This window comes from Amycolatopsis sp. cmx-11-51 (genome assembly GCF_047608665.1).
Taxonomy (GTDB): Bacteria; Actinomycetota; Actinomycetes; order Mycobacteriales; family Pseudonocardiaceae; genus Amycolatopsis.
In genome coordinates, this window is record NZ_JADNQO010000001.1 from 1,299,614 (window position 1) to 1,354,157 (window position 54,544).

62 protein-coding genes (2 of these 62 cut by a window edge) are annotated in these 54,544 nt (G+C 68.5%); 25 read left to right on the forward strand and 37 right to left on the reverse strand.

Features of this window, described 5'->3' with window-relative positions; genetic code table 11:
• The 7 genes from ACM6LU_RS06495 to ACM6LU_RS06525 all read right to left on the reverse strand — a co-directional run.
• Positions 1–182: the start of a minor capsid protein gene (locus ACM6LU_RS06495; RefSeq protein WP_414936620.1), read on the reverse strand. Its footprint begins 247 nt before the window's first position; 182 of the gene's 429 nt are visible here — the first part of the coding sequence; the start codon lies at positions 180–182; its stop codon lies beyond the left edge, outside the window.
• Positions 179–523 (reverse strand): hypothetical protein, encoded by a 345-nt coding sequence (locus ACM6LU_RS06500; protein ID WP_414936621.1) that lies wholly within the window; start codon positions 521–523, stop codon positions 179–181. Before ACM6LU_RS06500 ends, ACM6LU_RS06495 begins: the two co-directional genes overlap by 4 nt.
• A 14-nt stretch (positions 524–537) precedes the next feature.
• Positions 538–867: a hypothetical protein gene (locus ACM6LU_RS06505; protein ID WP_414936622.1), complete on the reverse strand. Its 330-nt coding sequence runs from the start codon at positions 865–867 to the stop codon at positions 538–540.
• Positions 858–1,283, reverse strand: a complete 426-nt coding sequence (locus ACM6LU_RS06510; protein WP_414936623.1) for a hypothetical protein — start codon at positions 1,281–1,283, stop codon at positions 858–860. Before ACM6LU_RS06510 ends, ACM6LU_RS06505 begins: the two co-directional genes overlap by 10 nt.
• 70 nt (positions 1,284–1,353) lie before the next feature.
• Complete coding sequence (locus ACM6LU_RS06515; protein WP_414936624.1) at positions 1,354–1,638, reverse strand: hypothetical protein; 285 nt, start codon at positions 1,636–1,638, stop codon at positions 1,354–1,356.
• Positions 1,638–2,630 (reverse strand): major capsid protein, encoded by a 993-nt coding sequence (locus ACM6LU_RS06520; protein WP_414936625.1) that lies wholly within the window; start codon positions 2,628–2,630, stop codon positions 1,638–1,640. The genes ACM6LU_RS06515 and ACM6LU_RS06520 overlap by 1 nt, the downstream gene beginning before the upstream one ends.
• A 29-nt stretch (positions 2,631–2,659) precedes the next feature.
• Positions 2,660–3,343, reverse strand: coding sequence for a hypothetical protein (locus ACM6LU_RS06525; protein WP_414936626.1), 684 nt, complete (start codon positions 3,341–3,343; stop codon positions 2,660–2,662).
• Between the two features lie 132 nt (positions 3,344–3,475).
• Between ACM6LU_RS06525 and ACM6LU_RS06530 the strand changes: the two genes are divergently transcribed.
• Positions 3,476–3,691, forward strand: coding sequence for a hypothetical protein (locus ACM6LU_RS06530; RefSeq protein WP_414936627.1), 216 nt, complete (start codon positions 3,476–3,478; stop codon positions 3,689–3,691).
• 411 nt (positions 3,692–4,102) lie between these two features.
• Complete coding sequence (locus ACM6LU_RS06535; protein WP_414936628.1) at positions 4,103–4,609, forward strand: hypothetical protein; 507 nt, start codon at positions 4,103–4,105, stop codon at positions 4,607–4,609.
• Here ACM6LU_RS06535 and ACM6LU_RS06540 read toward each other — a convergent pair.
• Complete coding sequence (locus ACM6LU_RS06540) at positions 4,567–4,833, reverse strand: hypothetical protein (RefSeq protein WP_414936629.1); 267 nt, start codon at positions 4,831–4,833, stop codon at positions 4,567–4,569. The genes ACM6LU_RS06535 and ACM6LU_RS06540 overlap by 43 nt on opposite strands.
• Entirely contained in the window at positions 4,821–6,887 is a 2,067-nt protein-coding gene (locus ACM6LU_RS06545; RefSeq protein ID WP_414936630.1) for a phage minor capsid protein, read from the reverse strand. Before ACM6LU_RS06545 ends, ACM6LU_RS06540 begins: the two co-directional genes overlap by 13 nt.
• Before the next feature lie 84 nt (positions 6,888–6,971).
• On the opposite strand from ACM6LU_RS06545, the gene ACM6LU_RS06550 reads away from it, so the two are divergent.
• Positions 6,972–7,280: a hypothetical protein gene (locus ACM6LU_RS06550; protein ID WP_414936631.1), complete on the forward strand. Its 309-nt coding sequence runs from the start codon at positions 6,972–6,974 to the stop codon at positions 7,278–7,280.
• On the opposite strand, the gene ACM6LU_RS06555 is transcribed toward ACM6LU_RS06550, so the two are convergent.
• The gene (locus tag ACM6LU_RS06555; RefSeq protein ID WP_414936632.1) at positions 7,257–8,792 is read right to left on the reverse strand and encodes a phage portal protein; all 1,536 of its coding nucleotides are present in this window, start codon (positions 8,790–8,792) and stop codon (positions 7,257–7,259) included. The two genes, ACM6LU_RS06550 and ACM6LU_RS06555, sit on opposite strands and share 24 nt — an antisense overlap.
• A 33-nt stretch (positions 8,793–8,825) precedes the next feature.
• Here ACM6LU_RS06555 and ACM6LU_RS06560 point away from each other — a divergent pair, with 33 nt between their 5' ends.
• A complete protein-coding gene (locus tag ACM6LU_RS06560) occupies positions 8,826–9,104 on the forward strand; it encodes a hypothetical protein (protein WP_414936633.1) in 279 nt (92 codons plus the stop codon).
• Between the two features lie 538 nt (positions 9,105–9,642).
• Here ACM6LU_RS06560 and ACM6LU_RS06565 read toward each other — a convergent pair.
• Positions 9,643–10,896 carry a PBSX family phage terminase large subunit gene (locus ACM6LU_RS06565; RefSeq protein WP_414936634.1) on the reverse strand — a complete coding sequence of 418 codons (1,254 nt, stop codon included), beginning with the start codon at positions 10,894–10,896 and terminating at the stop codon, positions 9,643–9,645.
• 29 nt (positions 10,897–10,925) lie between these two features.
• On the opposite strand from ACM6LU_RS06565, the gene ACM6LU_RS06570 reads away from it, so the two are divergent.
• Positions 10,926–11,402, forward strand: a complete 477-nt coding sequence (locus tag ACM6LU_RS06570) for a hypothetical protein (RefSeq protein ID WP_414936635.1) — start codon at positions 10,926–10,928, stop codon at positions 11,400–11,402.
• Here ACM6LU_RS06570 and ACM6LU_RS06575 read toward each other — a convergent pair.
• The 13 genes from ACM6LU_RS06575 to ACM6LU_RS06635 form a co-directional block, all read right to left on the reverse strand.
• On the reverse strand, positions 11,399–11,887 hold the full coding sequence (locus ACM6LU_RS06575; protein WP_414936636.1) for a helix-turn-helix domain-containing protein: 489 nt from the start codon (positions 11,885–11,887) through the stop codon (positions 11,399–11,401). The genes ACM6LU_RS06570 and ACM6LU_RS06575 overlap by 4 nt on opposite strands.
• A gap of 175 nt (positions 11,888–12,062) precedes the next feature.
• Complete coding sequence (locus ACM6LU_RS06580; protein WP_414936637.1) at positions 12,063–12,785, reverse strand: hypothetical protein; 723 nt, start codon at positions 12,783–12,785, stop codon at positions 12,063–12,065.
• Positions 12,786–12,812: 27 nt separating this feature from the next.
• A complete protein-coding gene (locus ACM6LU_RS06585; protein WP_414936638.1) occupies positions 12,813–13,652 on the reverse strand; it encodes a hypothetical protein in 840 nt (279 codons plus the stop codon).
• 678 nt (positions 13,653–14,330) lie between these two features.
• The gene (locus tag ACM6LU_RS06590; protein WP_414936639.1) at positions 14,331–14,840 is read right to left on the reverse strand and encodes a WhiB family transcriptional regulator; all 510 of its coding nucleotides are present in this window, start codon (positions 14,838–14,840) and stop codon (positions 14,331–14,333) included.
• Positions 14,837–15,172 (reverse strand): hypothetical protein, encoded by a 336-nt coding sequence (locus tag ACM6LU_RS06595; protein WP_414936640.1) that lies wholly within the window; start codon positions 15,170–15,172, stop codon positions 14,837–14,839. The genes ACM6LU_RS06590 and ACM6LU_RS06595 overlap by 4 nt, the downstream gene beginning before the upstream one ends.
• Positions 15,173–15,188: 16 nt before the next feature.
• Entirely contained in the window at positions 15,189–15,704 is a 516-nt protein-coding gene (locus ACM6LU_RS06600) for a hypothetical protein (RefSeq protein ID WP_414936641.1), read from the reverse strand.
• Complete coding sequence (locus tag ACM6LU_RS06605) at positions 15,701–16,585, reverse strand: helix-turn-helix domain-containing protein (RefSeq protein ID WP_414936642.1); 885 nt, start codon at positions 16,583–16,585, stop codon at positions 15,701–15,703. The genes ACM6LU_RS06600 and ACM6LU_RS06605 overlap by 4 nt, the downstream gene beginning before the upstream one ends.
• Positions 16,582–16,821 (reverse strand): hypothetical protein, encoded by a 240-nt coding sequence (locus ACM6LU_RS06610; protein ID WP_414936643.1) that lies wholly within the window; start codon positions 16,819–16,821, stop codon positions 16,582–16,584. The genes ACM6LU_RS06605 and ACM6LU_RS06610 overlap by 4 nt, the downstream gene beginning before the upstream one ends.
• Before the next feature lie 166 nt (positions 16,822–16,987).
• Positions 16,988–17,332 (reverse strand): hypothetical protein, encoded by a 345-nt coding sequence (locus ACM6LU_RS06615; RefSeq protein WP_414936644.1) that lies wholly within the window; start codon positions 17,330–17,332, stop codon positions 16,988–16,990.
• The gene (locus ACM6LU_RS06620) at positions 17,311–17,484 is read right to left on the reverse strand and encodes a hypothetical protein (RefSeq protein ID WP_414936645.1); all 174 of its coding nucleotides are present in this window, start codon (positions 17,482–17,484) and stop codon (positions 17,311–17,313) included. The genes ACM6LU_RS06615 and ACM6LU_RS06620 overlap by 22 nt, the downstream gene beginning before the upstream one ends.
• Positions 17,481–18,287, reverse strand: coding sequence for a recombinase RecT (locus tag ACM6LU_RS06625; RefSeq protein ID WP_414936646.1), 807 nt, complete (start codon positions 18,285–18,287; stop codon positions 17,481–17,483). The genes ACM6LU_RS06620 and ACM6LU_RS06625 overlap by 4 nt, the downstream gene beginning before the upstream one ends.
• Positions 18,284–19,189 carry a YqaJ viral recombinase family protein gene (locus ACM6LU_RS06630; RefSeq protein WP_414936647.1) on the reverse strand — a complete coding sequence of 302 codons (906 nt, stop codon included), beginning with the start codon at positions 19,187–19,189 and terminating at the stop codon, positions 18,284–18,286. Before ACM6LU_RS06630 ends, ACM6LU_RS06625 begins: the two co-directional genes overlap by 4 nt.
• The gene (locus ACM6LU_RS06635) at positions 19,186–19,425 is read right to left on the reverse strand and encodes a helix-turn-helix domain-containing protein (protein ID WP_414936648.1); all 240 of its coding nucleotides are present in this window, start codon (positions 19,423–19,425) and stop codon (positions 19,186–19,188) included. The genes ACM6LU_RS06630 and ACM6LU_RS06635 overlap by 4 nt, the downstream gene beginning before the upstream one ends.
• 177 nt (positions 19,426–19,602) lie before the next feature.
• On the opposite strand from ACM6LU_RS06635, the gene ACM6LU_RS06640 reads away from it, so the two are divergent.
• Together ACM6LU_RS06640 and ACM6LU_RS06645 are read left to right on the forward strand one after the other, a co-directional pair.
• Positions 19,603–20,067 (forward strand): helix-turn-helix domain-containing protein, encoded by a 465-nt coding sequence (locus ACM6LU_RS06640; protein WP_414936649.1) that lies wholly within the window; start codon positions 19,603–19,605, stop codon positions 20,065–20,067.
• A 33-nt stretch (positions 20,068–20,100) separates the two neighbouring features.
• Positions 20,101–20,595 (forward strand): hypothetical protein, encoded by a 495-nt coding sequence (locus tag ACM6LU_RS06645; RefSeq protein WP_414936650.1) that lies wholly within the window; start codon positions 20,101–20,103, stop codon positions 20,593–20,595.
• Here ACM6LU_RS06645 and ACM6LU_RS06650 read toward each other — a convergent pair.
• Entirely contained in the window at positions 20,592–21,290 is a 699-nt protein-coding gene (locus ACM6LU_RS06650) for an HAD family hydrolase (RefSeq protein WP_414936651.1), read from the reverse strand. The two genes, ACM6LU_RS06645 and ACM6LU_RS06650, sit on opposite strands and share 4 nt — an antisense overlap.
• 77 nt (positions 21,291–21,367) lie before the next feature.
• Here ACM6LU_RS06650 and ACM6LU_RS06655 point away from each other — a divergent pair, with 77 nt between their 5' ends.
• The 8 genes from ACM6LU_RS06655 (at position 21,368) to ACM6LU_RS06690 (ending at position 32,076) form a co-directional block, all read left to right on the forward strand.
• The gene (locus tag ACM6LU_RS06655; protein ID WP_414936652.1) at positions 21,368–21,652 is read left to right on the forward strand and encodes a hypothetical protein; all 285 of its coding nucleotides are present in this window, start codon (positions 21,368–21,370) and stop codon (positions 21,650–21,652) included.
• A complete protein-coding gene (locus ACM6LU_RS06660; RefSeq protein ID WP_414936653.1) occupies positions 21,649–22,866 on the forward strand; it encodes an MFS transporter in 1,218 nt (405 codons plus the stop codon). Before ACM6LU_RS06655 ends, ACM6LU_RS06660 begins: the two co-directional genes overlap by 4 nt.
• Positions 22,867–22,962: 96 nt before the next feature.
• Positions 22,963–25,011, forward strand: a complete 2,049-nt coding sequence (locus ACM6LU_RS06665) for a PhoX family protein (protein WP_414936654.1) — start codon at positions 22,963–22,965, stop codon at positions 25,009–25,011.
• Between the two features lie 179 nt (positions 25,012–25,190).
• Positions 25,191–27,290, forward strand: coding sequence for a PhoX family protein (locus ACM6LU_RS06670; protein WP_414936655.1), 2,100 nt, complete (start codon positions 25,191–25,193; stop codon positions 27,288–27,290).
• 133 nt (positions 27,291–27,423) lie between these two features.
• Complete coding sequence (locus ACM6LU_RS06675; RefSeq protein WP_414936656.1) at positions 27,424–28,947, forward strand: SdrD B-like domain-containing protein; 1,524 nt, start codon at positions 27,424–27,426, stop codon at positions 28,945–28,947.
• A 32-nt stretch (positions 28,948–28,979) separates the two neighbouring features.
• A complete protein-coding gene (locus ACM6LU_RS06680; protein WP_414936657.1) occupies positions 28,980–29,597 on the forward strand; it encodes a class I SAM-dependent DNA methyltransferase in 618 nt (205 codons plus the stop codon).
• Positions 29,598–29,650: 53 nt separating this feature from the next.
• Complete coding sequence (locus ACM6LU_RS06685) at positions 29,651–31,375, forward strand: hypothetical protein (protein ID WP_414936658.1); 1,725 nt, start codon at positions 29,651–29,653, stop codon at positions 31,373–31,375.
• Between the two features lie 14 nt (positions 31,376–31,389).
• A complete protein-coding gene (locus ACM6LU_RS06690) occupies positions 31,390–32,076 on the forward strand; it encodes an SDR family oxidoreductase (RefSeq protein WP_414936659.1) in 687 nt (228 codons plus the stop codon).
• 466 nt (positions 32,077–32,542) lie between these two features.
• Here the strand turns inward: ACM6LU_RS06690 and ACM6LU_RS06695 are convergent, their stop codons facing one another.
• Genes ACM6LU_RS06695 through ACM6LU_RS06705 form a run of 3 tightly spaced genes read right to left on the reverse strand, consistent with a single transcriptional unit; the run spans position 32,543 to position 36,290 of the window.
• A complete protein-coding gene (locus tag ACM6LU_RS06695; RefSeq protein WP_414936660.1) occupies positions 32,543–33,850 on the reverse strand; it encodes an amidohydrolase family protein in 1,308 nt (435 codons plus the stop codon).
• Between the two features lie 14 nt (positions 33,851–33,864).
• Positions 33,865–34,515, reverse strand: coding sequence for a response regulator (locus ACM6LU_RS06700; RefSeq protein WP_414936661.1), 651 nt, complete (start codon positions 34,513–34,515; stop codon positions 33,865–33,867).
• Positions 34,512–36,290, reverse strand: a complete 1,779-nt coding sequence (locus ACM6LU_RS06705) for a sensor histidine kinase (protein ID WP_414936662.1) — start codon at positions 36,288–36,290, stop codon at positions 34,512–34,514. The genes ACM6LU_RS06700 and ACM6LU_RS06705 overlap by 4 nt, the downstream gene beginning before the upstream one ends.
• Before the next feature lie 244 nt (positions 36,291–36,534).
• On the opposite strand from ACM6LU_RS06705, the gene ACM6LU_RS06710 reads away from it, so the two are divergent.
• Together ACM6LU_RS06710 and ACM6LU_RS06715 are read left to right on the forward strand one after the other, a co-directional pair.
• Positions 36,535–37,257, forward strand: a complete 723-nt coding sequence (locus ACM6LU_RS06710; RefSeq protein WP_414936663.1) for an ABC transporter ATP-binding protein — start codon at positions 36,535–36,537, stop codon at positions 37,255–37,257.
• Positions 37,257–39,503, forward strand: a complete 2,247-nt coding sequence (locus ACM6LU_RS06715; protein WP_414936664.1) for an FtsX-like permease family protein — start codon at positions 37,257–37,259, stop codon at positions 39,501–39,503. Before ACM6LU_RS06710 ends, ACM6LU_RS06715 begins: the two co-directional genes overlap by 1 nt.
• A gap of 213 nt (positions 39,504–39,716) precedes the next feature.
• On the opposite strand, the gene trmB is transcribed toward ACM6LU_RS06715, so the two are convergent.
• From trmB to ACM6LU_RS06745, 6 genes are all read right to left on the reverse strand, one after another.
• On the reverse strand, positions 39,717–40,400 hold the full coding sequence (trmB, locus tag ACM6LU_RS06720) for a tRNA (guanosine(46)-N7)-methyltransferase TrmB (protein ID WP_414937106.1): 684 nt from the start codon (positions 40,398–40,400) through the stop codon (positions 39,717–39,719).
• 135 nt (positions 40,401–40,535) lie between these two features.
• Entirely contained in the window at positions 40,536–41,087 is a 552-nt protein-coding gene (locus tag ACM6LU_RS06725) for a hypothetical protein (protein ID WP_414937107.1), read from the reverse strand.
• Positions 41,088–41,248: 161 nt separating this feature from the next.
• Positions 41,249–42,001, reverse strand: a complete 753-nt coding sequence (locus ACM6LU_RS06730) for a hypothetical protein (RefSeq protein WP_414936665.1) — start codon at positions 41,999–42,001, stop codon at positions 41,249–41,251.
• Entirely contained in the window at positions 41,998–42,918 is a 921-nt protein-coding gene (locus tag ACM6LU_RS06735) for an ABC transporter ATP-binding protein (RefSeq protein WP_414936666.1), read from the reverse strand. The genes ACM6LU_RS06730 and ACM6LU_RS06735 overlap by 4 nt, the downstream gene beginning before the upstream one ends.
• Before the next feature lie 173 nt (positions 42,919–43,091).
• On the reverse strand, positions 43,092–43,823 hold the full coding sequence (locus ACM6LU_RS06740) for an ABC transporter permease (RefSeq protein WP_414936667.1): 732 nt from the start codon (positions 43,821–43,823) through the stop codon (positions 43,092–43,094).
• Between the two features lie 39 nt (positions 43,824–43,862).
• A complete protein-coding gene (locus tag ACM6LU_RS06745) occupies positions 43,863–44,801 on the reverse strand; it encodes an ABC transporter ATP-binding protein (protein WP_414936668.1) in 939 nt (312 codons plus the stop codon).
• A gap of 190 nt (positions 44,802–44,991) precedes the next feature.
• On the opposite strand from ACM6LU_RS06745, the gene ACM6LU_RS06750 reads away from it, so the two are divergent.
• On the forward strand, positions 44,992–45,570 hold the full coding sequence (locus ACM6LU_RS06750; protein ID WP_414936669.1) for a TetR/AcrR family transcriptional regulator: 579 nt from the start codon (positions 44,992–44,994) through the stop codon (positions 45,568–45,570).
• Entirely contained in the window at positions 45,571–46,482 is a 912-nt protein-coding gene (locus ACM6LU_RS06755; protein ID WP_414936670.1) for an SDR family NAD(P)-dependent oxidoreductase, read from the forward strand.
• A gap of 20 nt (positions 46,483–46,502) precedes the next feature.
• On the opposite strand, the gene ACM6LU_RS06760 is transcribed toward ACM6LU_RS06755, so the two are convergent.
• From ACM6LU_RS06760 to ACM6LU_RS06770, 3 genes are all read right to left on the reverse strand, one after another.
• Positions 46,503–46,916 (reverse strand): VOC family protein, encoded by a 414-nt coding sequence (locus tag ACM6LU_RS06760; RefSeq protein WP_414936671.1) that lies wholly within the window; start codon positions 46,914–46,916, stop codon positions 46,503–46,505.
• A gap of 84 nt (positions 46,917–47,000) precedes the next feature.
• Complete coding sequence (locus ACM6LU_RS06765) at positions 47,001–47,657, reverse strand: response regulator (RefSeq protein WP_414936672.1); 657 nt, start codon at positions 47,655–47,657, stop codon at positions 47,001–47,003.
• Entirely contained in the window at positions 47,654–48,847 is a 1,194-nt protein-coding gene (locus ACM6LU_RS06770) for a sensor histidine kinase (protein ID WP_414937108.1), read from the reverse strand. The genes ACM6LU_RS06765 and ACM6LU_RS06770 overlap by 4 nt, the downstream gene beginning before the upstream one ends.
• A gap of 208 nt (positions 48,848–49,055) precedes the next feature.
• Here ACM6LU_RS06770 and ACM6LU_RS06775 point away from each other — a divergent pair, with 208 nt between their 5' ends.
• The 6 genes from ACM6LU_RS06775 to ACM6LU_RS06800 all read left to right on the forward strand — a co-directional run.
• Entirely contained in the window at positions 49,056–50,582 is a 1,527-nt protein-coding gene (locus ACM6LU_RS06775; RefSeq protein WP_414937109.1) for a dynamin family protein, read from the forward strand.
• Between the two features lie 117 nt (positions 50,583–50,699).
• A complete protein-coding gene (locus tag ACM6LU_RS06780) occupies positions 50,700–51,179 on the forward strand; it encodes a hypothetical protein (protein WP_414936673.1) in 480 nt (159 codons plus the stop codon).
• Entirely contained in the window at positions 51,176–51,856 is a 681-nt protein-coding gene (locus ACM6LU_RS06785) for a TetR/AcrR family transcriptional regulator (RefSeq protein WP_414936674.1), read from the forward strand. The genes ACM6LU_RS06780 and ACM6LU_RS06785 overlap by 4 nt, the downstream gene beginning before the upstream one ends.
• Before the next feature lie 9 nt (positions 51,857–51,865).
• A complete protein-coding gene (gene grpE, locus ACM6LU_RS06790; RefSeq protein WP_414936675.1) occupies positions 51,866–52,369 on the forward strand; it encodes a nucleotide exchange factor GrpE in 504 nt (167 codons plus the stop codon).
• Positions 52,366–54,201 (forward strand): dynamin family protein, encoded by a 1,836-nt coding sequence (locus tag ACM6LU_RS06795; protein WP_414936676.1) that lies wholly within the window; start codon positions 52,366–52,368, stop codon positions 54,199–54,201. Before grpE ends, ACM6LU_RS06795 begins: the two co-directional genes overlap by 4 nt.
• Positions 54,202–54,292: 91 nt before the next feature.
• Positions 54,293–54,544: the start of a DUF6802 family protein gene (locus ACM6LU_RS06800; protein ID WP_414936677.1), read on the forward strand. It continues 468 nt past the right edge of the window; only the first 252 of its 720 coding nucleotides appear in the window; the start codon lies at positions 54,293–54,295; the stop codon falls past the right edge of the window.

Here is a 54,544-nt window from a genome sequence, read left to right on the forward strand (position 1 = left end):
TCGGTGTCGTGGGTGAGCGGGTAGAGCAGCAGGGCGACCGCGCGCGGCGGGTCGGCCGGCAGGCCGCCGAACACGATGCCGGTCTCGGCGGCCGCGTAGCCGGCGTCAGGTCGGTAGATCCCGACGCCGGCCGCGGCAAGGTGGCGGGCGATGAGGTCGCCTAGCTCGACAACGAACCTCACGAGCGGGTGGCCTTCCGGATCTGTGCGGCGATGACCTGCCGGGCGACGTCGATCTCGTCGTCGAGCGCGGTCTCGAGGTACTTCGCTTCACCGTCTTCGTGGTGCCAGGTGGTTTCTTCGTGTTGGCGCACGGCGTACTCGGTGTCGAAGGAGACGGCGCCGGTGAGCCCGTCGGTGGTCGCCGTACCGGTGTTGCGAAGCGCACCGGTGTCCTTGGGCGCCCGGTTCACGGCAACGCTGCGGACGTGCTCGGCGGCGAGCTTGACGCCCTTCTCGGCGCCGCGAGTGAAGTCCTCGAGGACATGGTCGCCGTTCCAATGAAACTCGGTCTTGAGGCGCACGGCGGGTACCTCCCTTACGTGAGGGTGATCTCGAGGTGCGCCAGCGCGCTGGGGTGGTCGAACGTGCTCGCGGTGATCACGGTCGCCAAGCGCTCGGCCGGCGTGCCGGGCCACACGGTGACTTCCGAGCCAGCCGGTATCGCCGGGCCGGGCCGGGTGATCACGGTCGTTTCGCTGATGGTCTCGGCGCCGTCGGTCGCGCGGACCAGGCGCCGCCGGTCCTCGACGTAGGCGCGGCGGACGGTGAACGGCCGGCCGAACGTCGGCCCGTACGCGCCGGCGCCGGCGTAGGGCTTGACGGTCACGGTGTGCGGGAGCAGGAACGCGGGCATGGTCAGCGCCACTGGGCGACCTCCTGCTCGACCGGGCCGTCGCCGAGCAAGCCGGCCGCGGTGAGTATCTGCATGGCCTCGGGTGACAGCCGGGCGGCTTGCGCACCGCCGGGTGTGCTGGCGGCCGCGGTGGTCGCTCGGGTGATGTTCACGGATCCGATGCCGGCGGAGGTGAACCGGGCGGCCGCGCCGGAGTCGTCGCCGGTGTCTTCCCACCACGCGACGGTGGCGCACGTGGCGTCGCGTACCGCAGCGCGCACGTCCGGGTCGGCCGGGTAGCCGGCCGGGTCGGTGAGATAGACCGCGGCGACGAGCAGCCAGTCGACGAGCTGTGACGCGCGGGCGAGCTGCCGGGTGATGCCCTCGGGTGGGGTGGTGATGTCGAGCCAGTTCGCGTAGTCCTCGGCGGTCGCATACGTGCGCGCCACGGCGACCCCCTCTCGTTCGGTGGAAGCCGCGGCCGGCGCCCGGTCGGGGCACGGGCGCCGGCCGCGGCGGCTACTTCGCCGGCGTGCGACGGCTGGTGCGCTTCGTCCCTTCCGGCTCGGCCGGCGGGTTCTCGGCCGGCGTCTCGTTGGCGGGCGCGGTGTCGGTCGGCGGGTCGTCGACGTCCGGCTCGGCGGGTTCGATGTCGTCCTCGACCGGGGTCACGGTGTAGCCGTGCCGCTGGAAGTAGGCGAGCGCGTTCTCGTCGTCGGTCTCTCCGCGGCCAGCGATGAACCGGACGCCGGCGACGGTGCCCGTGTAGCCGTCGACGGGCGTTTCGATGATGTGTCGTGGCATCACTGCACCTTGATGTTGCGGAAGACGGCGGCCGCCTTGGTGGCCTTGAGCGCGACGGCGACCGGGCCGAGCTCCACCTCGCCCTTCTTGACAGCGCCGGCGAGGGTGAAGTCGGGCAGCCAGCTCTCGACGAGCTGCGTGCCGACGGTCGCGACCCCGTGGAAGCCGTCGAGCCCCACGCGGTAGGCGTAAAGGTCGGTGAGCCCGGTCGCGGCGGTGCCGCCGACGGTCCGGCCGAGAATCGGCACGATCGGGTTGTTCGTGCCGGCCTTGGCGCCGGCGTCAACGAGCAGCACCCCGCCGTAGGTCTCGCGGACCACCGGCCGGCCGTTGACGCCGATCAGCCCCTCGACCGGGTCGCGGGTGTACATGCCGGCGCGGCGCGCGGCCGCCCGAACCCGGGCAAGCGACTTCGCGTTGCCGATCACCACCGACGGCGCGCCATCGAGCAGCGAGAGAAACTCGTCGACGGCGTCGAGCGCCTTGTGCTCGGCGCGCGCGTTGGTGTCGAAGTCAGTCCAGTCGGTGACCTGGCCGGCGCGAAACTCCGTCGTCGAGCCCACGAGCGCCTTGTCGAGCCCGTCGAAACCGTTGGTCTCGACAGCGGTATCGCCGTTGATCACCGCATCCTGAAACCGGGTGTTCGCGGCCTTGATCTTCTGTGACATGTTCAGCGACACCGCGGCGGACGCGGCCGGGCCGACCTTGGCGATAACCCGGTCGATCTCGAACGCGCCACCGAGCACGGCCAGGTTGACCGAAAACGGGGCGGTGGTGACGTTCTGCGGCGCGTACTCCGCGTTGAGCGCGCGGAAATCCGCGGTCGGCTGCGTGATCAGCCGACGATACCCGTAGGTGAGCGTCGCGCCCCCGCCGGAGGGGTTGACGACATCGTCGAAGATCAGCGAGTCGAGGATCGCCGACTCTTTCCGAAACTCGTCGATCACGGCCGGGTCGTAGTCGGTCTGTGCGTTGTTCTTGGCCTCGGCCAAGGTCACGGGCATGGAACTCTCCTAAGTGGTCAGTTGCCGTAGTGGCGGGAAATGGCGTCCGTGAGCGACTTCGCGGCGGGCTTCTCGCCGGACCCGCCGGCGTGCTGCCCGCTGCTGCGCGGTGGCACCTGGCCGGCGGCGCGCAACTTCGGGTTGTCGGTCACGGCCTTGGTGATCGCCGCGCCGACCTTGTCGGCGAAGTCGGCCGCGGTGGGGTCGAGCTGCTCGACCGCCGATACGAACGCGCGCGAGTCGACCAGCGCGGCAGGGTCGGCGCCGAGCGGGCCAGCGGACTTGAACACGGCCAGCTCGACCGCGGCGGCGCGTGTGCGCTGCTGTTCGGCGGTGACCTGCTGGGCGAACTTGGCCGGGTCTGCCTTGTCGTCGTCGCCGGCGACCAGGCCGAGGGCTTTGCCGATGTCCTGCGCGAGCTGCTGCCGTGCCTCGTCGGCCGCCTTCGTCTTCGCGGTCGTGCGGTCCCCGGCGTTCTCGGTGCGCAGGTCGCGCACCATCTTCGCCAGCGTCGCCGGGTCCAGCGCGGCAAGTTCGTCCGCTGCCGCCCCCTGCTTGGCCGGCGCCGGCGCGCTCGGCTGGGCGGTGGCCGACGGCTGCTCACCGGTCGCGGGCTTGCCGGTGGCGCTCGGTTCGCCGGGCGTGCCGGTCGGTTCACCGGCGGGAGCACTAGCGCCGGCCGGGGTGATGGGTGCGGACACGGTTGCCTCCTGGGCGGTCGTGGGGTGGGAAACTCGGTGCCTGGCCGAGGAAACGGGGTGTCCGCGTTGTTGACATTCTCTGCAGATGGGATCTAAGGTTGTCAACAACGGCGACAAACTATAGGGGGCGAAATGCAGGCACTGTTCGAGATCGGCCCGCTGCTCGAGGCCGAGGCACTGCGTAAGCACATCGCCGACCAGATCGCGGGTCAGGTTGACATCTGGGATGCGTGCGCCGAAGTCCAGGCCGAGCGCGCGGTGGCCGAGCCGGAATCATTTCCTTGGCCGGAACCTGTCGGTGCGCTCTTCGCGCGCGACGACGTCATCGGTGAGCCGGTGCTCGCGTGAACCCGCGGCGGTACCTCGGCGCTTCCGGGGTGGCTGAACGGCTAGGAGTGAGTCGCTCAGCTGTCAACAAGTGGCGCGAGCGCTATCCGATGGAATCGCCGCATCCGTTCCCGCTGCCGGATGTATTGGTCGACGCCACGCCAGGATGGGCTTCGGAGCGGCTGTCCGAGATTGAGCAGTGGCGAGCCGGATTGCCTGGCCGCGGTGTGAAGGCGAAACCGGGGCTTCCTGCATAGCCGGGCGCCTTCACGCTGTCCCCTGTTGAGATTGGCGGGTAGTCGAAGTGTCCTATGGGGTCACAGGTCGGAACACGAGGTAACGACCGTGCGCCTTATCGCGACTGTCCGTTATGACAGTTGCGGCGTTCGTCTTATCGATCATTGGCGCCCTCGCCGGTGCTGGAAGTCTTGGGTGGGCGATTGCCTCATGGGTGCGGCTGGCGGTCGTGCTGCCGTCGAGATCAGCGTCGGCGGCGGCAATCGCACGTCGGGCGTTATGGTGTCCTACCCACCTAATACGCCACCCGAGGTATTGCGCGACACCGTGATGCAAATACATAACGCCGACTACTTTGGTGTCCTGTTCACCGTCCGAAATAAGGGCAGGACTCCAATCACGGTGGACCGAGTGGAGCTTCAAGTCGCGCCAGGCGTGACGCTGTACGTGCCACAAGGGGGAGTTGTGGGCGACACCTTGCCGAAGCGCCTCGAATCGGGCGAGAAACTCCTGTGTGGCATCGAGTACATCGACGTCATATCGACATGGAACGCCGTCAATGACGTTCTGAAGAGGCAAGCTCAGAAAAGTGTTGCCTACGCGTATCTTGCAGCCGGCAAGAAGATCAGGAGTCGCAACTCTATTGCGATCGGCAGCACTCACGGGTCTGACATCGAGGACAAGCCTCGATCAGCAGCGTAGGCGGCTTGTCCATTGTGGTAGCCCTGGCGCCACACGCATGCGAGCGCGAGCGGTCCGCGCTCGGCGTTCTCCCGGCGGGCGCGTTCGGCTGGCGTCCGCGGGCCGAGCCACTCGGGCGTATGCGTTGGCGCGTAAGGGTTCGGCGTCGGTGGCGCGAGGCCGTAGCCGGCCGCGTAGCCCTGGTCGCGAGCGGCACGGACCTGCTCGGCCGTTATTGCAGCCACGACTCACCCCCGGTGCGGAACCGTTCGCCGTTGCCGCCGTCGAGTTGCTCGGCGACGAATTGGTCGAATGTCACTCTACCGTTTTCGTCCCACCACTGTTTTAGCTCCTCGGATGCCCAGCGGCGGGCGTAGGTTTCGTTCTGGCGCCACAGGTTCCGCGGGTCCAGCCCTGCGCGCTGGCCTTCTGAAGTGAGAAGGAACCCGTTGGTTGATGCCTCGGCGGCGAAGTAGTCGCGTTCGAGTCGGTCGGCGTAGGCGGCGCGCGCGAGTTCGTCGAACCCGCGGCCGCGGTAGCCCTCGCGCCGAAACCGGGCGATGGCGTCCTCGCGGCGCATCTTCTCGACGTCCTTGTCGAACACCTCGGCGTACGCCTGTTCGTAGTCGAGGCCGGTCTCGACGAGCCGGTCGACCTCGGCCCACTTCTCGGCTTCCGGATCGTCGGCGACCGCGTCGGCGTACTGCCGGTCGGCTTCGCGACGCTCCAGCTCGGCGATTACAGCCTCGACGGCGTCCTCGTCGTCGCCGACTTCGGCGAGCCGGTCGCCGAGCTGCTCGTCGGACAGCTCCCTCAGGTCGACCGGCGCGGCCGGTGGCGCGGCCCGGCGTGCGATCTCGTCCCGTACGGCCTGTTGCGTCCGGCTGACCTGTCCGGGCTTGCCGAGCAGTTCGGCGCGCTCGGCGAATACCCGGTCGGCGACGGCGAGTTCTTCGTCGGACAACTCGGCAGGCGTGCGCTGCTGCGCGGCGAGCGCGTCAGCGACGGCGTTGTCGGCCGCGGCCTTCTCCGCGGTGAGCCGCTCGGCCTCGCGCCGGCGGGCCTGTTCGGCGGCGATGGCGTCGAGCCGGTTCTGCTCGGTGTTTCCGTCGGAAACAGTCTCGGCGAGCTGGTCGCGCCGGCGCTCGGCGGCCCGGAGGTCACCGTGTCCGAGGTTGACCTGCTCGCGGTAGCGCTTGCGGTTGAGTCCGGTCCGCTTCACGTGCTCGCGGATCTCGGCTTGCGTCTCGCGCACCCGACGCTCGGCTGCGCGGCGCTCGTCGTCGGTGAGCGCGGCCGCGGCCTTGCGCTTGTTCCGGCGCACCTTGCGCTCGAGCGCGCGCAGGTCTTCGCGGTCTTGTTCGGCCTTGGCGTCGTGCTCGCGGACCTCGTCGAGCTTGGTCACCCCGGGCAGGTACGGCACGAACTGATGCCGACAGTTCGGGTGCATGAGCCCCTCGAGCCGCGCGTGCTCGACGGTGGCGGCGACGTCGATGGTGACTGTCTCGTCGGTGAGGGTGTGCTCGACCTGGCGCTCGCCGGCCGCACCGGACAACGCCAACACGCGCCCTTCCCAGCGGGTACAGAGCCGGCAGGCATGGCGCGAGCGGGTAATCGTGACCAGCTCGACGCCGGCGGAGGCCATGCGGGCGAGGTGCCCGTCGTTCCACGCGCGCCCGGTCGCTGTGCGCACGGCCATCTCGACGTAGCTCGCGAGGTTCCAGCCGCGGCCGGATCGGTCAACGAACCCGGTCACGCCTTGGGAGGCGAGTCGGTCCCACGCGGCGCGCTGCGCAGAGTGGATCGTGCCGGTACCGAGCAACTGATCGGGCGCCGCGGCGGCGACCGCCGTTTGATAGGCGTCCTGCTGCCAGCGCAAGACGCGCAGCGGCAGAGCCTCGAGTCGGCTGGTGAGGTCCGCGGCGAGGATGGTGGCCGCCTGCATTCCGGGCACTACGCCGGCGATCTGCTCGAGCTGCTCGGACGACAGCGCGCCGAGTTCGGCGAGCTGCGCGAGCCCTTGCTCGGCGCCGGCCTGCCACGCGGCGAACACGGAATCGACGGCCGCCTGGCCTCCCTGCCCGGTGACCTGCGTAGCGATCCGCTCAGCGGCGATCCGAAGCTCACGCGCCGCGGCGGCCTTCTGCGCGGCCCACTCGGGCACGTTCTGGCCAGCGCGGACCCGGCGGGCGATGTCGCCGAGCAACCGCGCCTCGGCCTGCGTGTACAGGGCGAGAATGTCCGCGGCGAGCTGCTCAACAACGTCAGCCGGTGTTGTTTCGGCAGAAGGAACCCACACGGCCGCGCGCCTCCAACCCCACTTGTAACGCGCTTTGGTAGAAGGTCGACTACCTCACGTCATGCGAAGCCACGGGAGGGTGCAATGGTCGAAAGTGAGCAGACAAAGAGCGTCAAGCCGGAATTCAGAATGGATGCCCTGTTAAGCAGCTTTGGCGCCGTCGCGCTGCTTGCAGGCTTGGTTTTCGGGTTCACCCGGCAAGGCAGCGATGGAGTTTGCGGCTCCGTACTCGGCGGAGGTATGGGTGGTGGCGGCTACACCTCGGTGGACACAGGTTCGTGCCAAATCAGATTGCTGCCGGCGCAGCAATGGACTGAACTGCTGATAGTGGGCGCCTTTATGGCGTTGATTGCCGGAGCTGTTCTCTTCTCACTCAAGCGGCATAACCGTTGATCCATCGAACTTGGCAGGGTCGGGCACGGTCCGGCCGGACTCGGTGAGGATGGCGGCGACCTCGGCGCGCACTTGGTCGTCGTCCCAGTCGGGGTGAACCATCCGTACCCGCACGTCGGTCGAGGCGGCCTCGGCCGCGCCGAGCGCCTGCACCGTCCGCGCGAGCGCTTCGGGGTCGGGTTGCGTCCGGTCGGGAAACTCGACCTTGGGCAGCTCGGACACTGTCGCAGTGCCGCCGAACGCGTATCGGTCGATCTCGACCAGCGCGGCGGAGATGTGCGCGAGCCCGGTTGCCCAGTAGCGCGCCTTCTTGTCGCGGGTGCGGTTGCTCAGCTTCTCGCGGGCGGTTACCTCGGTCGCGGTGATCGAAGCGTCGCCGTCGTTGTCACCGAGGGTCGCCAGCGAGTAGCCAGCGGCGCGGAGCGCGGTCCGGGTGATGTCTTCGGCGGTGTCGCGGTGCTCGGCTACCCGGATTGCGAACTGGTGTGCGGAGACGGTGAGGGTGTCCGAGCCGCCGCGCGACAGCGCGTTCAACTCGGTGTAGACCTCGCGGTCCTCGTCGAAGCTCGCGCCGCGGCCGGCGCCGTTGTCCTGCAAGTACCCGGTGGGCACCAGTAGCCGGGCCTTGGCGATCCGGACGTCGCGCATCCAACTCGTGTAGACCTCGTCGAGCGCGTCGAAGAGACCTTCGACCCCGTCGAAGTCGGACCGGCCCAGCGGGGCGAGTTGCGGGGTGCCGCGCCACACCCGGTTAGGTCGGACGTTGGGCACGTAGGCCGCGACAAGCCGGCCGGTACCTGTGGCGATGCTGCCCTCGGTGTCGACCAGCGGCGCCGCCCACTCGGTCGCCGGCGACTCGGCCAGCGGCACGACGTGACCGAGTTCGGTCTCGGTGCCGACGTGCAGCGCGTGCACGATCCGGCCCGGTTCGTAGCGCTCGAGGTGGCGCCACACGGCCGGCCCGTCGACGCGCACGCGCGTGTAGAAGGTGACCGCGGACAGCTCGCCCCAGCGCCATTCGGGCACCGCGGCGTCGGCGTGGACGGCGTCGAGCATGGCGTGCTCGGCCACGTCGGCATCCCAGACCACGCGCAGGTAGGCGCCGCCGAGCGCCGAGGCGATCTCGGCCGCCTCGAGCAACCGCGAGTGCATCGCCGGCGAGTTGAGCGCGAGGTCGAGCCGGGCCTGTGCCGCGGTGTCGCCGACGACGATGCGGGGCGGTTCGGAGAACAGGAGGTCGGCCGAGGCAGTTGCGATGTCTGCGGCGAGAGGCACGTGCAACCGCTGTCGCGTCTGGCCGGCAGGGATCGGCCGGCCCCAGAAGAACCGGGCGAGCCCGCCCACCAGGCCGCCGCGGTAGGTCGACGGCCGCAGCCGGGGTGTAACGGCGCGCCGGCGGTCACCGGTGTAGACCTCGACGAGCCGCTCGGGATCGCCGGTGTACCAGGCATCCCACTCGCGCATACGCGCGTGCGCGTCGTCGAACGGCGGGGGAGGCCAGGAAGACGGCATGACGTACCCCCTTTCACCGGAGCAGGGAGAAACGTGGGATTCATCAAGCAGGCCAAGGCAGACAACATCGCCAAGGAGGCGCAAGACGCGTTCGCGGCCGGCCGGTACTTCTTCGCCGCTCGGCTGAACTGGCCGGCGACGCACCACTTCTTGTCTGGCGAGGTCGCCGACTGGTCCATGCAGATCGAGGCGATCGAGCGCGCCGGGTGGGTCTTGTCCGAGTGGGCGGTCGGACAAGACAAGCAGGGCAAGCCGGAGGCGTACCCGGTGTTCAAGCGGCGGCGAGAGCAGGCCGCCAGAACGCCTCAGTAGTCGTCACGGCATAGCGGCCGCCAAACAACTGGCAGCGGCAACGCAAAATTGATTCGGCCCCTCGCGTGCAGGCGAGGGGCCGAGATGTGCGACAAGTGATGTCCGCCCGTTAACAGAACCACAGGTCACGGGCTGTCTACAAGATGTAGACAGCTCTACAGCACCGTAGTTGAAACGACCGCCTTGGCGTGGGACGTCGCGAAGCTCTGGGTGTGTCGGTGCACCAATACGTCGCTCTGGTCGGGCAGCATCATGTCTCGTTGGGGTGCTGCCCGACACAAATTGTCCGCCCGTAACTGAACTAAAGGATGATGAACTTGGTGTGTTCTGGTGTGCTTTCACGTCCGCAGGACTGGCAGAAGCCGCTGTTGCTGGTCGTGATCATCTTGTTGGCGGGCTTGCTAACTTGGCTCGGGACTCCCGCTGTCGGCATCGTGGCAATCATCGGTGCTGCAACAGCTTCTGCCGTCCGCATTGCTCCGCCCGTAAAGCGTCGTCTTCAGGCGCCGTAGACATATGCAGAGGTGTGCTCTTCTAGTCAGGCGGCAAGCAGGGCTGGCCGCCAGAGCGCCTCGGTAGTCGTCACGGCGTAGCGGCCGCCGTCGAGTGAGTGATCAGCGATCTTGATCGGCTTATCCTCGCCGGCGGCGGTCGCTTTGTCGTCCCACGAGTAGCCGGGTACCTCGGCGATGAAGCCGCGGCATCGGTCGGCCACACGCAACCGATCCTCGGCGAGCAGGCTGGATACGGTCCGGATGCCGTAGGCGACGTCGTTGTCGGCGGCTTGGGTGAGCACGCCGTCGGACTGGAGTTGCACGCGGAACGACGCTGCGGCGGGGTCGACGACGACGAACTCGGGGCGGCCCTGCTGCCGCGGGTGGTGGTCGAGGTCGAGCCACTCGCGCAGGCCGGCGGCGAGCTGGGAGTCGGTGAGCCGGGTTCGCGCGTGCGCGGGATCGTGGCGCCACTCGTCGACCAGGTACAGCCGGTCGTCGGCGCCGAGACCGAGCAGCAGCGCTGCGGTTGCGTTCGTAGTGCCGTAGTCGACGCCGGCGGCGAGCAGGCGCCGCAGTTCAGGCAGTTCGGCCCAGGGCACGACGTGTCGGTCGGGGTCCCACATATCGAACACGGCGCCCTCTGCGGCGACCCACTCGCCGAGGATGAAGCGGCGGAACCACAGACCGGTGTACTCGCGGCGGATGCTCGTGCGGTAATTGGCGGACAACGAGGGGTTGTCGTCGAGGGTGAACGCGAACGAACGCCAGTCTGGTAGCTCGGCGAGCCGGTCGAGGTAGTCGTGTTTCAGCCAATGCGCGGGGTTGTCGGGGTTGGTGGTGCCGAACAACTGCGCGCCGGGAACGGACATGCGGCCCAAGAGCTGCTTGAAGAAATCGCGGGCCACGACGGTGACCTCGTCGACGTACGCACCGGCGCAGGTGAGCCCGCGCAGAACCTTCTCGGCCTTGCTGTCCGAGGCGCCGAGCACGAACACTTGCCGGCCGAGAATCCAGCCGGACGGCGCGCCGGCGGTGTAGCTGACGTGCTCGGCGACCGCGCCGAACAAGCTTGGGTCTTGCAGCGGCGCGAACACGTTGCGCGCGACCGAGTCGCGGGTGCGCCCGACGACGACGAGTTGCCCGCCGCGGGGCGCGTGCGCGACGTAGATCAACCAGCGCAACAGACTCGCGATGGTCTTGCCGGAGCGGATGGCGCCCGACCAGATGTTCACTCGGGCACGCGACTCGCGCATCGACTCGACTTGCGCCGTCGAAAGCGGGAGGTGAGCGGCCATGTACTCACCCCGCCGTAGCATCCGGTGTCATGGCGGTAGCGAGTTTCGTCCTGGCGTGCCTTGCCTTGCTTGTCTCTGCTGCGTCGGTTGGATGGCAAGTGACCGTCTGGAGGAAGACCGTTGCACAGGTTGTGGTCCGCCTCGACGAAGCGGACGAGTACAACGGCGATGAGGAAGAACACCACGTCATCGTGGTAGCGACCAACGTCGGTCGAGTCGCAACCACGATCAACGAGGTCGGCCTCGAGTTTCACGACGTTAGTGAGCCGACCAGCGAGGTCATGATCTATGGAGTTGCGAAGCTCGCCGAATCAGGAGCGACGGACTTCCCCAAGCGACTAGAGCCAGGGGAGGAGTTCCAAACTTCTTTCACGACGGCGCAGGAGTGGCATGACTTGGCCAAGGGCCGACTCATCGGAAAGGTAACAACTCAGGGCTACATCAGGGCTGGCCTTGAGAAAGTCCAGTCGCCGTACTCGGTCAAGTTGCGCACTCCGCTTGACTAGGTCGTACCCGTGACGATACCGAGTGCGACAGCAAGCCCGTCAAGCATCGACCGAGCGCCCTCGGCGCCGGTATCGGCGTCGACCTGCTCGAGTTTGGCCGCTGTACTTAGGTGGGTCGACATCGCGCTCGCGAGTGCCTTCTCGTCCGGGGCTGGGACGTGGTCGAGCGCCTTGCTTTCAATGCCGTTGATCGTGGTCGCGGTGAACGTGTACTGGTCGGCCTCGAGGCGACCGAGGATGCGCTCGGCGCGGCTGTAGAGCCGGCCGACGATGTCGGCGCGGCGAGACCGGTTGTCGACCTGGCGAGCGTGGGTCGCGGCGGCAGTGGCCGAGCGGTCGAAGGACAGGCCGAGCGCGCGGGAGATGCCGGTAACCGTGGATGGCGAGCGGTTGATCTCCCGGGCGATGTCGTTGCGGGTCTTGCCCTCGGTGTGCAGCTCGCGGACGCGTTCCCGGTCGGTTTCGGTGATCAGATTGCGCGGCAAGGTGATCACCTCGTCCTGGAGCAGCAGACAGCCCCGGACCGAGGGGGGAGGGTGGTCCGGGGCTGTCAGATCGTGGTGTGGGTATAGCTCTCCCGCTGCCAATCGCCAGTTTAAGCACAACCGGCCGGTTCGCGGGTTACACGATCTTGCCGAGGGCCGCGGTTTGTGCGTCGGGCTAATTCGATGGAGCCAACCACTTCAGCCAGGACACCAGAAGATCGGCAATCATAGCTCGCGCTTCGTGAACCGTCATGGTGTGCTGCGGGGCACCTGGGGGCATGCGGGCATGCCGCGCTGCGCCGCCGCTCACATGCGGCGAGTTGGCCGAAACAGTAAAGGCGCTAATTTCCTGCCTTGTCTTCCACTTTTTCCCGATCAGCTCATGCTGACCGCCGACGTTTTCTCGGATTACTTCAAAAATCTTATACAGTCTGAACCAGTCGAGGACGTCATTTTCGCCCAAGAGAAGTGCCAATACTTCGGTTGCGTCAGAGTGTTCGCGTGCGGCGGCGAGCAGGTCAGATGCTGGAGACGGCCTGCGGGCGCCGGTACCGGCACCGGTTGCGACGGCTGTGGCGTTCAGTGCCCCGAAAGACCCTAGTGCGGCCTGCGCAAATACGATCGCATGTTGTTTTCCATCGCTCTCAAATTTGCCGGTCAGGTCAACGGGTCGGAATTCGCTGTCGAGCACTCGCGTGATGCCGTTAATCAGCGTCAGTTCTTTCTTGGCGGCCTCAAATAGCTGGGATCCCATTTCAAATAGTCCGTTGAGGGACTTTGAGGCGAGGTAGTAGGTGCCGTTCTCGTTGGACGTTACGGCTGGGTCTCCGCCTCCGAAGTGGTGAGCGACTGTCTCAAGATCGGATGGTCGTCCACTCAGCCACGCTCTGACAGCCATGGTCAGTGAGCGTAGCTCGACTCTGACCTATCGGCTTCGCGTTGGTGTCATGATGGCTAGGTCGATGACGTCGCCGACGCGGTACCGCGGTCGGCCGTGTTCGTTGGGTGAGCGTTTGGCGAGTTTGCCGGTGCGTGCCCATGTGCGCAGTGTGTTCGCCGACAGTTCGCGGCCGAGCAGCTTCGGCAATGCGCGGGCGATCTCCGCCGCGGTCGCGTGAACGTCGCGCACGGCGTCGAGCAGCTTCTCACGCCGGGCCTGGACGTCATGGTGCATCCCGCACTCGCGGCACGCGACGACTGCTCGCTCGGGTCGGGCGTAGAGGTCGGCCGAGCAGTCGGGGCACGGCCCGCAGTACACGCGCGCCGGTGGGAGGTCGATGGCGCGGCGGACCTGCTCGACGGCGTCGCCGATCTCGTCGACCAGCTCGCCGCCGGCGGGGTGGTATTCGACCCACGATGGGTGTCGGCGTAGCCATGCGGCCATTTCGGGCACGGTGTTGTCGAGGTCGAGCGGTTCCAGCTCGGCGACGGTGAGCGTCGAGCCGTCCGGCGCGGTCTCGCCGGTCGGGACCGACTGGCGTAGGCCGTGCGTCTCCCACAGGTCCCGTACCCACGTCGAGAGCACGTTGTGCACGACGTCGCGGACCTCGGCGGCGCCGACGTTGAACGGTAGACCGGTCTCGGCCGGACGCGAGCCGACCCGCGGGGGCCCTGTGTTGGCGAGTCGGGCGACAGTGTCCTCGAGGTAGTCGACGAGCTCGGCGACGTCGACCAGGTCGGACCGGAGCCGGCCGAGGCACGACAGGCACACCGTGCCGCCGGTGGTGGCGTTGGCGCAGAACGGGCCGGCGCACGTGGTGATCATGTAGTCAAGCGTGGAGCCGCCGGTGTCACCGTCCGGGGGCGTGTTATTCGCCTATCTCAGCTCGCCAAAAAGAGATAAAAATCACGAGTGATTTGGTGCTTCTTTCCAGTCAAGTCCTGGTAGTTATTACCGAGAAGCGCGCGCGCGAGCGCGCCCGCGCGCGACGTCCCCCCGACTTTGCGACGGTTTGCACGAAGTCGATTGTGCGCCCTTTAATGGCGACGGTCGATCGTGTCGCAGCGTTCCCGCACAGGGAGGTGCATCGACGCTCCCGCGCAGAGGTTTCTTCGACATCCGAAGGGCTGCGCGAGAACGAGGAAGGATGCGATGCACGACCGGCCTGGGATGCCTCCCGAAAGACCACGGCGCGGCCTGCCCGACTTGCTTGACGGGTTGGCGTTGGGGGTGGATGCGGTCGGCTGGACGGCTGACACCCTCGGCATAAGCGGCCTTGCCACATGGACAAGGCCGCTTGCCGGGATTCTCCGCTTGGCTGCTAGGACGCTGCGCGGGCGGAGGTAACCCACTTTGGTGGCCGGGTCGGTTGGTGTTCATAGCACCGCCGACTCGGCCGCCTCACTTCGTAAGTGGCAAGCCACTTACGAACGGGGGGAAGGCTACACGAACTATCTAAAAGCTCCCGCTGTTCGCGAGCTGCGGAAACGTACGGCGGTGCCGTTATGCGACCGCGCCGAGCGGCTCGTCGAGTTTGGCCTCGGCCGGGATCGGGAGACCGGGCAGCGCTAGCACGTACTGACCGGCGCCGGTCCACGTGCGACCGCACCGGACCGGCTCGGCGAGCACATACGCGCGCGTGACCGTGCCGCTGCGGCGAGCCCGGAGACGGGCGCGGCGCTCGCGTTCGTACTCGGCGTGCGACGCGGTGCACGCCGAGCAGCGGCACCGGTGCTTCGCGTACCGGGCGTTCGTGCCGTGCGCCGGCCGAACGGCGGGGGCGGGGTGTCCGCTTTGTTCCGCGACTGCGGACCGCTCGTCGGCGTCGAGTCCTCCCCAGATCCCCCACGCTTCCCCGGAGGCGAGCGCGCCGGCGAGGCACAGCTCTCGCACCGAGCACTCGGCGCACACGGCGCGGCACTGGTCGACCTGCTCGTGGGCCGGGTCGATAAAGTCGAGGTCGAGGCGCCCACGGCACGCTGCGCGCAGACGCCACGACGGCCGGCGGGTCACTGGGGCGCCTTATCGACCAGCAGCGGCGCGGCAAGCACCGTCTCGGCGAGGCGGTGCAGTCGGTAGGGCAGCAACCCCGTACCGGGCTGCCGGGCGAGCCCCTCGAACGCGATGCCGAGCCGGCGGCCGAGGTCGCCGTCGACGACGTCCGGCGCGCGTTCGCCGGCCTGGCGAAGCAAAGCGGCGAGCCGCTCGAGCGCCGGAGAGTTGACCGGCGCCGGTTTGGCTCGCCCTTCACCGGAAGTGTCGACCGAGCCGGTGTCGACGCGCGCGTGCGCGCGGCGGCGCCGGCGACCGGTCGCGTGTGCGGTCTCGTCGTCGTGGTTGTTCATCGGTTCCCCCTGGTGTTCAGCGTGTGGTCGTGAGTGCGCTGGCGAGCCGGGCATCGTGTGCGGGCTTCTTGCTGAGTGGCTTGCCACCGGGGCCGGTGCACGGTGCCCCCGGCTGGGCCTTGCACCAGGCGCAGGCCACGGCGAGGTAGGTGCGGCGGGCCTCGACTTCGGCCTCGGCGTACTCGGGGTCGGCTCCCCGGGTGATGGCGAGTGCCGCGGTGACGCGGGCGACGCCGTCGCGAATGGCACGCAGGTCGGGTCGGCGCTCGATCGCACGCGCTCGCAACTCGGCGGTGTGTCGGCGCTCGGCGGCGTCACGGCGAACGGCACGCCAGTACTCGACGATGTCGGCTGGCATGACGGTTTCGCCGTTGTGCCTGTAGTGCTCGCGGACCGCCGCGCCAGCGATGTCGGCCGGAACGTCGTCGAGGATGCCGGCCCACATGGTGAGCACGTCGGGATCGGGTTGGGGCACTTTCGGGTCGACGGCCGAGGCGGCGCCGAGCAGCGCGGCGACCGCTGTGCGGTTCATGACTGGACTCCGTCGGCGACGAGCAGTTCGACCGGTTCGGCATCGGCAGGGGCGGACTCGGCGGCGAGCGCGAGCCATCCGCGGACCTTCTCGCCTCGGACACTGCGCGGCGCCGGTGAACGAGTTGTCGGCCGCTCGGCGCGCCGGGTGGCCTTGACCGCGTCGTCGTACAGGTGTGGCAGCAGACCGGGCCGAGCGTCCGGTCGGCGGTCCCACTCGTCGAGTGCGGCACGCAGCGGGACCAGGGCGCCACCGTCGCGCAGGATGCCGTCAGCCTGCTTGGCGAGCGCGCGAATCATCGCCGGTCGGTAGGCGGCGCCGGTCTGGTCGTGCCAGGACGTGACCAGGCGGTAGGCGTCGGGCCGGGACGCAGTGGCCGAGAGTTCGGCGGGCGTGGCGGTGCCTCGCGTACGTGGGCGCGCGTGATGGCTTAGTTCCGTAGTTCGGTTCTGTAGTTCCGGTTCACCTTGGGGTGTCGCTGTGACACCCACGTGGGGTGTCTGTCCGACGTTCCCGGGGTGCCGCCCTGACTCGGGGGGAGTGCCGTTCTGGCCCCCAGGGGAGTCGGTGTGGCCCCCCGTCGGGGGTGTCACGGAGTCACGGGTGCCGGGCGTGTGGATCATGAGCCGGTACTCGCTTGAGGTGTCTGCGCCGGTGCCCCGTTGACGTCGGGTGCGTGCGATCAACCGGCGTTCGACGAGCGCGTCAAGTCCGCGCATGACGGTCCGTCGGGATGCTTCGGTCTCGCGGGCGAGGGTGCCGAGCGACGTCGTGGCGTAGCCGTCGCGGTTGGCGTGCTCGGCGAGCGCGTAGAGCACGAGTTTCGGCATGGGCGCGCCGGCCTGCTGCTCGGCGGCCCAACGCACAGCCTGAACGCTCATCGATCCACCGCAGCGTCGTACTCGTCGGCGACCATGAAGAAATCGGTGTCGAGCAACTCGGCGACCTGGTCAAGGGTGTCGCCGCGCCGACGAGCGATCCGGACGACCTCGAACATCTCGCGTGGGTGCAACTCGTCATACGTGCGTCGGCCGTTGAGCGCGGCCTCGACGGCGAGCGCGTCGAGCTTGCGCACGGGCGCTGCCGCGGTCCTGGTGCTGGGAAATTCGATGATCACGTGTCCCCCTGGGGTGGCGCAGCGGCGGACACGGGCGCGCTTCACCGCGCCCGCCACTGGTTTGCGACGTGCAATAAGTTGTTGCAGGGCTTAAAAAATGCGAGTGCGAGGAACGCTAAGACCGCCTCAGTGCGGTTTGTGCCATAAATGGCACAGCGAGCCACTTTCACTCGATCGGCGTAAGAGCTTCCTTTTGCGCGATCCACACCCGGTTTCGGCTTGCGCGGCGGCTTCGCCGGCGGCTGCGGTATTCGCCGCACGGCACGATCAGCCGACGCGCGGCCCAGGTACCGAGTACGGACGGCAAGACGTTCGGCGAGTGTGGTTCGACGTCCTTGGGGACGGCCTTGCGGACGTCTTCGGCGGTGAACGGCCTGCCGTCGCGGACCAGTTGGGCGATTGCTGTCTCGGCGGCGGCCCGGTAGTCGCGGTTCACGGCGACCGCGGCGGCGAGGTTGGCCTCTTGGCCGGCGTGCCGGTCGGCGAACCCTAGGGCGAGCTGGTCGGCCATGGCGTGGATCCCTCCCACGGACGCGACCGGATCTCGCGCGCCCACTCGGCCAGATCCGCCAACAGATCGCGGTGTCCGGACAGGTCGCGGATTAGTCGCGCTGGTGTCCGGTTGGCGATCACCTCGGAGCCCTTCGCGCTGGTCGCGGTCATCGCTCACCGTCCGCGGCATCCGTTGGCGCGGCCGGCCAGTCGTCGACGACCTCCGCGTCGACGACGTCCTCGGCGGTGGGCAGGGTGACCGGCGCGGCCGGCGGCGTCTCGGGCGGCGGCCCGTCGGGCTGCCAGACGCGCTCGGCGCTGGTCGGTACCCACTTCGCGAGCTGGTGCGCGGCCGACTTGAGCCACATCGCCTTGGGATTCCACTGCCACGGCGAGTACGGCGAGTCGGCACCCTCAGCTTTGGACAGAATCACGGCGATGTCTTCGCCGGAGAGCACGACAACGTTGCTGATCACGCCATCGCGCATCTTTGCGTAGGCGTAGGCGAGCACCAGGTCGCCGCGGTCGGCACGCCAGTTGATCTCATGCACCGGTCGGTCGTGCTCGCCGGGGTTGTAGGCGAACGTGTCGTGTTCGCGGACCACTTCGACCTTGACCGAGGACACCGCGCCGGCGCGGTACATGAGTTCGACTTCGCCCTGATAGCCGGTGATGCCGAGGACTTCGGGACCGTGCTTGGTCTTGCGCGGCACGAGGTAGTACTGCTCGGTGCCCGGCTCGAGGCCCTTGCGTGCGGCGTCGAGGAGCGCGACGAGCAACGATGTCGGGTTCTTCTCCGCGGCGTTCGCGAGTTGAGTGCTTCGGCGCAGGGCGCCAGTGGCGATGCGCAGCCAGGTCTCGGGTTTGATGTGGCTGGGGAGCACGGTCGCGAAGTCGGTGCGGTACTTGCGCACGAGCGCGGTCGGCGAGTTGTCCCGCTGGGCGACGGCTGATGTGACGGTTTGGGTGGTCATGCTGCGGCGCTCACCTTCTGCGGTGTTGACGGAACGGGAGACAGGCGCAGGAACGGCAAGGCATCGCCGCTGCCCGGTACACGGATGGCGATCGATTCGCCGGCGACCACAGCGCGCCGGCCGGAGCCGAGCGCGTCGAGTACCTCGGCGGCGGCCCGACGTTTGGCGTCCTCGGCGGCCTTGTGTTCGGCGACGGCGGCCCGGTAGCGCTCGGCGAGCGTCGGGGCGATCTCGACCTCGACGTCGTCGATGAGCGGGTGCAGCGCACGCACTGCGCGGTAGGTCGCGGTGTGCTCGTCGATGTTCGGGCGCTCGTCGCGCTCGACGGTGTCGAGGAATTCGCGGGCGGCGTCGCGGAGCACGGAAACCTCTGCAATATTCCAGTCGACGATGTACTCGCGGTAGTCCGACCCGGAGATCAACACGGCCAGGTGTGCGCGGGACAGACCGAGCGTGTCGAGCTGCCAGAGCGCTTGCGTCCGGTAGAAGATCGGCACCTCGTCGGTACCGGGTTCGCCCCATTCGTCGGCGTTGTGCGCGGTCTTGACCTCGAGCAGCGCCCGCTCGGTCAACGTGGACAACAGCCGGTCGGGGGTGGCGAGCTGCCACGGTCGCGACCGGCTCACCCATGTTCCCGTCCGGCGCGCTCGGTACTCCGGGTGCGCGTCGGCGAACGCGCGGGCGATCGGTTCCTCAAGCCACCGACCCCACCGCATGACGTCGTTGTCGACCTCCGCACCGGTGTAACCCTTTTTCTTGTGCCATAGCGAAAACCGGCTCTCCCACGGCGACAGGCCGAGCACTGCGGCGATCTCGGAGCCGCCGAGCGCGGATGCACGAGCGGCAGTCCACGCCGGCGATCCCGGCTCGAATGTGCCGATGCGCTTCGCGGCCGCGCTCACGCTACGGCCCTCTCGGCGGTGGGCCGGTCGCTGTCGTCGACCTCGAACACGGCGTCGAACGAGACAGCCAGGCCGGCGAGCGTGGCGGCGATGAACGGATTACCCGGCAACTGCTCGCCGTCGAGCACCCTGCCGACCGTGGATTGTGAGACGCCGAGACGCTTCGCGATGGCGTACCGCGTTCTCAGACCCTGGCCGGTTGCGATCTTGTCGAGCGCATCGACACGGATGCGCACTCTGACGGACATTGGCCTCCCCTGACCTACTTCCGTGGGCAGAAGATTTCTGCCCGGAAGATCGACCTTAGAGGCGAACGCGAACGAGTTTCAACGGTTGCGTGCGCGGAAGTACCAGGTAAGACATACGAAGGTCAATATGTCACTACTTCCGCGCATGGAAGTAAGATGGGCGCTATGGCTTACACGTGGTGGCGCTACATCGACTCGCTTCTCGTTGAGCGTGGCTGGAAACCGGCCGACCTGTCCCGGGCATCCGGAGTCTCCGAGAGTCGGCTCTCGGACTGGCGGCACCGTGGCTCACCACCGGCGATAGCCAACGCGCGAGCCGTCGCCCGGGCGCTCGACACTCCGCTCGTTCCCCTGCTTGCGGCTGCCGGCGTGCTCACGATCGACGAAGCGCGCCAGGGGCTCTCGACGTACAGCGTTGACGAACTCCTCGACGAGATCCGGGTGAGGTTCAACGACATTCGGGAAGATCTCGAAGGTTTGGAAGTGACTCATCCCACACGGGATACGGCTAACCGGCTCCAGTTGGTTGCCGACAACCCAGATAGGGAGCCGTTGAGGATTCAACAAGAACGGGCATGGGCGAGCGATGCTGAGTTGCCCGACCCGCCCGGCCCGGAGACGGGCGCCTGAGCTGACTCCCCGGGTAGCGAAGGGGAGGAACGTTTGGAATGGGGACGAGTCTACGAACCGTCGAAGCACGCTTTGGCGCTCGGTGTCCAAGTGGTCGAGTCCGACTCGGTCCGGGGCTGGGGCGACTACCGCGGCGGCCGGATCCGGCTTAACCCGATCTTGAATCAGGTCGAGGCGAGGTGCACGGTCGCGCACGAAATCGTCCACCATGAGCGGCGCGACGACGTGCTCGGTTACTGCGGAGTGGGCTGGTTCGACAGCAGGCTTGAGCGGCGCGTGCACGCCATCGCCGCTCGTCGGCTGATCATCGTTCCGGAACTCGTCGACGCTGTGCGCTGGTCGGATGATGCCGACGAGATCGCCGAACAGCTCGTCGTAGACCCGCGCACACTTTACGTCCGGTTGGGTGATCTCTCCGTGCTGGAACATCGCGAGGTCGGCAAGCGGACCCGCGGCCAGTCGGCGCGGTCGCTTGGTGACCTGCGGCGGTATGCGGCGCGGCAGCTTCGGCGGCGCGCGGCGAGCTAAGACTTGGGCAGGGCGTGCAATGCCGCCGGTAGCTCGGTGATGCTGGACAGCACCGTGACTTGCTTGAGTACCTCGGGGTCGGGTGGAAAGTGCGGGTTGGGGACCGCGTAGACCGTCATACCTGCCGCAAGGGCAGCCTTCAATCCGTTGGTGGAGTCCTCGACCGCTACGCACTGCTCCGGGGCGACTCCTAGCAGGTCAGCGGCGTACAAGTACACATCTGGTGCTGGCTTGCCTTTGCCTTCGAGCGTTACTCCGTTGGTGTGCAATTTCCGGGTTTTGGTGTTCCCAGCGCCGACCTGCTCCGAGGACACCGCCGTCGGCACCGGTAGCCGCGTGATGTCCAGGAACGCCTTGATCAGCAGCGGCGGCGACGAACTCGCGATCGCCACCGGCCAGTGTTTCGCGACCTCGCGCACGACGTCCGGTCCGCCCGGGATGATGGGCGGCTTCTCCGCGTACCGCCGCGCCATCCGCTCGATCACCACCTGCGCGACGTCCGCCGGGCGGAGCTGAACGCCCAGGTCGTGCGCCAGGTAGGCGGCCCACTCCGGGGTGCTCATCCCCTGCATCGCCCTGGTCGATTCGTCACGCCAGGTGCCGTGGAACTCGTGGGCGACCGCCCGCCGGACCTCGTCCCACATCTTTTCCGAATCCACCAGGACACCGTCGAGATCGAAGATCACCGCTTCCACACCCCCAACCCTAGGCCGAGGCGACCTGTGCGGCAGATTACTTAGCCATGCTCAGTAATTTTAGTTAGCATGACTAAGTGACCCCGAGAGTCGCCGACCTCGTCCACCGGCTCCGCCCGCTGTACTACCTCGTACGCCGGAGGACCCCGCAGGTGCGGCTCAGCCTCACCCAGGGTTCGGAGCTGCTGAACGGCTCGGCCTGCTCAGCCGCCGTCCGGGCCGTGCTCGTCGAGGTCACCGAGGTGGGGCAGCGCTTCCATCGCCGGCTGATCGTCGCCCATCGAAGCCGCGCTCCCCGCTCTGACGAAAGTCGCTGCGGCACGAATCCAGGAAGACAAGAAGGAGGAACTGATCCGCGATGAGCGCTGAGTCTCACTCGAGCCTGTTGGACGCCCTCAAAGGACAGCCCAAACAGGTATGGATCACCGCGTTCGCCGCGGTCATCGCGTTCATGGGGATCGGGCTGGTCGACCCGATCCTGCTGTCGATCGCCGAGGGCCTGCACGCGACGCCGTCCGAGGTGACGCTGCTGTTCTCCAGCTATCTCGGCGTCCAGGCGATCGCCATGCTGGTGACCGGCGCGATGAGTGCCCGGTTCGGGGCCAAGCGGACCGTGGTCGTCGGGCTGACGCTGGTCGTCGTCGCCACCGCGCTGTGTGCCGCGTCCGGGTCGATCGAGCAGCTCATCGGGCTGCGCGCGCTCTGGGGTCTCGGCAACGCCTTCTTCATCGCGACCGCGCTTTCGGTCATCGTCGGCGCCGCGACCGGCGGCCAGTCGGGCGCGATCCTGCTCTACGAAGCCGCGCTCGGTGTCGGCCTCGCGGTCGGCCCGCTGCTGGGCGCGCTGCTCGGCAGCATCTCGTGGCGTGGCCCGTTCATCGGCACTTCGCTGCTGATGCTGTGCGGTCTCGTGCTTTGCTCGATCTTTCTGACCAGTGACGCCAAGGCGCGGCGGCCGAAGGTCCGCCTGCTCGATCCGTTCCGCGCGCTGAAGCACGGCGGGCTCCTGCGTACCTCGATCGGTTCCGCGCTCTACACCGCCGCGTTCTTCGTGGTGCTGGCCTGGTCGCCGTTCGTGCTGGAGTGGAGCGCCGTCGCCGTCGGCCTGATCTTCTGCGGCTGGGGCCTTTCGGTCGCCGTCGCGGGAGTGGTGCTGGCGCCGAAACTCGCCGCGAAGCTCGGTGAACGGCACGCGACCGTGGTCGCCGTCTTCGGGTACGGCGTACTGCTGCTGATCATGGCGATCCCGAGCAAGCCGGTGCTGGTCGTCGGCATCATCCTGTCGGGGCTGGTCTCCGGCCTGCTGAACACGCTCTTCACCGGGACGGCCATGTCGATCAGCGACGCCCCGCGTCCGGTCGCGAGCGCCGGGTACAACTTCTGCCGCTGGCTCGGCGGCGCGGTCGCCGCGACCGTCGTCGGTCACCTTGCCGAGTGGTTCGGCGCCAAGCAGGCGCCGTTCGTGATCGCCGCGATCCTGTGCGTCCTCGCCGGAGCGCTGCTGACGATCCGCGAAAAGTCCGCGGACCCGCACACGATTCCGGCCGAAGCGGTCCTCGTCGGCGAAGAGATGTAGTCCGTACAAAAGGTGAACGCCGGACCAACGGGGGGTTTCCTCCCGCTGGTCCGGTGTCTAGCGTCGACCTCCCGAACTGCCTGACCGGAGGTCCGCGTGAAGTTCCTTCCGTTGCTGGCCGGCCACTCACCAAGCCGGGCGTCAGTGACCTGTACCTACCGCTGTGGCGACGCGTGCTTCCACGACGCGCCGAACACCTCGGACAACCCCACCTTCGCCGACGTGCTCGGCGCGGTGAGCCGCCGTGGCGCGCTGAAGGCGAGCGCCGTCGTCGCGCTGGTCGCCGGTGCGCCACTCGCGCTCACCGCGCCCGCCACCGCCGCGCCGGCGGGGAACAGCAGGCCCAAACCTTCACCCGGCACCGACTACAAGCGGGTCCAGCCCAACACGCTCGACGCCGTCGTGGTGCCCGAGGGCTATCAACAGGGCATTGTCATCCGCTGGGGTGACGCGGTGCTGCCCGGTGCGCCGGAGTTCGACTTCGACAACCAGACCGCCGCGGCGCAGGCGAAGCAGTTCGGCTACAACTGCGACTTCGCCGCGCTGCTTCCCCTGGACCATTCCGGGCTTTCCTCGCTGCTGGTGACGAACCACGAGTACACGTCGGAAGAGTTCATGTTCCGCGGGTACGACCGGAACAACCCGACCGTGGAACAGGTCGAGATCGCCTGGGCCGCCCATGGCCTGACCGTCGTCCAGGTCACGCGTGGGCGGGACACCGGGCACCTGCGGCCGAAGATGTCCCGCTACAACCGGCGGATCACACTGCACACCCCGTTCAAGGTGACCGGCCCGGCGGCGGGCAGCGATCTGCTCAAGACCGCCGCCGATCCCACCGGAACGGTCGTGCTGGGCACGATGAACAACTGCGCCGGTGGTGTCACGCCGTGGGGCACGATCCTGTCCGGCGAGGAGAACATCAACCAGTACTTCGGGAACGCGGACACGGTGACCGATCCCGTGGCGCGCAAGCGTTACGCGCGCTACGGCATCAACGGCACCGCGACCACCAGGAAGTGGGAGCGGTTCGACGCGCGCTGGGACATCGCCAGGGAACGGAACGAGGCCCACCGGTTCGGCTGGGTGATCGAACTGGATCCGAACGATCCGGACAGCACCCCGGTCAAGCACACGCATCTGGGCCGGTTCAAGCACGAGACGGCGAACATCCGCGTCGCCAAGGACGGCCGCGTGGTCGCCTACTCCGGTGACGACGAGCGTTTCGAGTACATCTACAAGTTCATCTCGAAGGGCCGGATGAAGCCGGGTGACAGCGGCCATGCCCGGCGGCACAACATGACCCTGCTCGACGACGGCACACTGTACGTCGGCCGGTTCACCGGCGACAGCCCCGCCGCCGAGATCGACGGCACCGGGAAACTGCCCGGTGACGGCGAATTCGACGGCAGCGGCGAATGGATCCCGCTGGCGTCGGGCAGGAAGTCCTTTGTGGACGGAATGACCGCTGAAGAGGTGTACGTGTTCACCCGTGAGGCGGCCGACCGGGTGGGTGCCACCAAGATGGACCGCCCGGAGGACATCCAGGCGCATCCGCGTACCGGCCGGATCTACTGCGCGCTGAGCAACAACGTCGACCGCGGCAAGCCGGGCAAAGAGGGCGCCACCGAGCCCAATCCGCGGCTGAACAACAAACACGGTCAGGTGCTGGAGTTCGAAGAGCGGCGCGGGGACGCGCTCGCGCTGACGTTCAGCTGGCGGCTGTTCCTGGTGTGCGGCGACCCGGCCTCGCCGGACACCTACTTCGCCGGGTTCCCCAAGGACCAGGTCTCGCCGATCTCCAGCCCGGACAACGTGGCCTTCGACAAGCACGGCAACCTCTGGATCTCCACCGACTCGGCGGGCGCGCTGGGCATCAACGACGGCCTGTACTCGGTGCCGCTGGAGGGCCGCAACCGCGGGGAGCTGAAGCTGTTCCTCACCGTGCCTCGCGGCGCGGAGACCTGTGGCCCGATCGTCGAGGAGAAGATCGTCACGGTCTGTGTCCAGCATCCGGGTGAAGTGGACGGGGCGAATGCCGACAGACCGGCCTCCCATTGGCCGGACGGCGGCGAAAACCAGCCCCGGCCGTCGGTGGTGGCGGTGTGGAAACCCGGCAGGCGCGGCCTGGCCGACATCGGTTCTTAGTCGGTCAGCAACGTCCTAGCAGTACTTTCCGTCGATGGCGCGCGGTCGGTCCCGGCAGCGCGCCATCGCTCGTTCGCGCGCTGTTCATCTGTCGTCCAGGACTGGATCGTTTTGGTCGCTTAACGTCACGTCGTTCCCCCGACTGGACTATGTGAACCCACCGCGAACATGGAGGCCCTGTGTCCTTCGAGCCTCAGCGGCTCCTGCCGTTGATCACCTCCCATCCCGGCGGCCGCTCCGCGGTCACCTGTGAGTACCGCTGCGGCAACGCGTGTGCCCACCCCGAGCCCAACACCTCGGACAACGAGTACTTCGGCGACGTCGTCAAGAACGTGCTGTCCCGGCGCGGCGCGCTGAAGGCCAGTGCGGTGATGGCCGCCGCCGCGGGTGGCTTCGCCGCGCTGTCCGGCACGGCCGCGGCCGCCGAACCGGCCGACGTCGCCGCCGCGGGCCACGGCAAGCCGGGCCGCCCCGGTCGTCCGGTGCCCGGCACCGACTTCGACGCGGTGCCGCCGAACACGCTCGACGCGGTCACCATCCCCGAGGGTTACGACCAGCGCGTCGTCATCCGCTGGGGCGACGCCGTCGAATTCGGCGCGCCGAAGTTCGACTTCGCGAAGCAGACCGCGGCCGCGCAGGCGAAGCAGTTCGGCTACAACTGCGACTTCGTCGGCCTGATCCCGCAGGACCCGCTGGGCATCCGGAACCTGCTGGTGGTGAACCACGAGTACACCACCGAGGTCCACATGTTCCCGGCCGACCAGTACGACCCGGCCAATCCGACCGAGGAACAGGTCAAGATCGCCTGGGCGGCACACGGCCTCTCGGTCGTCCAGACTTTCCGCGACCCGATCGGTGGCGCCCTGCGCGCGGTGCCGAGCCCGTTCAACCGCCGCATCACGCTGAACACCGCCTTCGAGGTGCGCGGCCCGGCCGCCGGTTCGAAGTACCTCAAGACCGCCGCGGACCCGACCGGCCGCAAGGTCTCCGGCACGCAGAACAACTGCGCCGGCGGCGTGACCCCTTGGGGCACGGTGCTTTCCGGTGAAGAGAACGTCAACCAGTACTTCGCGAACGCGGCGAGCGTCACCGACCCGGTCGCGGCCGCGCGGCTGAAGCGCTACGGCTTCTCCGGCACCGCGAGCACCCGTAAGTGGGAGCGGTTCGACAAACGCTGGGACCTCGCGCAGGAGCCGAACGAGGCCAACCGGTTCGGCTGGGTCGTCGAGATCGACCCGAACGACCCGAACTCGACGCCGATCAAACACACCGCGCTCGGCCGCTTCAAGCACGAGGCCGCGAACATCAAGATCACCAAGGACGGCCGCGTCGCCGTCTACTCCGGTGACGACGAGCGCTTCGAGTACATCTACAAGTTCGTCTCCAAGGGCAAGTACAAGCCGGGCAAGAGCGCGCACGCGCGGCGGCACAACTCCGCCCTGCTCGACGACGGCACCCTGTACGTCGGCCGCTTCACCGGCGACAGCCCCGGCGAGATCGACGGCACCGGAAAACTCCCCAAGGACGGCGAGTTCGACGGCGTCGGCGAGTGGATCCCGCTCGCCTCGGGCAACAAGTCCTTTGTGGACGGTTCCACCGCCGAAGAGGTCTACGTCTTCACGCGCCAGGCGGCGGACAAGGTCCAGCCGACCAAAATGGACCGCCCGGAGGACATCGAGCCGAACCCGGTCAACGGCCGGATCTACGCGGCGCTGACCAACAACAGCCAGCGTGGCCCCGCGGGCAAGGCGGACGTCGACGAGGCGAACCCGCGGCCGAACAACCGCAACGGGCACATCCTGGAGTGGGACGAGAACGGCGGGGACGCCGCGTCGACGAAGTTCTCCTGGCGCCTGCTGCTCGTCTGCGGTGACCCGAAGACCGCGGACACCTACTTCGGTGGCTTCCCGAAGGAGCAGGTCAGCCCGATCTCGTGCCCGGACAACGTCGCGTTCGACCGGCACGGGAACCTGTGGATCTCCACCGACGGCAACGCGCTCGGTTCGCACGACGGCCTGTTCTCGGTGCCGGTCGACGGTCCGGAGCGCGGGCACGTCAAGCAGTTCCTGTCGGTGCCGGTCGGCGCGGAGTGCTGCGGTCCGGTGGTGACCGACCACCTGGTGCTCGTCGCCGTACAGCACCCCGGTGAGGACGCGGCCAACTCCGGCAGCCCGACCTCGCACTGGCCGGACGGTGGCACGGCGCAGCCGCGGCCGTCGATCGTGTCGGTGTGGAAGAAGGGCCGCTGGGGCCAGGTCGGCCGCATCGGCGTCAAGTAGGGGTGGCGGGGTGCCGCCGCCGTGGGAAGACGGCGGCGGCACCGGCGATCACTCTCGGTTCTGCCTGATCGGGGCGATCGTCGACACGGTTCAGCGATTACGGAACCGGGACCGGGTAACTAGCTTCAGCCCTGTGAAAAGGGCACTGGTCTTGATGACGGCAGGGACGCTGGCACTGGTTTCGGGCATCGTTCCCGCTCAGGCACAGTCACCCGCCGTGCCGTCCGGCTGCACCGGTGGCGTCGCGCCGAATCCGAGCGTGGAGCAGGGCAGCCCACCGGCCGGGCACTCGTTCAACCCTGCCGCCCCGGTGCCGCCGAGTATGCCGAAGAGCAAACAGCCCCGGCTGTCCACCGCCGTCGGCTACCAGCAGGACGGCGGCGAGTACGCCCTCGCGACGCCGGACAAGATGGCCGGCACCGCTTACGCGGCGATGAAGTTCGTGCGCTTCTACAACGCGTCGGACAAGGTCGTACTGGAGGACAAGTTCAAGGCCACCGACGGGACACTGGCACGCCAAGTCTTCCCGCCGTCGACCGCTCCGGCGTCGGCGACCTCGGTGAAGTTCTTCGCCGCCCCCGACCGCGACTGGGTCAGGTGGGACTGCGTCCACCTGCAGGTAGCCTCGTTCGCGGCGAAGGCGGAGGTGCGGGATCCGGCGAGTGGTGCCTGGGGAACCACGGCCACCCTCGAGGCGGGCACCACCGCGAACTACCGGTTCACGGTGACCAACGACGGCACCACGACGCTGGCCGGCATCAAGGTCGACGACCCGTATTGCGACGTGAAGCCCGCGCCGATCGCGAGTCTCGACGGCGGCAAGTCCACGACCGTCACCTGCGACCACAAGAACATCACCGAAGCCGACAACGGCCATGTCAGCACCGTGACCGTCTCCAGTGGCACGTTGCCGAAGAAGATCGCGACCACGACCATCAAGGTCACTCCGCCGCCCGCGATCGACGAGATCGGCGAGTTCGTCTGGAACGACGTCGACCGGAACGGCCTGCAGGACGCCGCGGAGCCCGGTGTCCCGGGCGCGAAGGTGACTTTGAAGGACGCCTCGGGCAAGGCGCTGGGCACCGTCACCACCGACGCCGGCGGCAAGTACCGCTTCGCGAAACTGAAGGACGGCATCTACCAGATCTGCTTCGACATCAGCGCGCTTCCTGCCTACGGCTATACGTCGAAAGACGCGGGTGACGACGCGAGGGACTCCGACGCCGATCCGGCGACCGGCTGCACCGCGACCACCACGGTCGGCCCTCGGAAACGCCAGGACCTGACGCTCGCCGCGGGCCTCGTCGAGCCCACGGGCGAACTGGGCGACTTCGTCTGGCTGGACAAGGACAAGGACGGCCTGCAGACCCGGGACGAGATCGGCGTCCCGGACGTGAAGGTGACTTTGCGGGACGCGGACGGCAAGGAGGTCGGCTCTACTTTGAGCGGGCCGGACGGCCGGTACGCCTTCGAGGGCTTGCGCAGGGGCCCGTACCAGGTCTGCTTCGACGTCGGCACCCGGCAACTGACCCGGTCCGGCGCCGCGCGGTACAACGGCACGGACTCGGCGGCGGACCCCGCGACCGGGTGCACATCGGTGGCCACGCTGGGGGCGCCGGAGGATCTGAGCAGGGACGCCGGGCTGATCGAGCCCTGAATTGTCGGTGGGTACCGCTAGCGTCGCCCACCGTGACCACTCACCTGGATGCCACCCGCGAGTCCTACGACACCGTCGCCGAGGACTACGCGGTCTTGGTCGAACCGCTCTTCCGGCAGGATCCCGTCGGCCGCGCGATGCTGGCCGCGTTCGCCGAACAGGTACGCGGTCCGGTCGCCGACGTCGGTTGCGGGCCGGGGCACGTCACCGCGCATTTGGCCTCGCTCGGAGTGTCCGTGTCGGGTGTCGACTTGTCGCCAAAAATGATTGATGTCGCCCGACGTCAGTTCCCTGACCTGCGGTTTTCCGTCGGCTCGATGACCGCGCTCGACTTCCCGGACGGTGAACTGGGCGGTCTCGTCGCCTGGTGGTCGATCTTCCACCTTCCCCCGGCCGAACTCCTGGCCCTGTTCACGGAATTCCGCCGCGTGCTCGTTCCCGGCGGGCAGCTGCTGGTCGGCTTCCACGTCGGCGACGAGCGCCTCAGCCCGGAGAGGGCGTACGGCCACCCGGTCTCCTACGACGCCTACTTCCTGCGACCGGGCGCGGTCGCCGATCTGCTCGGCGAGGCGGGATTCGAGGTCACCGCACGGCTGGCCATGGAAGGGAGGAAACGACCGCAATCGTGCTTACTCGCCAAGACGGTTTGACTCGCGGGCCGCGGACCTGATCTCCTGCCAACGCAACCGAGTCGGGCGGGATCATGGCGCAAACGAGTACGACCACGGGCGAAAACACGCCAGCTTGGCCTTCGCGCTCCTGGTTCCCGCGGCCCTCGACCTGGACTTGGTTCGGGTTCGGCCTGGTGCTGGTGGTCTACGCCGACCTCGCCTGGCGCCGTCGCTGGATGAGCGACGACGGGCTGATCGTGCTGCGGACGGTCCGCCAGATCCTCGCGGGCAACGGTCCGGTGTTCAACATCGGCGAGCGGGTCGAGACCAACACCAGTCCCTTGTGGACCGTGGTACTGAGTGTTCTCGGTTTGCTACCGGGAGTGCCGCTGGAGTGGATCTCCGTGGTGACCGGGCTGGTCTTCTCGGTCGCCGGGCTGTTCTTCGGCCTGGACGGCGCCCGGCGGCTCTACCAGCCGCTGGCGTTCCACGGCCTCGCGCCCGCCGGGGCACTGGTGGTCTGCGCGCTGCCGCCGTTCCGCGACTTCGCGACGTCCGGGCTGGAGACCGGCTTGATCACCCTGTGGCTGGGCGGGACCTGGTGGCTGCTCGTCCGCTGCGTGTCCACAGTGGACGGACCGCGTACCTGGCCGGTCGCGCTGGCCGCCGGGCTGGGACCGTTGGTGCGGCCTGATCTCGCGCTTTTCAGCGGCGTCGCGTTAGTGGCGTTGCTCGTGCTTTCACGGCCAGGACTTCGCGGCGCGCTGGGCCTGGTGGCCGTGGCGGCGGTGCTCCCGTTGGCGTATCAGGTGTTCCGGATGGGCTACTACGGCCTGCTGACGCCGAACACCGCGTTGGTCAAGGAGGCGTCGGAGGCGAACTGGGCTCGAGGCTGGGCGTATCTGGTCGATCTCGTCCAGCCGTACTGGCTGGGGCTCCCGTTGTCGGTGCTCGCCGTCGCGGTCGCCACCGTTTTGTCCGCTGTGGACAAGACTTTCGCGGTGCTCACCGCGGTCCCGGTCCTCGGCGCGGTGCTGCTTTCGCTGTACGTGATCCGGGTGGGCGGGGATTTCATGCACGGGCGCATGCTGATGCCCGCCTTGTTCTGCCTGCTGCTTCCCCTACTGGCCCTGCCGCTGACCAGAGTGACCGCGGTTCTCCTCCTGGTCGTCGGCATTTGGGCGATCGTGGCCGCCGGATCGTTGCGGCCGCCGTACTCCGCCGCGCCGCGTGCCGTCGGCATCACCGACGAGCGGGCGTTCTGGTCGCGGTCGACCGGGCACGAACATCCGGTCCTGGCCGATGACTACGCCGACTACCCGTCGATGCCGGCGACGCTGGACGCCATCCGCGCCGTGGAGGGCCCGGCGGTGCTGATCCAGGACTACTCGACCAGACGCTGGTACGCGTACCCGACAGATCGGCCTTACGTGACCGTCGCCGCGGACAGCATGGGTGCCCTCGGCCTGCTGATCCCGCTCGAAACGCGGTTGCGTGATGGCTACGGTCTCGCCAATCCGTTCGCCGCGCATTCGACGTCACTCCCCAACGGCCGGACCGGGCACCAGAAGTGGCTGCCGCCGGTCTGGGAGCTGGCGAATTCGGCGCGACTCCCGATCGCCGAGGGCGGTCCGGTCCGGGCCGCGGACGTCGCCGCCGCGCGGCTGGCGCTCGACTGCCCGGAGATCGTGGCGATCGACGCGTCGGTGCGTGATCCGCTGACGGCCGGACGGTTCGCGGACAACCTCATCGGGTCGTTCACCAGGGGTTCCGTGCGGTTCCCTCGGGTGGCGTCGGTGCCGGTCGCCTGCGGGTGACTAGCGTGGCGGCCATGGCTGATCTTCCCCTCGCTCTCGTCACCGGCGCCACTCGCGGCATCGGCGCGGCGGTCGCCCGCGCGCTCGCCCCCACCCACCGGGTGCTGCTCGGCGGCCGCGACGCCGACGCACTCGGCGAACTCGCCGCCACGCTGCCCGGCGCCCGGGCGTGGCCGGTCGAGCTGACCGACGCCGAAGCACTGGAAGCGGCGACCGCCGAGTTCGGCGAACTGGACGTGCTGGTGCACTCGGCAGGCGTCGCGCGGCTCGGCACGGTCGAAACCGCCACGGACGCCGACTGGCGGGCGAACTTCGAGGTCAATGTCCTCGCGGTCGTCACGCTGACCCGTCAGCTGCTGCCGGCGTTGCGGTCCGCGAAGGGCCACGTCGTCGTGATCAACTCGGGTGCCGGGCACAACGCGCGTCCGGGCTGGGGTCCGTACGCGGCGAGTAAGTTCGCCGTCCGCGCCTTCGCCGACGCGTTGCGGGACGAAGAGACCACCCTGCGGGTGACGTCGATCTACCCCGGCCGTACGGACACCGAAATGCAGCAGACGATCATCGCCGCCGAAGGCCGCTCGTACGAGCCGGAACGCTTCCTGCGCCCCGAATCCGTCGCGGCCGCCGTACTCGCCGCGGTCTCCGCCACCGCCGACGCCCACCCGACGGACGTGACCCTCCGGCCACGAGGCCTGGTCTAGCCAGCGTCTGGCTCGCCTGCCGACGCGCAGTTCCGGCGCCCGCGCCCAATGTGGCATTGGTGGCACTCAGCGTCCCCAATGCCACATTGGAGACGCTGAGCGTCCCAAACTCGGCATTGGCCCGAGCCGCGTGGCTTTCAGGCACGCCTTCCCGAAATGCCAAGCCTCAGCCCAGTTGTCCACAACCCCTCACCATTGTGGACAACCCACCCCGACCAGCGCTTTCCCCCGATTCCCGCCAAGGAGTCCCGATAGACTGGCCTCGGAGCCCGCCCCCGGGGTCCAATGCCACTTACTCAGGGAGCTGCCCCGGTCGGACGAGCCTCATCGACCATCGCGCATCAGATCCACGGCGCGAACGCTGACGCGCAACTCGCCCGCGAGGACGGCAACTACACCGTCACCCACCCCAGTAGCCCTAAGTAAGTGGCCGCACCCTGGGACGGGAGGGGGCTGCGTAGGTGAGTCAAGAGCGCAGCCGGGCCGAGATTTCGGCGACTTCCGCTTGTACCTTCGCGCGGTCCACCCGCAGGGATTCGCCGTCGCCGACGACCTGTTCGCCGGCGACCCACACGTCGCGAACCCGGCGCGAACCCGCGGCCCACACCAAGTTCGAGAGCAGCTGCTCGTCCGGGACGTCGACGCCGGCCGCGAAGGCCGGGTCGTCGAGGTCGACGTGCACCAGGTCCGCCCACCGGCCGGTCTCCAGCGCGCCGATGTCGGTCCGGCCCAGCGCGTCCGCGCCGCCGCGGGTGCCGAGCAGGAACGCGTCGGCGGCGGTCAGCACGGTCGATTCGCCGGTGGCGAGCCGCGCGAACATCGCCGAGAGCTGCAGCTCCTCCCACAGGTCGATGTCGTCGTTCGACGCCGGGCCGTCCGTGCCCAGCCCGACGGCGACGCCTGCCTTTCGCAGCTCCGTCACCCGCGCGATGCCCGAAGCGAGTTTCGCGTTCGAGCCCGGGCAGTGCGCCATCCCGACCCCGCGCGCGGCGAACAGGGCGATGTCCTCGTCGGACAGGTGGACGGCGTGCGCGGCCAGCGTGCGGCCCCGCAGCATTCCGACCTTCTCCAGCAGCGCGGGCACCGAGCCGTGCTCCTCGCGCTGCTTGACGTCTTCGAGCGCCGCCTCCGCCACGTGGATCTGCACCAGCGCGCCGCGTTCGGCCGCCGATTCCGCGGTCGCGCGCAGCGCTTCGGTGTTCAGCATGTACGCCGAGTGCGGCCCGTAGCCGACCTCGATCCGCTCGCCGGGGCCGAACCGGAGACCGTCGGTGTCGATCCAGCTTTCGATGCTCTTCAGCATCGCGCGCCAGTCCATCCCCGGCAGTTCCATGATCGGCGGGCCGAGAATCACGCGGCCGCCGGTGGTGAGCACCGCGTCGGCGAGCTGTTCGCTTTCGAAGTACATCTCCGCGCTGGTCGTGACACCGTGCCGCAGCATCTCGACCGAGCCAAGCAGCATGCCGGTGCGGATGTCGGCGGGCTTCAGCTTCGCCTCGGTCGGCCAGATGATCTCGGTCAGCCACCGCAGCAGCGGCAGGTCGCCGCCCATCCCGCGCAGCAGCGTCATCGGGCTGTGTGCGTGCGCGTTGACCAGCCCTGGCAGGAGAAGACCGCTCAACCGGGTCACGGGAGCGGACGTTTCGGGAGCCCCGGACACGGGACCGACATGGGTGATCCGCCCCGCCTCGTCCACGTCGACCACGGCATCACGCAGCAGCGAACAGGCGGGGTCGGCGGGGAGAACGACAGGAGCGTGGAAACGGCGTTGCATGAAGGGAGCTTAGGTCAGTCGACGACGCCGCTCCGCCACGCCCAGGCCGCGATCTCCACCCGGTTCCGCGCACCCACCTTGCCCTGCACCGACGCCAGATGCGTCTTCACCGTCGACAGCGACAGGAACAGCTCGGCCCCGATCTCGGTGTTCGTCAGTCCCTTCGCGGCCGCCTTGACCACGTCGAGCTCCCGTGCGGTCAGCGGCTCCGAAGGCGGGCTGACGTCGCGTTTCACCGTCCCGCCGTCGAAATGCTTCAGCAGCCGGACGGTGATCTGCGGCGAGACCAGCGCGTCCCCGCGCGCGGCCGCGCGCACCGCCTCGATCAGCAGCGCGGGCCCGGCGTCCTTCAGCAGAAACCCGCTCGCGCCGTTCCGCAGTGCGGTGTGCACGTACTCGTCGAGGTCGAAGGTCGTGACCACCACCACCTTCAGCGGATCGGCGACGTCCGGGCCCGCCAGCTGCTTGGTGACCTCGAGCCCGTCGATCCCTGGCATGCGGATGTCCAGCAGACAGACGTCGGGGCGCAGTTCGCGCGCCTTCGCCACCGCCGAGACGCCGTCCGCCACGTCGGCGACCACCTCGATGTCGTCGTGGCTGTCCAGGATCATCCGGAAGCCGGTTCGCACCATGTCCTGGTCGTCGGCGATCAGTACCCGGATCACTCTTCTCCTTCAAGTGGTAGCCACGCTTCGACGCGCCATCCGCCGCCTGGCGCACGCCCGGCGGAAAGCCGGCCGCTCAGCAGGGCGACACGTTCGCGCATCCCGATCAGACCGTAGCCGCCCGACCCGCCGGCCGGACGGTGCTCCTGCTCGCGTCCGTCATCGGTCACCTGGAGGTGCAACTCCGTCCCGGAAACCTCGGCGATGACCAGCGCCTCCGTCGCGCCGGACGCGTGCTTGCCGACGTTCGTCAGCGACTCCTGCACCAGCCGCAACGCCGATCGCCCGACCTCGTGCGGCACGTTCGGCGGCAGTTCGAGCTTCATCGCCGTCTTCACGCCGTGGTTCGACCGTTCGATCAGCGTCCGCAGGTCGGCGGCGAGATCGGTGGTGGCCTGCTCGCTGAACTCGCTGCTCCCGGCCGGGGCGTCGCCGCGCATACTCCGCACGAGCCGCCGCATCGCCGCGAGCGCCTCCACCCCGGCGTCCTCGATCCGGCCCATCGCCTCGACCGCGATCTGCGGGTTCCGCTCGCCCATCAGCTTCGCCGCCTGTGCCTGCACGACGATCCCGGTGACGTGGTGCGCGACGACGTCGTGCAGTTCGCGCGCGAGCGCCATCCGCTCCGACGTCTGCGCGTCACTGATCGCCGACTGGATGACCTGCGTCCGCTCCGAGTCCCGCGAACGCAGCGCCAGGCCGACCGCCACCGAGATGCCGAGCAGCAGCAGCCCGGCGACCGCGAACCCGGCGATGTCGTCCGGGTCGGTCATGAGCCGGGGCGTCGGCCGGTTGGTGTTGAGAACGCAGGCGCCCGCCACCACCGCGGACAGTCCGGCGATCCGGGTCACGGCTTTGCTCAGCCCGACCGCGCGGACCAGGGTGACGACCAGCCCCATCCCCGCGACTATCTGCGTCCCCGGCACACCGCCGGGGGTCGGGTAGTCGTAGTCGAGCCGGAGGAAGGGCATCACCAGCGCCGAGAGCAGCATGACCGCGGTGAGCCCGACCATCGCGTCGGCCGGTCGACGGGGTGCGGCGATCGCGATGAACGCGGCGACGATCGAACAGGCCAGCACCGGCAGGCCGTGCGCCCTGCTGGCGTAGGTGAAGCTGAATTCCAGGATCAGCGCCAAGGCGAGCATGCCGATGAGCGGCCATTGCCCCAGCACCAGCTTGTTGATCTTCTGCAGCTTCTCGTAGCGTTTCGGATTCGCCGTGCGGTCGCGCCCGGGAATCGCGAAGACCAGCGTGCCGCCCAGCAGGACGCCGCCGAAAAGCATCGCCTGCGCCATGGTGCCGTTCGAGGTGCCGTCGAAGTTGGTGTACCGGCCGGACACCGCGGTCAAGGTGGCCATCACCAGGCCGGCGATCACGGCGGCCGCGACGCCCGGACGCGTCCGGCGGGCGGCGTAGAACAGGATTTCGACTCCCGCCACCACCTCGGTGATGGACAGGTGGGCGAGCACGCTCGAGTAGGTCGGGATGGTGAAATACCGGACGACCAGCGTGTAGGCCACCAGCACGACCGAAGCCGCGACGGCGGCCACCGCTGCCCGGTTCTGTGCCCAGAGCGCGCAGAACACCATCCCGAAGATGCCAGGGAACAGCAGCAGGTCGATACCGCGAGGGCCCGCCTGGTCGAACGCGGCGTCGGTGATGAAGAACAGGTCGAACGCGAGCGCGGCGAGCAGCACGACGGTGGGCATGCCGAGACGGCGCACGAGTGAACTCACGCGTGCGTAGAACTTGTTCTGGGATGGCCCCGCTGTCACACCGTGACGGTAGAGGATCCGCCGCCGTCCGCACCTTGGCCGACCGGCCCGGCCCGCATCGGCCGATCGGCCGATGCGGGGGTGATCAGCACTGGCCGTCTGCCCGAAGTGGACAGACAGCGGGTTCGCGAAGCTGATCGCGGCTGAAGTGCCCAAGGTCTTTCGATCTTTTGAAGTCGCGCCCCCTTTTCGACCGTCAGGTCCCGTGATCGTGATGGCAGGGCGCCCTTGAGTGGGAGGTAACGTGAATTCCGAAGCAGCGCCCTGGCAGCACGATCACGGCAGGCGCGACAACGGCGCGGTACTCGCCGGCCGTGGGCTGGTGAAGCGGTACGGCACGCAGTACGCGCTGGCCGGGATCGACATCGACATCCAGGCCGGTGACGCGGTCGCCATCGTCGGGCCCTCCGGCTCCGGCAAGACCTCCCTGCTGCACGTGCTCGCCGGGATTCTCCGCGCCGACTCCGGGCAGATCTTCCTCGCCGGGCAGCGGGTCGACCAGCTCAACGAGCGCAAACGCAGCGAACTGCGGCGGACCGAGTTCGGCTTCGTGTTCCAGTCCGGGATGCTCGTCGCCGAATTGAGCGCCGAGGAGAACGTCGCGCTGCCGTCGCTGCTGAGTGGCAAGGGCCGCAAGGAATCCATCGAGGCCGGCCGCGAATGGCTGGCGAAGCTCGGCCTCGAGGGCAAGGAGAAGCGCCGCCCCGGCGAGCTCTCCGGCGGTGAGGCGCAGCGTGTCGCGATCGCACGGGCGCTGACGCACCGGCCGAAGGTGATCTTCGCCGACGAGCCGACCGGCGCGCTCGACACCCGAACCGGCCGCGCCACCATGGACGCGCTGCTCGCGGCCGCCGCCGACAGTGGCGCCGCGGTGATCGTGGTGACCCACGACCGCGAACTCGCCGAAGCCATGCCGCGCACGGTCTCCATCCGCGACGGCCTGATCGCGACGAGGTTGGCTGCCTGATGAACAGCTTCCAGCTGGCCCTGCGGGTGCTCCGGGTCGACCGCCGGACCCGCATGTCGGCCATCCTCACCGCGGTCGGGGTCGCCGTCGCGACCAGTCTGGTGCTCCTGCTGGCGTCTCTCCCTGGCGCCACGCAGGCCCGCTCGCAGCGGGCGATCTGGCAGGACATCCACAGCTACTACTCCGAGTCGGGGCAGGCCCAGCGTCCGGCGCCGCTGCTGATGGCGGCGAACAAGGACTACTCGGGTGACCGCGAGATCATCCGCGTCGACATCGCCCAGACCGGCACCTCACCGATGCTCAGCCTGCCGCCGGGCATCCCGAAGCTGCCGGCCCCCGGCGAGTCGATCGTTTCGCCCGAACTCGGAAAACTGATCCAGTCGACGCCGCAGGTCCAGCTCGGGGACCGGTTCGGCAAGCTCGTCGACTCGCTCGGTCCGGATTCGCTGATGTATCCGGAGCAGCTGGTCGCCGTCGTCGGCCACACCCCGGAGTCGATGCCGCAGTCGGCGCAGGCCGCGGACGGCTTCCCCGACAAGCAGGCCAAGCCCGACCCGCTCCTCGAACTACTCGCCTGGGTCGGCGTCATCGTCCTGCTCGTGCCGAGCCTGGTGCTCGTCGCGTCTTCGGCCCGGCTCACCGCCACGCGGCGTGAGCTGCGGATGGCGGCACTGCGGCTGGCAGGCGCGACCCCGGCGCAGGTGACGAAGATCGTCGCCGCCGAGACCGCGTTGTCCGCGGTCGTCGGCGCCCTGCTCGGCATCCTCGTGGCACCGGCACTGCAGGGCCTCTCGACGTTCGTCCCCTGGGGCGGCGGAACCTGGCTCGCGTCGGACTTCAGCCTTTCGCTCGGCTCGACCATCGCGGTCGCCGTGGCGATCCCGCTCCTGGTCGTCCTCGCCGGGGTCCTCGGTATCCGCCGCGTGCTGAAGACGCCGCTGTTCGCGGCTTCGGCGCACGCGCGCAAGCCGTTGCACTGGTGGCGGCTGCTCGCGGTACCCGTGGCCGGTGCCTTCTTCCTCTTCGCGGTCAGCCAGGACAACGCCAGCTTGCCGATGGTGATGTTCGGCCTGTTCCTGCTGGTCGCGTCGGCCGCGATCATCGGGCCGTGGGTCACCTCGGCGGTGGGCGGCACGTTCGTCCGCATCTGGCGCAAACCGGCGTCGCTGCTGGCCGGGCGCAGGCTCCGTGACGACCCGAAGAGCGCTTACCGGGCCACGGCGGGTGTCGTGCTCGCGGTCTTCACCGGTTCGATGGCACTCACGCTGCTGCCCTCGTTCGAGTCGATGGCGGGCGGCGGGCGGACCTTCAAGGACAACGTCCTCTACGCCGAGGCCGATGCGACCCACTCGCAGCAGATCGTGGAGGAAACCAACGCCTCCCTCGCCCGCAACGGGATCGCCGACAAGGCCGTCGCGGTCGGCCAGGTCTACCTGTCCACCGGCGAGGTGGGGACCCGCGACCAGACACTGAACCGGGCCTTCGTGATGACCTGCGAGGACGCCACGAAGCTGCTGCGGGTGAACATCGGCGGCTCCTGCCGGCCTGGCCCCGCGATCTACAGCAGCTCCAAGATCGACCCGGCGTCGTACCGCGTGACGCCGGACTACGACAAGGCCGGTACTCAGCTCGGGAACGTCCCGGCGCACACGTTCCCCCAGTCCGAAGAGGACACGTACGGCACGATCGTCATCGACCCGGCCCTGCTGCCCGCGGACGTCGAACCGGAGCGCCTCGACGTGGTCGTGCCGACGACGCAGGCGAACGGCGAGGTCGTGCGGACCGCGCTGGTCGGGGCGGCACCGGGCCAGGAGATCGGCAGCCGCGGCTTGCGCCTGGTCAGCCAGCAGCAGGAACTCGCCGACCTGCGCCGGGTCACCGTGATCGGCCTGATCGCCGCCGGTGTGCTCGCCGGCTGCAGCGCGGCCGTGGCGACCGCCGGTTCGGTGATGGACCGCCGTCGCACCTTCGGGGCGCTCATCGCGGCCGGGACCCCGGTCCGGGTGCTGGCGAGGGCGCTGCGGATGGAGGCGGCCCTGCCCGCGATGGTGGCCACCATCGGCGCGGGAGTGGTCGGGATCGGAGTCGGCATGGGGCTCTACAGCATGGTCGAAAAGGACCCGGTCGTGCTGAGCCCGTGGCTGCTGGCGCCCGTGGTGCTGGGAATCGGGGTGGCGTTGCTCGGCGCATCCGTCTCGACCCCGGCGCTCAAGCGGGTGCAGTCGGAGCCGCTGGCCGACGAGTAAAAGGTTCGCCCGAATGGCGTCATGCCACTGGGGCGGACGGGTCTCGTGGGTGGAGTCGCTGGTTACACCCACGAGCCGGGTGCTCGGTCGTCCCTCCGTCGGGGGAGGGATGAACGGGCGCCGGGGACGCGCAGGGGGCTTCCCAAGGCGCGGGGTGTGACGAAAGGGCCGGTCAGGACGTGGGGACGTCCTGACCGGCCCTTTCAGTCGTTTTCAGACTCGCTCGAAGATCAGATCGTGCGAGACGCGCCCCTCGACGTCGGCGCGGTTCTCGAACTTGGTGACCGGGCGCCACTCCGGCCGCGGGGCCCAGCCGCCGGGGTCGCCGGCGTGGCGGTTGCGCAGGAGAGGCTCGGCCGAGCAGACCTCCAGCATCTGCTCCGCGTAGTTCTCCCAGTCGGTCGCCATGTGGAAGGTCCCGCCCGGCGCGAGCCGCGAGGCCACCAGCGAGACGAACTCCGGCTGCACGATCCGCCGCTTGTGGTGGCGCTTCTTCGGCCACGGGTCCGGGAAGAACAGCCGGACCCCGGACAGCGAGCCCGGCTCGACGTGCGAAGTCAGCAGCACGACGGCGTCACCGTGCATCAGCCGCAGGTTCGTCACCCCGAGCTTCTCCGCGCGTAGCATCAGCTGGCCCAGCCCGGGGTCGTACACCTCGACCGCGACGTAGTTGAGGTCCGGTGCGGCGGCCGCGAGCTGGGACGTGGTCTCGCCCATACCCGAGCCGATCTCCACCATGACCGGGGCCCGCCTGCCGAACCAGTCGTCGAAATCCACCTCGCCTTCGGGCAGTTCGCCGACCGTGCGGCCGAGCGACGGCCAGAGTTCGTCCCACGCTCGCTGCTGCCCGACGGTCATCCGGCCGCCGCGGTTGACATAGCTGACCACGCTGCGCATCCGTGGCTGGTCCTCGTTTTCCACCCGCTCATTAAACGTGGGTGCTGTGCTCATCGGCGAACCGCATGGCGGTGGCACAGCGGGTTCGTCCGCGGTTGATTTGCGCGGCGCGCCCTTCTGCTCCGCCTGTCGTCCTTACCGGACCGCTTCGAACTCTCCCAGCCGTGCCCGCAGGCCGGCGAATCCGGCGACCGCGATCGGCGGCGGCGTCGTACTGGAATGGGCGGGGAGAACGTCGATCCAGCCGTCGTGGCGGCTGGTGTTCAGCACCGTGGTCGGGATCGAATGCCCGGATGCTCCGCGTTCGGAAGGTATGAACTCCCAGTAGCCGGATTCTCCGTCCGCGGCCCACGGGACGAATTCCCACCCGGGACGTCTGCCGAGCAGGCCCGCGATGCGATCTTCGATGCGGAAACCGAGTTCCCGCGATTCGAGCCTGCCTTCCACGACGGCGCGAAGCCACCACGGCGCGGGGATTTCGCCGTGCATTCCACTCGACGCGCGGTACAGCGCGACAACGAGATCTTCGGGCGCGCGATGCACCCAGGCGCGGCGAATGTCGGATGGCCGGGTCGCGGACGCCACCGTGCGGGGCAGTTCGATCGCCTGTGACCATTCGAGATCGAGCATGGGCTCGAGCCGGGGCGGCATACTTTCCGTGCGGGCTTGCGGGATCGTGCGTTCCACTCCCTGATCGGAATCCACCGTCAAGGATCACCTCCGAGGCTGAGAGCCGAGAAAGTAGGCTCATACCGAGCATTGCCCGATCAGGAACAGTATGTCCGCTTCCTGTGAGAGAAGCCACAGGCTCTTAACGTGGACTTAACTCCTTTGGAGGCGGTAAAAGCTCACGCGTCCCGCCGGTGGGTGATCATCAGTCCGGCCGCATAGACAATCACGCAGATACCAGCGAAATAAGCCAAATAGCCCCAAGCTCCCATCGGCGGTTCGAGTTTCAGCATCGAAACCGTCAGATCCGGGCCCGAGAACTGATTCGCCGCGAAGAACGGCATCCACTGGTAGATGTCGTCGCCGATGTTCGGAATCAGCATGACGAGACCTTCGACCAACTGCGTCCAGACCAACGCGAACCCGAGGGCGAACGCGGGGCTGCGGAACAGCAGGCCGAGTCCGACGCCGAGCAACCCGGTCAGCAGGAAGGTCAGCCCCTGGCCCGCCACCGCGCGCCAGTCGGCGCCGGAGGCCAGCCCTAGGTCGGAGGCCGGTTTGATCAGGTAGGCGACAGCCCATGAGCCGAAGCCCACCAGCAGCCCGATCAGGGCCGAGAACACTCCGACGACGGCGCCCTTCGCCAGCAGGGCGGGCACGCGGGACGGCACCGCCTGGAAGGTGAGTTTCATCGTGCCCCAGTTGAACTCCGTCGCCGCCGCGAGGATGGCGAGGATCAGCACCACGGTGCGGCCGAGCGCACTGGCGATCTGGGTCGAACCGACACCGGTCTGTCCCTCCAACGGAACGAAACCGAAGAACAACGCGGTGTAGGCGAGCGCGACCACGATCGCGATGGCCGCGCACCACCAGGGCGCGCGCGTGCTCAGCAGCTTGATCCGCTCGGCGCGGAGCATGTTCGCCGCGGTCATCGGGCGACCTCCGGGACCTGGCCGGTGCCGTATTCGACGGCTTCGGCGGTGAGTTGCATGTACGCGTTTTCGAGCGAACCGGTGAGCGGCTTGAGTTCGTGGAGGGTCGCGCCCGCGGCGAAGGCGAGTTCGCCGATGTCGTCGCTGTCCATTTCGGACACGATGAGCGCGCCGTCCTCCTCGCGGAATTCGGTGCCCTTCTCGGTCAGCGCCGTCCGCAGTTCGGGCAGGTGCGGGCTGCGGACCCGCACGCCGAGGCTCTTCGCGCGGCCGACGAAGTCCTCCATCGTGCCCTGGTAGATCAGCTTCCCCCGGCCGATCACGACGAGGTCTTGCGCGGTCTGCGCCATCTCCGGCAGCAGGTGGCTGGACACGAACACGGAGCGGCCCTCGGCGGCGAGCGCGTGCATCAGCTGCCGGATCCACACGATGCCCTCGGGGTCGAGCCCGTTGACCGGTTCGTCGAACAGCAGCACCCGTGGGTCGCCGAGCAAGGCCGTCGCGATCCCGAGCCGCTGCGACATGCCGAGCGAGAACTGCCCGGCCCGTTTGCGGGCGACCGACTCCAGCCCGACCAGCCGGAGCACCTCGTCGACGCGTTTGTCCGGCAGGCCGTTGGTCGCGGCGACCCACCGCAGGTGCTCGCGGGCCGTGCGGCCGGGATGACGCCAAGTGGCGTCGAGCATCGCGCCGACCGTCCGAAGTGGATCACGGAGTTCCCGGTAGGACTTGCCGTCGATGGTCACCGAGCCCGACGTGGGATTGTCGAGGCCGAGGATCATCCGCATCGTGGTGGACTTGCCTGCCCCGTTCGGCCCGAGGAACCCTGTCACGCGCCCTGTTTCGGCGGTGAAGGAAAGGTCGTCGACGGCGGTTTTTGCGCCGTAGCGTTTCGTGAGTTTGGTGGCTTCGATCATCGGCCCTCCCTCCAGTGGATTACGACATTACCCAACGTGGTGCCTTGCGGCCCGACAGGAAAGGACCGGGCTGCCCCCCGACAGGCGGCCCGGTCCTTGTTCCCCTTTTCTCCCCGTCCGGTCGCACCGCTCCCCCGAGCCTGGCGACCGGCTTTCTCCCCGGTGGAGGTTCCTTACGCGTCGCGCTTGTTCGCGACGACCAGCGAGATGGTCAGCAGCACCAGCGCGAAACCGGCGAAGTAGGCCAGTGCCCCGCCTTGGCTCAACGCCGACTCGGACGCGGCGGGCCCCGCACCGTTGAGGAACCTGTCGGCGACGCGGAACGGCATCCACTCGTAGATGTCCTTGCCGATCTTCGGGATGAGCTGGATCAGGTTCTCCACCGCGAGGGCGTAGATCAGCAGGAGCGAAATGGCGCCGGCGCTGTGCCGGATCAGGACGCCGAGGGCGACCGCGATCACCGAGGCGAGGGCGAACACCACACCCACCCCGGCGACGCTGATCCACTCCGCGGTGGTGTTCAGCGTGAGATCTTCCGGCCGCATGACCGAGGCGAGGCCCCAGGCGCCGAACGCGGCGATCTCGCCGATCACGAACGACAGCATCGCGACGACGCCGGTCTTGGCCAGCAGCGCCGAGGTGCGGTTCGGCACGGCCTGGAAGGTGGTCCGGATGGTGCTGAAGCGGTATTCGGTGGTCACCGAAAGCGCGGCGAGCACCATGATCACGGCCATGCCGAAGCCGTAGCCGAACTGGGTCAGGCTGACGTCGGTGAGTTCACCGGCGGGTGCGGCGCCGGCGACGATGGCGGCGAAACCGATCACGACAGCGAGGGCGGCCAGCGCGCACCACCAGGGCGAGCGTGTGGTGAACAGCTTGATGCGTTCCACAGCGAGCAGAGTCATGGCTTTTCTTTCCTCGGCAGTGTTGAAAAGAGTGAGTGGCTACTGGGCGGCGGCGACCACTTCGGCGGCTTCGGCTTCGAGACCGGTGTGGTACTCGACCGAATCGCCGGTGATCTGCATGAAGGCCTGCTCCAGGGAGCCGGTCTGCGGGCTGAGCTCGTGCAGCACGATCTGGTTGGCCGCGGCGATTTCGCCGATCTTGTCGCTGTCCATACCGGACACGACGAGCGACTTGTCGACGTCGGTGACCTGTGCGCTCGCCCGCGTCAGCGCGGCGCGCAGCGCGGGCAGTTGCGGCGATCGGACCTTGACCGTGTTCTCGGCGGCCCGCGCCACGAAGTCCTCGGTGGAGGACTGGGAGATCAGCTGCCCCTTGCCGATCACGACCAGGTGGCTCGCGGTGAGCGCCATCTCCGAAAGCAGGTGCGAGGAAACCAGCACCGTGCGGCCTTCGTCGGCCAGCCGGTGCATGAACTTCCGGATCCAGAGGATGCCCTCGGGGTCGAGGCCGTTGACCGGCTCGTCGAAGAGGAGGACCTCCGGGTCGCCAAGCAGGGCCGCCGCGATCCCCAGTCGCTGCGACATGCCGAGGGAGAAACCACCGGCGCGTTTTCCGGCGACGCTGGTGAGCCCGACGGTTTCGAGCACCTCGTCGACCCTGGCCGCCGGGATCTTGTTGGACTTCGCCATCCACTGCAGGTGCGCCCGCGCCGACCGGTTGGGGTGCACCCACTTGGCGTCCAGCAGTGCGCCGACCGTCCGCAGCGGGTCCTTCAGCTCGCGGTAGAGCTTGCCCCCGATGCGCACCTCACCCGAGGTCGGGTTGTCGAGGCCGAGGATCATGCGCATGGTCGTCGACTTGCCCGCCCCGTTGGGGCCGAGGAATCCAGTGACCTTCCCTCCCTCGACGGAAAAGGACAGGTTGTTCACCGCCAGTGTCTTGCCGTACCGCTTGGTGAGGCCCACTGCCTCGATCATGTCTGCTCCCCTCGGCGACTGCGAAAGCAATCGTCGTCCATGTGGGTGGCCGAGCGCGTCATCCTGAGGTGCCAACCTGATACCCGACCTGAGTCGTAGCTTGCCGTCTTCCGGCGGCGTACGCGATCGGTGACACCCCTGAGTGTGACCCTGAATCGCCAGGGATATTGAACCATGGTTCAATAACTGCGTGGCGAGACCTCGCACCATCACCGACGAACGACTGCTGAAGGCGGCGGAAATCGTCATCGGCATGGTCGGCCCGGGTTTCACGCTGGCCCAGGTGGCCGCCGAGGCCGGGGTCGCGGTCGGCACGGTCGCGCAGCGGTTCGGCTCCAAAAACGGCCTTCTGCAGGCGTTGAGCAAGCTGAACACGCGGTCGGTCGTAGGGAGGATGCGGGAATGCGGCGAGCTGGCCGATCCCGTGGAAGGTCTGCGGGCGGCGGTGGTCGTGATCTACGAGGGCATGGGTTCGGCGGAAACCGCGGCGAACCACCTCGGGCAGCTGGGGGTGGACATCGGGGATCCGGAACTCCGTGCCCTGCTCGGCGAGCATTTCACCGCCGTGGAAGCGGAATTGCGACGGCTGGTGCGGGTCGCGGCGCGTGCCCTGCCGGGTGCGCCGGGTGTCGTCCGTGCGGCGCGAGTGCTGCTGGGGGTGGCGAACGGGGCCGCGCTGGACTGGTCGATCCGGCCGAAGGGCCGCTACGTCGACCGCGTGGGGCAAGACATGGACGCGGTGCTGACCGCGTGGAAAGGGGTGTCCTGAGTGGAACAGAAAGTGGCAGTGGTCGCGGGGGCGACCCGAGGATGTGGCCGGGCGATCGCGGTGGAGCTGGGCAGGCTCGGCTGGACGGTGTTCGTCACCGGCCGCACGACGCGGGAGCACCAGTCGCCGATGAAGCGGTCGGAGACGATCGAGGACACGGCGGAACTCGTCGACGCGGCGGGTGGCTGGGGAATCCCGGTCCGGACCGATTTCACCAAGGTGTCCGATGCGGACGCACTGCGGGCGCGGATCGAGTCCGAAGTGGACGGTCGGATCGACCTCCTCGTCGACGACGTCTGGGGCGGTGACCCGTTCGCGGACTTCGAGCGGGCGTACTGGGACTCCAGCCTCGACGACGCGCTCACGCTGGTGCACAACGCGATCGACACGCATCTGATCGCGTTGCACCGGCTTCTCCCGCTGGTCGTGCGGCGGGAGGGTGGTCTCGTCATCGAGGTCACCGACGGGGATCACGACGAGTACGTCGGCGCGGGGATCCCGTATTTCCTCGCGAAGTCCGGCATCCGCGCGATCGGCCGGGCGCTGGGGGCGGAACTGGAGAAGTACGAGTGCGTCGGCATGACCGTGACGCCAGGCTTCCTGCGGTCCGAGTCGATGCTGGACCACTTCGAGGTCACCGAGGAGACCTGGCGGGACGCGGTGGGCAAGACCGCGCCGGTCGACTTCGCCATCTCGGAGACCCCGACGCTGCTCGGGCGGGGCGTCGCGAAACTGGCGACCGATCCGGAGGTCTCGCGGTTCGCGGGCAAGACGCTGGCCTCGTGGACGTTGATGAACGAATACGGCCTGACCGACGTCGACGGCTCACGCCCCGACTTCGGCAAGTGGATGGCCGAAGTCAGGGACGCGGGCAAGGACCCGGAGACGGCGGACCACGCTCTGTACCGCTGAGTCACCGTGCCGGCCGGGAACTACTTCTTCCCGGCCAGCACGTCCAGGTAGTGCTGGTTGAACATGACGCCGAGGACGTTGCCGAACGGGTCGACGACCGCCCCGGTGACGAAGCCCGGCCCGCGCTCGATGATCGGCTCGTACTCTTTCGCGCCCTTCTCGAGCAGTGTCGCGAAGGCGTCCTCGACGTTGTCGACGGCCCAGTTCGCGATCGCTCCGCCAGGACCCGGCTGGGCCGTCGCCGGCCGGTAGTCGCCCCGGACCAGGCCGAACTCGTGCTGGTAGTCGCCGATCCGGAACTCGACGTAAGCGGGCTTCTCGTCGGGACCGTTGCGGACGAAGTACGGCTCGACCCCGAAGAGGTCGGAGTACCACTCGATCGCCGCGGTCATGTCGTCGGCGTAGAACGTGGTGGTGGTGAGTCCTCGCAGCATTTCCGTCTCCTCCGGTAAGTGGCTCTGGAGACAAGGATCCACCGCAAAGTGCTCACCGAATGACCACTTTCCGGCCCGATTCGCTCAGGCGACCCCTGGCCGGGCCAGCCCGGTCTCGTAGGCGAGCACCACCGCCTGCACCCGGTCGCGCAGGTCCAGCTTGGACAGGATCCGTCCGACGTGCGTTTTCACCGTCGCCTCGGACAGGAACAGGGTCTCGGCGATCTCCAGGTTCGAGAGGCCTTTCGCGATCAGGACGAGCACCTCCCGCTCCCGCTCGGTGAGGACGTCGAGTTCGGCCGCGTCCCGTATCGGCTTCCCGCCACCGCCGACGAACCGGTCGAGCAGCCGCCGGGTCACCGACGGCGAGACCACGGCGTCACCCGAAGCGACCGCCCGCAGCGCCGACACCAGGTGATCCGGCTGCGTGTCCTTCAGCAGGAACCCGCTCGCCCCGCCCTGCAGCGCCGAGTAGACGTACTCGTCGAGGTCGAACGTCGTCATGACGAGCACCCGCGCCGTACCGGCCTCGACGATCCGTTTCGTCGCCTCGACCCCGTCCAGCACCGGCATCCGGACGTCCATCAGCACGACGTCCGGCCGCAGTTCCTCCGCGAGGCGGATGGCCTGGGCACCGTCACCCGCCTCGCCGACGACGTCGATGTCCGCCTGCGCGCCCAGCACCATCCGGAACCCGACACGCATCAATTCCTGGTCGTCGACGACCACCACCCGGATCATGTCGCCAACCTAACCGGGAGCCTCGCGTGCACTCGCCACCCTCCACCGGGAGCGGGCCCGACCTCCAGCGTGCCGCCGAAGACGTTCGCCCGTTCCCTCATGCCGATCAAACCGTTCCCACCGGGGACCGCGAGTTTTCGCGGCCCGGCCGGTGTGGCGTGTGACGCCGTCTTCGTGGCAGCGGGCACCAGCTGTTTCGCGCGGCCGGCGCCGTCGTCGGTGACCCGGACGTCGATCACGTCCTTCTCCCGGCGCACCAGCACCTCCGCCTGCGCGCCGTGCCCGGCGTGTTTCAGCGTGTTCGTCAAGGACTCCTGGACGATCCGGTACACCCCGAGCGAGACACCGGCGGGCAGTCCGGCCAGGGCGTCCGCGCTGATCGCCAGCGTCACCGGTACGCCTGCCTGCCGGATCCGGTCCGCGAGGTCGGTCAGCGCGCTGGCGTCCGGCTGCGGTACGCGCGGCTCGTCGTCGTCGTCGCTGCGGAGCACGTCCAGCAGCCGCCGCAGCTCGGCGAGCGCGCCGCGGCCAGTCTCCGAAATCGTCTGCAGGGCCCGTTTCGCCATCTCGGGATTCCCGTCGACCGCGTAGGACGCGCCATCGGCCTGCACGACCATCACACTCACCGCATGCGCGACGACGTCGTGCAGCTCACGGGCGATCCGTCCGCGTTCTTCACCGACGGCGATCCTGGCCGCCTGGTCCCGTTCCGTCTCAAGTAGGTGCAACCTGGCTTCCACCTCCTCGTGATAGGCGCGCCTCGCGCCGGCGAACTCGCCGAGCGTCCAGCACAGCGCGGTGGCGAAGACCCCGATGATCGCCAGCACCCACAGGTCCTCCGGCGGGTCGACCCACAGCTGGATCCCTGACGTGACGAGGGTCGCCAGCAGGTACAGCAGCCCCTGCTTGCGCCCGACGTAGACCAGCACCGAGTAGATGCTGATCATCACCGCCAGCCCGCTCGCCGCACCCAGTTCGAGCGCGCTGTGCGGGATGCCGATCAGTAGTGACAAGTACGCCGACCACAACGTCGCCTTCCGCCGGAAGACCAGCGGCAGGACCATCGCGATGTCCAGCGGCACGACCACGTACCAGGGCGGCATCGGGACTTCCGGCGTCTCGGCCGCGGCCACGTAGAACAACAGGTCGGTCAGCAGCAGGACGACGGCGATGAAACTGTCCCCGGCCATGGGGTGGGCACGCATCCAGAGGCTTAACCGTCGCACCTGGTAACACTATGTCGGCCTCGGCCGTTCGCGCGTCGGTCGCCGGTACCACCTTCGGTGCGACCCGAGGATGAGCGGCATGGCACGATTCGAGTCGGCAAGCTCGGCGACTGGGAGGGCGGGTGTCGTGACGTCAGGGACGGAGCAGGGGCGTCTGGCCGGCCCGCTGTCGATGTCGGTGGCGAATCTCTGCCACCGCCTGCAACCGCAGGTGTCCGCGCGGACCGCCGCCGGATTCGCCGAGGTGCTGCGCAGACTGGGTGGTCCGCTCCAGGTCGCCGTCGCCGGCCGTATCAAGTCGGGTAAGTCCACGCTGGTCAACGCCCTGATCGGGCGCCGGGTCGCGCCGACCGACGTCGGTGAGTGCACCCGGCTGGTGACCCGGTTCCAGTACGGCACGGTCGACCGTGTCGAGATCGTCTTCAACGACGGCCGCAAACAGGTGCTGCCCTTCGCCGCCGACGGGATGATCCCGGCCGAGCTGGGCATCGACATCGACAAGGTCTCGCATATCGAGGCATACCTCACCAACGCGGTCCTGCAGGGTATGACCGTCATCGACACCCCGGGTCTCGGGTCGCTCGACGCCGCGTCGGTGTCGCGGACCGAGCAGCTGCTGGGCGCGGCGAAGCATCGCAAGCCCCAAGACGGCGAAGAAGAGAATGAAGAGGGCTCCGACGAGCTGGACGACACCTCGCGCAACGCCGTCGCGGGTGCCGAGGCCGTGCTCTACGTGGTCACGCAGGGCGTACGCGCAGACGACCAGCAGGCGCTGGCCGCGTTCACCGCCGCGACCGCGAGCCGCGAGGCCGGTCCGGTCAACGCGATCGCGGTGCTCAACAAGGCCGACACCATCGCGCCGGAGTCGGTCGAAGGCTCGGGCGGTGACGTGTGGAAGGCCGCGACGCTGTTGTCGGAAAAACAAGCGTCGACGCTGAAGCCCCGCGTCGCGGACGTGCTGCCGGTGATCGGGCTGATCGCGGAGTCGGCGGAGTCCGGCGGGTTCACCTCCGGCGACGCCGAGGCGCTGCGTCAGCTGGCCGACACGGACGACGACATCCTCGAGACCATGCTGATCTCGGCGGACATCTTCACCAGCTGGGACTGCGACGTCGCGGCCGGGACCAGGCTGCGGCTGCTGGAGAAACTGGATCTCTTCGGCGTCCGGTACGCCGTCGAGACGATCCGCGCGGAGCCGGAGATCACCGCGGGTTCGCTGCGGCGGAAGTTGCTCGACGCCTCCGGGCTCGAAGCGGTCCGCCAGCGGCTGAGCATCGTCTTCGCCGCCCGCGCCGACGGCATCAAAGCGGCCGCCGCGCTGGCTTCGGTCACCGCGCTGGCCCACGCGTCGGGCGACCAGGCCGAACGGCAGCGCGTCCACGACGCGATCGAGGTCCTGCTCGCCAAACCCGAAGCACACCAACTCCGGCTGCTCGAAGCGCTCACGCTGGTCGCGTCCGGCGCGGTGGACATGCCCGAGGACCTGTCCGAGGAGGTCCTGCGGGTCGGGAGCAACGCCGACATCGGCGCCCAGCTCGGCAAACCGGGCGCTCCCCGGACCGATCTCGCCGCGCACGCGCTGGAACGCGCCGGCTGGTGGCGCTCGTTCGCCTCCTTCGGTGCGACGCCCGCCCAGAGCCGCGTCGCGCACGTCGTGCACCGGGCGTACTTCCTCATCTGGCAGCAGATCCGCGCCTGACCCTCCCGCAATTCGTCCTCTAGTTGCGGTAGTTCGACACCGAACTACCGCAACTAGAGGACGAAACGCGACCCCCCCGGATTGATAAACCGAGCGCTCGGTCTAATAATGGACCCCATGGAAACGATCGTCGACGAGCCCCAGTGGCTGCGCACGGCCTCCTGGCTCGGCTGCCCGCTGGCGGGCGCCGCGGTCGGCTGGTTCCTCCAGTCGATTTCAAGCTGGGTGCTCTCTCTGAGCTGGGCCCCGTTCAAAGGCCCCTTCCAGCTCGTCTCGGACATCCCCCGGCCATGGGGCACGGTCGCCGTGATCGGTGCGGGCCTGGCCCTCGGACTGTTGTTCGCCGCGGTCTGGGCGTACGAGCGGCTGATCGTCAAGGTGACGCCGACACGCATCACGCTGACCTCGAAGGGCCGCAGCCGCGCCTACGAAGCACGGCTTCAGGCCGTCTTCCTCGACGGCAAGGAACTCGTCCTCCTCGCCGACGACGGCCGGGAGCTGGCGCGGGAGAAGGGCGACGTCGACCGCGAAGCCGTCGCCAAGGCCTTCACCGAGCACGGCTACCCCTGGCACGCCGAGCCGCCGGCGGTGAAATGAGGACGGTCGACCCGGCCAAACACGAGGCGAAACGCCGCGCGATCCTCGACGCCGCCACGATGTGCTTCGCCGAGAAGGGCTTCGAGAAGACCACGACGGCGGAGATCTGCCGCGCGGCGGGGATCAGCACCGGCAGCCTGTTCCATTACTTTCCGAACAAGCGCGCGGTGTTCGCCGGCATCTTCGAGCAGGACGGCGACGAGACCGCGGCCCTGCTCGCGGCGGCCGGGGAGATCGAGGACCCGTGGGAGGCCATCCTCCATATCCTCATGTACCTGTCCGAACAGTTCCTGCAACCTTTCGCGGCCAAGCTCGTCCTCGAGGTCGCCGCGCAATGCACCCGCGACGCCGAGCTGGCCGAGCTGGTCCAGGGCAACGACCGCGTCCTGCGCGACGGGCTCGTCGGCCTCGTGACGAGGGCGATGGAGGCGGGCCGGATCGATCCCGGTATCGAACCGAAGGCGGCGGCAAGCTGGCTCGTCGCGTTGATGGACGCGCCGCTGTCCCGCGCGATTCTGGAACCGGACCTCGACCCGGCCGCGGAACTCGCGGTGATGAAGGTGATCCTCGTCAGATTCCTCCGCCCCGTTCTGCCGATTCGGCCCCCGGACGGCGGGGAAGTATCCGACACTGGTGAAATCTCTCCGGGCCGATCGGGAAGCCCGGGACACCAGTAACGGGGGTCGATGCGGGTGGGAGCCTGGCTGCGTAAGAAGGCCGTCGAAGAGGTGAATCCGGACGAGGTGCCGACCGGTCAGATCCCGGCGGTGAACATCGCGGCGATCATCGCCGAAGTCGACGGCGAGACTTCTCCGTCCGAGGGAACCGAGGCCGTCGAAGCCGCGTCGAAAACCGATGTGGAGTCCACGACCACGGGTCCGGCCGACCTCGAACAGGCTCTCGCCGACCGGCAGGCGCTGATCCAGCTCTGCCTGTACGCCCTTGACCGCGCCCGCAGCGGCGGCGTCGTCGAGCGGCTCGAACACGGTCTCGCCGGTATCGGCGTCCGTGCCCTGCGCCCGGACGGCGAGCGGTTCGACCCCGCGATACACGAGGCGGGCGGTGCGGTCGCGACCGAAGACCCGGCACTCGAAGGGCTCGTCGCGGAAACCGAGGTCGTCGGCTTCGCCGATCACGACCGGGTCCTGCGCGCGCCGATCGTCATCGTCTACGCGAAGAAGGCCCAGTGACCGCTCCGAGCGCGGCGGCCAACCTGCCGGCGATCGTGAAGAGCACGCGCGAACAGCTGCTCACCGTCGTCCGCGAAGCCGATCCTCAGGCCGCGAAATGGGTCGAGGACATCCGGAAGACGCGGCCGAAGAAACCGTCGGTCGTGGTGGTCGGCGAGACCAACCGCGGCAAGAGCTCGCTCGTGAACGCACTCCTCTCCATGCCGGGACTGTCCCCTGTGGACGCTGACGTCGCCACGGCGACGTACCTCGTCTTCGAGCACGCCGAGCAGTGGTCCGCTCAGGCCTGCTACCCGGGGCAGCCGGCTTCGGTGCCGATCAACCTGAACGACCTGATCCACTGGGTCTCGGCCGCGCACGAACTGCCGGAGGGCCAGATCCCGCCGCGTTACGTCGAGGTCTCCGGTCCGGTCCCGCTGCTCGACCGCGTGTCCATTGTGGACACTCCGGGCGTCGGCGGACTCGACTCGATGCACGGCGAATTGGCGAAGGAGGCGGCCGCGGGTGCCACCGCGCTGCTGTTCGTCGTGGACGCCTCCTCGCCGTTCACCGCGCAGGAACTGCACTTCCTGCAGGACATGGGTGAGCGCGTCGAGACCGTGTTGTTCGCGCTGACGAAAACCGACCAGTTCCGAGGCTGGCGCGAGGTCCTCGAAGCCGATCGGCGGTTGCTCGCCGAGTACGCTCCCCGGTTCGCCGACGCGGTGTTCCACCCGGTGTCCGCGCGCATGTTCGAGACGGCGGCCAAGGCGCCGAACGAGCAGATGGCCATGATGCTGCGTGAGAAGGCCGGTATCGCCGCGCTACAGGGCGCGTTGCAGGAGATGCTGGTCGGCCGCTCCGCGATGCTGGGCGAGGCCAACACCCTGCGCGCGCTTTCGAGCGCGCTCGGGGAACTCAAGGCGAAGCTACGGGCGGAAAGCCGCGCGCTGTCCGCCGGTGAGGCCGAGGCGGAACAACTGCGCCAGCGCCGCGACGACCTGAGCACCGAACGCCGGTCTTCGACGCGGGGCTGGCAGCTGAAACTGCGCGCGGAGATCCAGCGGACCCGCGTCGAGCTCGGGCACGAGACCAGCAGGCAGATGCGCGACGCGTCGACTCATTTCCGGCAGCGGATCGACGGCGCGAAGCGGGACGACCTCGCCGCGCTGCCCCAGCAGGTCGACATCGCGCTGCAGACGACGTCGCAGCGGATCTCGATGCTGCTCTCCCAGCGGCTCAACCAGGTCACCAACGTCTCGCTTTCGGAGCTGTTCTCGGCCGAAGAGCTCGACATCATCCGTGGCCAGTTCGCCAGGGCGGGCGGTCCGCCGGTCGTGCTGCGCCCGCCGGACAAGAAGCCGCCGTCGGCCGAAGACAAACTGCTCATCTTCATGGGCGTTTCCGGTGGGCTCGGCGCCGGGAAGGTCGCCGCGCTGCCACTGGCGGGTGTCGCGATCCTGAACCCGGTGATCCTGCCCGCCACGATCATCATCGGCCTCGGCGCCGGCTGGTGGATGGCGCGGACGCGCAAGCACGCGTCGGACAAGCAGCATCTGAAGCAGTGGCTGGTCGAGGCGATCGCCGACGCACGGTCCACGTTGGACCAGCTCGTCGCGGAGCAGCTGATCGAGGCCGAACAGCAGCTGTCGATGGCGCTCGACGAAGCCCTCGGCCGCCGCATCGAGGCGATCGAGGCGGAGCTGAAGGAAGTCGACAAGACGATCAAGATGGGCGCGCAGGAACGGGCGAAGAAGATCTCGGTCGTCGCGAAGCGCCTGAAGGACGTCTCCGACGGCCGCGACCGCGCGGAGGCACTTCTCGGTCGCATCCGGTCACTGCGCGACGCCTGACCAGGGTGGTCCTGTTGTGGACCGGAACCGAACGGGCCTACGGTGAGTCATAAGCTTCGACACACCAGCAGGTCAACGAGGGGGTTATCCCATGTGGGTCGACGAGAGCGGCGGCACGGACACCGAGACGGGCTCCACGGAGGCGGTCACGGTCCACGTTGACGGCGAGGAGTACCAGGCCGAGCTCAACTACGACCTCGACAAGGACGGCGTGAACGACGCCGCCGTCATCCAGCACGACGACGGCACCGGCCAGGCGTTCGTCGACACCGACGGCGACGGCGACGCCGACCAGTACGCGGTGCTCGACGAGAACGGCAAGGTCGTGCAGGAGGCCGTCTAC

What these genes read in the sequence shown, in the direction of transcription:
- ACM6LU_RS06515 (WP_414936624.1), bottom strand. Translation starts at nt 1,638, where the DNA reads ATGCCACGACACATCATCGAAACGCCCGTCGACGGCTACACGGGCACC.
- ACM6LU_RS06530 (WP_414936627.1), top strand. Translation starts at nt 3,476, where the DNA reads ATGCAGGCACTGTTCGAGATCGGCCCGCTGCTCGAGGCCGAGGCACTG.
- ACM6LU_RS06550 (WP_414936631.1), top strand. Translation starts at nt 6,972, where the DNA reads ATGGTCGAAAGTGAGCAGACAAAGAGCGTCAAGCCGGAATTCAGAATG.
- ACM6LU_RS06555 (WP_414936632.1), bottom strand. Translation starts at nt 8,792, where the DNA reads ATGCCGTCTTCCTGGCCTCCCCCGCCGTTCGACGACGCGCACGCGCGT.
- ACM6LU_RS06565 (WP_414936634.1), bottom strand. Translation starts at nt 10,896, where the DNA reads ATGGCCGCTCACCTCCCGCTTTCGACGGCGCAAGTCGAGTCGATGCGC.
- ACM6LU_RS06570 (WP_414936635.1), top strand. Translation starts at nt 10,926, where the DNA reads ATGGCGGTAGCGAGTTTCGTCCTGGCGTGCCTTGCCTTGCTTGTCTCT.
- ACM6LU_RS06580 (WP_414936637.1), bottom strand. Translation starts at nt 12,785, where the DNA reads ATGGCTGTCAGAGCGTGGCTGAGTGGACGACCATCCGATCTTGAGACA.
- ACM6LU_RS06585 (WP_414936638.1), bottom strand. Translation starts at nt 13,652, where the DNA reads ATGATCACCACGTGCGCCGGCCCGTTCTGCGCCAACGCCACCACCGGC.
- ACM6LU_RS06595 (WP_414936640.1), bottom strand. Translation starts at nt 15,172, where the DNA reads ATGAACAACCACGACGACGAGACCGCACACGCGACCGGTCGCCGGCGC.
- ACM6LU_RS06600 (WP_414936641.1), bottom strand. Translation starts at nt 15,704, where the DNA reads ATGAACCGCACAGCGGTCGCCGCGCTGCTCGGCGCCGCCTCGGCCGTC.
- ACM6LU_RS06605 (WP_414936642.1), bottom strand. Translation starts at nt 16,585, where the DNA reads ATGAGCGTTCAGGCTGTGCGTTGGGCCGCCGAGCAGCAGGCCGGCGCG.
- ACM6LU_RS06615 (WP_414936644.1), bottom strand. Translation starts at nt 17,332, where the DNA reads ATGGCCGACCAGCTCGCCCTAGGGTTCGCCGACCGGCACGCCGGCCAA.
- ACM6LU_RS06620 (WP_414936645.1), bottom strand. Translation starts at nt 17,484, where the DNA reads ATGACCGCGACCAGCGCGAAGGGCTCCGAGGTGATCGCCAACCGGACA.
- ACM6LU_RS06625 (WP_414936646.1), bottom strand. Translation starts at nt 18,287, where the DNA reads ATGACCACCCAAACCGTCACATCAGCCGTCGCCCAGCGGGACAACTCG.
- ACM6LU_RS06640 (WP_414936649.1), top strand. Translation starts at nt 19,603, where the DNA reads ATGGCTTACACGTGGTGGCGCTACATCGACTCGCTTCTCGTTGAGCGT.
- ACM6LU_RS06660 (WP_414936653.1), top strand. Translation starts at nt 21,649, where the DNA reads ATGAGCGCTGAGTCTCACTCGAGCCTGTTGGACGCCCTCAAAGGACAG.
- ACM6LU_RS06685 (WP_414936658.1), top strand. Translation starts at nt 29,651, where the DNA reads ATGGCGCAAACGAGTACGACCACGGGCGAAAACACGCCAGCTTGGCCT.
- ACM6LU_RS06690 (WP_414936659.1), top strand. Translation starts at nt 31,390, where the DNA reads ATGGCTGATCTTCCCCTCGCTCTCGTCACCGGCGCCACTCGCGGCATC.
- ACM6LU_RS06695 (WP_414936660.1), bottom strand. Translation starts at nt 33,850, where the DNA reads ATGCAACGCCGTTTCCACGCTCCTGTCGTTCTCCCCGCCGACCCCGCC.
- ACM6LU_RS06715 (WP_414936664.1), top strand. Translation starts at nt 37,257, where the DNA reads ATGAACAGCTTCCAGCTGGCCCTGCGGGTGCTCCGGGTCGACCGCCGG.
- trmB (WP_414937106.1), bottom strand. Translation starts at nt 40,400, where the DNA reads ATGCGCAGCGTGGTCAGCTATGTCAACCGCGGCGGCCGGATGACCGTC.
- ACM6LU_RS06730 (WP_414936665.1), bottom strand. Translation starts at nt 42,001, where the DNA reads ATGACCGCGGCGAACATGCTCCGCGCCGAGCGGATCAAGCTGCTGAGC.
- ACM6LU_RS06735 (WP_414936666.1), bottom strand. Translation starts at nt 42,918, where the DNA reads ATGATCGAAGCCACCAAACTCACGAAACGCTACGGCGCAAAAACCGCC.
- ACM6LU_RS06740 (WP_414936667.1), bottom strand. Translation starts at nt 43,823, where the DNA reads ATGACTCTGCTCGCTGTGGAACGCATCAAGCTGTTCACCACACGCTCG.
- ACM6LU_RS06745 (WP_414936668.1), bottom strand. Translation starts at nt 44,801, where the DNA reads ATGATCGAGGCAGTGGGCCTCACCAAGCGGTACGGCAAGACACTGGCG.
- ACM6LU_RS06760 (WP_414936671.1), bottom strand. Translation starts at nt 46,916, where the DNA reads ATGCTGCGAGGACTCACCACCACCACGTTCTACGCCGACGACATGACC.
- ACM6LU_RS06765 (WP_414936672.1), bottom strand. Translation starts at nt 47,657, where the DNA reads ATGATCCGGGTGGTGGTCGTCGACGACCAGGAATTGATGCGTGTCGGG.
- ACM6LU_RS06770 (WP_414937108.1), bottom strand. Translation starts at nt 48,847, where the DNA reads ATGGCCGGGGACAGTTTCATCGCCGTCGTCCTGCTGCTGACCGACCTG.
- ACM6LU_RS06775 (WP_414937109.1), top strand. Translation starts at nt 49,056, where the DNA reads ATGTCGGTGGCGAATCTCTGCCACCGCCTGCAACCGCAGGTGTCCGCG.
- ACM6LU_RS06780 (WP_414936673.1), top strand. Translation starts at nt 50,700, where the DNA reads ATGGAAACGATCGTCGACGAGCCCCAGTGGCTGCGCACGGCCTCCTGG.
- ACM6LU_RS06785 (WP_414936674.1), top strand. Translation starts at nt 51,176, where the DNA reads ATGAGGACGGTCGACCCGGCCAAACACGAGGCGAAACGCCGCGCGATC.
- grpE (WP_414936675.1), top strand. Translation starts at nt 51,866, where the DNA reads ATGCGGGTGGGAGCCTGGCTGCGTAAGAAGGCCGTCGAAGAGGTGAAT.